General features: G+C 64.0%; 70 protein-coding genes (2 of these 70 cut by a window edge). 49 read left to right on the top strand and 21 right to left on the bottom strand.

Features of this window, described 5'->3' with window-relative positions:
- Positions 1–38 carry the start of an isoaspartyl peptidase/L-asparaginase family protein gene (locus OPU69_RS16870; RefSeq protein ID WP_498512616.1) on the bottom strand. Its footprint begins 1,012 nt before the window's first position, so only the first 38 of its 1,050 coding nucleotides appear in the window; it begins with the start codon at positions 36–38; its stop codon lies beyond the left edge, outside the window.
- Positions 39–175: 137 nt separating this feature from the next.
- On the opposite strand from OPU69_RS16870, the gene OPU69_RS16865 reads away from it, so the two are divergent.
- On the top strand, positions 176–643 hold the full coding sequence (locus OPU69_RS16865; RefSeq protein ID WP_498512614.1) for a GNAT family N-acetyltransferase: 468 nt from the start codon (positions 176–178) through the stop codon (positions 641–643).
- 3 nt (positions 644–646) lie between these two features.
- Here the strand turns inward: OPU69_RS16865 and OPU69_RS16860 are convergent, their stop codons facing one another.
- The gene (locus OPU69_RS16860; protein ID WP_060980094.1) at positions 647–1,690 is read right to left on the bottom strand and encodes a DUF1176 domain-containing protein; all 1,044 of its coding nucleotides are present in this window, start codon (positions 1,688–1,690) and stop codon (positions 647–649) included.
- An 88-nt stretch (positions 1,691–1,778) separates the two neighbouring features.
- Here OPU69_RS16860 and OPU69_RS16855 point away from each other — a divergent pair, with 88 nt between their 5' ends.
- Together OPU69_RS16855 and OPU69_RS16850 are read left to right on the top strand one after the other, a co-directional pair.
- Complete coding sequence (locus tag OPU69_RS16855) at positions 1,779–2,648, top strand: 3-hydroxyacyl-CoA dehydrogenase NAD-binding domain-containing protein (protein ID WP_498512612.1); 870 nt, start codon at positions 1,779–1,781, stop codon at positions 2,646–2,648.
- A gap of 80 nt (positions 2,649–2,728) precedes the next feature.
- A complete protein-coding gene (locus OPU69_RS16850) occupies positions 2,729–3,394 on the top strand; it encodes a DsbA family oxidoreductase (protein ID WP_498512610.1) in 666 nt (221 codons plus the stop codon).
- Positions 3,395–3,718: 324 nt separating this feature from the next.
- Here the strand turns inward: OPU69_RS16850 and OPU69_RS16845 are convergent, their stop codons facing one another.
- Positions 3,719–4,120, bottom strand: a complete 402-nt coding sequence (locus OPU69_RS16845) for a DUF1489 family protein (protein WP_060980097.1) — start codon at positions 4,118–4,120, stop codon at positions 3,719–3,721.
- Positions 4,120–5,547, bottom strand: coding sequence for a magnesium transporter (mgtE, locus tag OPU69_RS16840; protein WP_498512608.1), 1,428 nt, complete (start codon positions 5,545–5,547; stop codon positions 4,120–4,122). The genes OPU69_RS16845 and mgtE overlap by 1 nt, the downstream gene beginning before the upstream one ends.
- A gap of 178 nt (positions 5,548–5,725) precedes the next feature.
- On the opposite strand from mgtE, the gene OPU69_RS16835 reads away from it, so the two are divergent.
- The gene (locus OPU69_RS16835) at positions 5,726–6,178 is read left to right on the top strand and encodes a peptidylprolyl isomerase (protein WP_060980099.1); all 453 of its coding nucleotides are present in this window, start codon (positions 5,726–5,728) and stop codon (positions 6,176–6,178) included.
- 143 nt (positions 6,179–6,321) lie between these two features.
- On the opposite strand, the gene OPU69_RS16830 is transcribed toward OPU69_RS16835, so the two are convergent.
- The 4 genes from OPU69_RS16830 to OPU69_RS16815 form a co-directional block, all read right to left on the bottom strand.
- Positions 6,322–7,206 carry a LysR substrate-binding domain-containing protein gene (locus OPU69_RS16830; protein ID WP_082730742.1) on the bottom strand — a complete coding sequence of 295 codons (885 nt, stop codon included), beginning with the start codon at positions 7,204–7,206 and terminating at the stop codon, positions 6,322–6,324.
- 399 nt (positions 7,207–7,605) lie between these two features.
- Complete coding sequence (locus OPU69_RS16825) at positions 7,606–8,007, bottom strand: DUF4112 domain-containing protein (RefSeq protein WP_099046474.1); 402 nt, start codon at positions 8,005–8,007, stop codon at positions 7,606–7,608.
- 52 nt (positions 8,008–8,059) lie between these two features.
- Positions 8,060–9,523, bottom strand: coding sequence for an ABC transporter substrate-binding protein (locus OPU69_RS16820; RefSeq protein ID WP_498512605.1), 1,464 nt, complete (start codon positions 9,521–9,523; stop codon positions 8,060–8,062).
- 17 nt (positions 9,524–9,540) lie between these two features.
- Entirely contained in the window at positions 9,541–11,112 is a 1,572-nt protein-coding gene (locus tag OPU69_RS16815) for a peptide ABC transporter substrate-binding protein (RefSeq protein WP_498512603.1), read from the bottom strand.
- A gap of 150 nt (positions 11,113–11,262) precedes the next feature.
- On the opposite strand from OPU69_RS16815, the gene OPU69_RS16810 reads away from it, so the two are divergent.
- Positions 11,263–11,679, top strand: coding sequence for a glycine zipper 2TM domain-containing protein (locus OPU69_RS16810; protein WP_498512601.1), 417 nt, complete (start codon positions 11,263–11,265; stop codon positions 11,677–11,679).
- Between the two features lie 69 nt (positions 11,680–11,748).
- On the opposite strand, the gene glnA is transcribed toward OPU69_RS16810, so the two are convergent.
- Positions 11,749–13,161, bottom strand: a complete 1,413-nt coding sequence (gene glnA / locus OPU69_RS16805; RefSeq protein ID WP_110297214.1) for a type I glutamate--ammonia ligase — start codon at positions 13,159–13,161, stop codon at positions 11,749–11,751.
- Positions 13,162–13,284: 123 nt separating this feature from the next.
- A complete protein-coding gene (locus OPU69_RS16800; RefSeq protein ID WP_060977474.1) occupies positions 13,285–13,623 on the bottom strand; it encodes a P-II family nitrogen regulator in 339 nt (112 codons plus the stop codon).
- A gap of 350 nt (positions 13,624–13,973) precedes the next feature.
- Between OPU69_RS16800 and OPU69_RS16795 the strand changes: the two genes are divergently transcribed.
- Together OPU69_RS16795 and OPU69_RS16790 are read left to right on the top strand one after the other, a co-directional pair.
- Complete coding sequence (locus tag OPU69_RS16795) at positions 13,974–14,237, top strand: type II toxin-antitoxin system ParD family antitoxin (RefSeq protein WP_060977475.1); 264 nt, start codon at positions 13,974–13,976, stop codon at positions 14,235–14,237.
- Positions 14,234–14,548, top strand: coding sequence for a type II toxin-antitoxin system RelE/ParE family toxin (locus tag OPU69_RS16790; RefSeq protein WP_081096962.1), 315 nt, complete (start codon positions 14,234–14,236; stop codon positions 14,546–14,548). Before OPU69_RS16795 ends, OPU69_RS16790 begins: the two co-directional genes overlap by 4 nt.
- Here OPU69_RS16790 and map read toward each other — a convergent pair.
- On the bottom strand, positions 14,542–15,366 hold the full coding sequence (gene map / locus OPU69_RS16785; RefSeq protein WP_498512598.1) for a type I methionyl aminopeptidase: 825 nt from the start codon (positions 15,364–15,366) through the stop codon (positions 14,542–14,544). The genes OPU69_RS16790 and map overlap by 7 nt on opposite strands.
- Before the next feature lie 115 nt (positions 15,367–15,481).
- Between map and OPU69_RS16780 the strand changes: the two genes are divergently transcribed.
- The 3 genes from OPU69_RS16780 to OPU69_RS16770 are packed head-to-tail and all read left to right on the top strand — an operon-like array spanning position 15,482 to position 16,942.
- On the top strand, positions 15,482–15,718 hold the full coding sequence (locus tag OPU69_RS16780) for a type II toxin-antitoxin system Phd/YefM family antitoxin (protein ID WP_060977478.1): 237 nt from the start codon (positions 15,482–15,484) through the stop codon (positions 15,716–15,718).
- The gene (locus tag OPU69_RS16775; RefSeq protein ID WP_498512595.1) at positions 15,715–16,110 is read left to right on the top strand and encodes a type II toxin-antitoxin system VapC family toxin; all 396 of its coding nucleotides are present in this window, start codon (positions 15,715–15,717) and stop codon (positions 16,108–16,110) included. The genes OPU69_RS16780 and OPU69_RS16775 overlap by 4 nt, the downstream gene beginning before the upstream one ends.
- A 55-nt stretch (positions 16,111–16,165) precedes the next feature.
- Entirely contained in the window at positions 16,166–16,942 is a 777-nt protein-coding gene (locus tag OPU69_RS16770; protein ID WP_498512593.1) for a competence/damage-inducible protein A, read from the top strand.
- Positions 16,943–16,956: 14 nt separating this feature from the next.
- Here OPU69_RS16770 and OPU69_RS16765 read toward each other — a convergent pair whose 3' ends face one another.
- Complete coding sequence (locus tag OPU69_RS16765) at positions 16,957–17,274, bottom strand: 2Fe-2S iron-sulfur cluster-binding protein (protein WP_060977481.1); 318 nt, start codon at positions 17,272–17,274, stop codon at positions 16,957–16,959.
- A 104-nt stretch (positions 17,275–17,378) separates the two neighbouring features.
- Here OPU69_RS16765 and OPU69_RS16760 point away from each other — a divergent pair, with 104 nt between their 5' ends.
- Positions 17,379–17,996, top strand: coding sequence for a DNA-3-methyladenine glycosylase family protein (locus OPU69_RS16760; RefSeq protein ID WP_498512591.1), 618 nt, complete (start codon positions 17,379–17,381; stop codon positions 17,994–17,996).
- A gap of 3 nt (positions 17,997–17,999) precedes the next feature.
- Here OPU69_RS16760 and OPU69_RS16755 read toward each other — a convergent pair whose 3' ends face one another.
- From OPU69_RS16755 to OPU69_RS16745, 3 genes are all read right to left on the bottom strand, one after another.
- Positions 18,000–18,539, bottom strand: a complete 540-nt coding sequence (locus tag OPU69_RS16755) for an aldo-keto reductase family protein (RefSeq protein WP_060977483.1) — start codon at positions 18,537–18,539, stop codon at positions 18,000–18,002.
- A complete protein-coding gene (locus OPU69_RS16750; protein ID WP_498512589.1) occupies positions 18,536–20,080 on the bottom strand; it encodes an ABC transporter permease/substrate-binding protein in 1,545 nt (514 codons plus the stop codon). Before OPU69_RS16750 ends, OPU69_RS16755 begins: the two co-directional genes overlap by 4 nt.
- Positions 20,081–20,282: 202 nt before the next feature.
- On the bottom strand, positions 20,283–21,086 hold the full coding sequence (locus OPU69_RS16745; protein WP_498512587.1) for an ATP-binding cassette domain-containing protein: 804 nt from the start codon (positions 21,084–21,086) through the stop codon (positions 20,283–20,285).
- 226 nt (positions 21,087–21,312) lie between these two features.
- On the opposite strand from OPU69_RS16745, the gene OPU69_RS16740 reads away from it, so the two are divergent.
- Both OPU69_RS16740 and OPU69_RS16735 read left to right on the top strand, forming a co-directional pair.
- Complete coding sequence (locus OPU69_RS16740; protein ID WP_498512585.1) at positions 21,313–22,119, top strand: SDR family oxidoreductase; 807 nt, start codon at positions 21,313–21,315, stop codon at positions 22,117–22,119.
- A gap of 93 nt (positions 22,120–22,212) precedes the next feature.
- Positions 22,213–22,491: an ETC complex I subunit gene (locus OPU69_RS16735; RefSeq protein WP_060979861.1), complete on the top strand. Its 279-nt coding sequence runs from the start codon at positions 22,213–22,215 to the stop codon at positions 22,489–22,491.
- A gap of 24 nt (positions 22,492–22,515) precedes the next feature.
- Here OPU69_RS16735 and ruvX read toward each other — a convergent pair whose 3' ends face one another.
- Both ruvX and OPU69_RS16725 read right to left on the bottom strand, forming a co-directional pair.
- Positions 22,516–22,974, bottom strand: coding sequence for a Holliday junction resolvase RuvX (gene ruvX, locus OPU69_RS16730; protein WP_060979862.1), 459 nt, complete (start codon positions 22,972–22,974; stop codon positions 22,516–22,518).
- Complete coding sequence (locus OPU69_RS16725; RefSeq protein ID WP_498512582.1) at positions 22,971–24,083, bottom strand: DUF3089 domain-containing protein; 1,113 nt, start codon at positions 24,081–24,083, stop codon at positions 22,971–22,973. The genes ruvX and OPU69_RS16725 overlap by 4 nt, the downstream gene beginning before the upstream one ends.
- A gap of 165 nt (positions 24,084–24,248) precedes the next feature.
- Here OPU69_RS16725 and gatC point away from each other — a divergent pair, with 165 nt between their 5' ends.
- The 36 genes from gatC (at position 24,249) to OPU69_RS16545 (ending at position 48,703) form a co-directional block, all read left to right on the top strand.
- Positions 24,249–24,536 carry an Asp-tRNA(Asn)/Glu-tRNA(Gln) amidotransferase subunit GatC gene (gene gatC / locus OPU69_RS16720; protein WP_060979864.1) on the top strand — a complete coding sequence of 96 codons (288 nt, stop codon included), beginning with the start codon at positions 24,249–24,251 and terminating at the stop codon, positions 24,534–24,536.
- Positions 24,537–24,538: 2 nt separating this feature from the next.
- Entirely contained in the window at positions 24,539–26,023 is a 1,485-nt protein-coding gene (gene gatA, locus OPU69_RS16715) for an Asp-tRNA(Asn)/Glu-tRNA(Gln) amidotransferase subunit GatA (RefSeq protein WP_498512580.1), read from the top strand.
- A 65-nt stretch (positions 26,024–26,088) separates the two neighbouring features.
- Entirely contained in the window at positions 26,089–26,391 is a 303-nt protein-coding gene (locus OPU69_RS16710; RefSeq protein WP_060979866.1) for an AbrB/MazE/SpoVT family DNA-binding domain-containing protein, read from the top strand.
- Entirely contained in the window at positions 26,388–26,813 is a 426-nt protein-coding gene (locus OPU69_RS16705) for a type II toxin-antitoxin system VapC family toxin (protein WP_060979867.1), read from the top strand. Before OPU69_RS16710 ends, OPU69_RS16705 begins: the two co-directional genes overlap by 4 nt.
- Positions 26,810–28,315 (top strand): Asp-tRNA(Asn)/Glu-tRNA(Gln) amidotransferase subunit GatB, encoded by a 1,506-nt coding sequence (gene gatB, locus OPU69_RS16700; protein ID WP_498512577.1) that lies wholly within the window; start codon positions 26,810–26,812, stop codon positions 28,313–28,315. Before OPU69_RS16705 ends, gatB begins: the two co-directional genes overlap by 4 nt.
- Positions 28,312–28,935 (top strand): peptidylprolyl isomerase, encoded by a 624-nt coding sequence (locus OPU69_RS16695; RefSeq protein WP_498512575.1) that lies wholly within the window; start codon positions 28,312–28,314, stop codon positions 28,933–28,935. Before gatB ends, OPU69_RS16695 begins: the two co-directional genes overlap by 4 nt.
- A gap of 157 nt (positions 28,936–29,092) precedes the next feature.
- Positions 29,093–30,361 (top strand): cyclic di-GMP phosphodiesterase, encoded by a 1,269-nt coding sequence (locus OPU69_RS16690; RefSeq protein ID WP_066271158.1) that lies wholly within the window; start codon positions 29,093–29,095, stop codon positions 30,359–30,361.
- A gap of 207 nt (positions 30,362–30,568) precedes the next feature.
- Positions 30,569–30,940, top strand: a complete 372-nt coding sequence (gene rpsL, locus OPU69_RS16685) for a 30S ribosomal protein S12 (protein ID WP_017670439.1) — start codon at positions 30,569–30,571, stop codon at positions 30,938–30,940.
- Positions 30,941–31,041: 101 nt separating this feature from the next.
- Positions 31,042–31,512 carry a 30S ribosomal protein S7 gene (gene rpsG / locus OPU69_RS16680; RefSeq protein WP_023837792.1) on the top strand — a complete coding sequence of 157 codons (471 nt, stop codon included), beginning with the start codon at positions 31,042–31,044 and terminating at the stop codon, positions 31,510–31,512.
- A 259-nt stretch (positions 31,513–31,771) separates the two neighbouring features.
- Entirely contained in the window at positions 31,772–33,847 is a 2,076-nt protein-coding gene (fusA, locus tag OPU69_RS16675; protein ID WP_060979906.1) for an elongation factor G, read from the top strand.
- A 155-nt stretch (positions 33,848–34,002) separates the two neighbouring features.
- On the top strand, positions 34,003–35,193 hold the full coding sequence (tuf, locus tag OPU69_RS16670) for an elongation factor Tu (protein ID WP_060979870.1): 1,191 nt from the start codon (positions 34,003–34,005) through the stop codon (positions 35,191–35,193).
- A 139-nt stretch (positions 35,194–35,332) separates the two neighbouring features.
- Positions 35,333–35,644: a 30S ribosomal protein S10 gene (gene rpsJ, locus OPU69_RS16665; protein WP_017670443.1), complete on the top strand. Its 312-nt coding sequence runs from the start codon at positions 35,333–35,335 to the stop codon at positions 35,642–35,644.
- Positions 35,645–35,897: 253 nt separating this feature from the next.
- A complete protein-coding gene (rplC, locus tag OPU69_RS16660) occupies positions 35,898–36,656 on the top strand; it encodes a 50S ribosomal protein L3 (RefSeq protein ID WP_031318022.1) in 759 nt (252 codons plus the stop codon).
- Positions 36,657–36,662: 6 nt separating this feature from the next.
- The gene (rplD, locus tag OPU69_RS16655; protein WP_060979871.1) at positions 36,663–37,289 is read left to right on the top strand and encodes a 50S ribosomal protein L4; all 627 of its coding nucleotides are present in this window, start codon (positions 36,663–36,665) and stop codon (positions 37,287–37,289) included.
- The gene (locus tag OPU69_RS16650; RefSeq protein ID WP_060979872.1) at positions 37,282–37,593 is read left to right on the top strand and encodes a 50S ribosomal protein L23; all 312 of its coding nucleotides are present in this window, start codon (positions 37,282–37,284) and stop codon (positions 37,591–37,593) included. The genes rplD and OPU69_RS16650 overlap by 8 nt, the downstream gene beginning before the upstream one ends.
- A gap of 30 nt (positions 37,594–37,623) precedes the next feature.
- Positions 37,624–38,460, top strand: coding sequence for a 50S ribosomal protein L2 (rplB, locus tag OPU69_RS16645; RefSeq protein ID WP_060979873.1), 837 nt, complete (start codon positions 37,624–37,626; stop codon positions 38,458–38,460).
- A 3-nt stretch (positions 38,461–38,463) separates the two neighbouring features.
- On the top strand, positions 38,464–38,739 hold the full coding sequence (gene rpsS, locus OPU69_RS16640) for a 30S ribosomal protein S19 (RefSeq protein ID WP_023837785.1): 276 nt from the start codon (positions 38,464–38,466) through the stop codon (positions 38,737–38,739).
- Positions 38,739–39,116 (top strand): 50S ribosomal protein L22, encoded by a 378-nt coding sequence (gene rplV, locus OPU69_RS16635; RefSeq protein ID WP_060979874.1) that lies wholly within the window; start codon positions 38,739–38,741, stop codon positions 39,114–39,116. Before rpsS ends, rplV begins: the two co-directional genes overlap by 1 nt.
- A gap of 3 nt (positions 39,117–39,119) precedes the next feature.
- Entirely contained in the window at positions 39,120–39,818 is a 699-nt protein-coding gene (gene rpsC, locus OPU69_RS16630) for a 30S ribosomal protein S3 (protein ID WP_023837783.1), read from the top strand.
- A 30-nt stretch (positions 39,819–39,848) separates the two neighbouring features.
- A complete protein-coding gene (gene rplP, locus OPU69_RS16625; protein WP_498512568.1) occupies positions 39,849–40,283 on the top strand; it encodes a 50S ribosomal protein L16 in 435 nt (144 codons plus the stop codon).
- A complete protein-coding gene (gene rpmC / locus OPU69_RS16620; RefSeq protein WP_060979875.1) occupies positions 40,283–40,489 on the top strand; it encodes a 50S ribosomal protein L29 in 207 nt (68 codons plus the stop codon). The genes rplP and rpmC overlap by 1 nt, the downstream gene beginning before the upstream one ends.
- Before the next feature lie 10 nt (positions 40,490–40,499).
- Positions 40,500–40,769 carry a 30S ribosomal protein S17 gene (rpsQ, locus tag OPU69_RS16615; protein ID WP_023837780.1) on the top strand — a complete coding sequence of 90 codons (270 nt, stop codon included), beginning with the start codon at positions 40,500–40,502 and terminating at the stop codon, positions 40,767–40,769.
- Between the two features lie 56 nt (positions 40,770–40,825).
- Positions 40,826–41,194, top strand: coding sequence for a 50S ribosomal protein L14 (gene rplN / locus OPU69_RS16610; protein ID WP_023837779.1), 369 nt, complete (start codon positions 40,826–40,828; stop codon positions 41,192–41,194).
- A gap of 2 nt (positions 41,195–41,196) precedes the next feature.
- Positions 41,197–41,517, top strand: a complete 321-nt coding sequence (rplX, locus tag OPU69_RS16605; RefSeq protein WP_023837778.1) for a 50S ribosomal protein L24 — start codon at positions 41,197–41,199, stop codon at positions 41,515–41,517.
- Positions 41,510–42,091, top strand: coding sequence for a 50S ribosomal protein L5 (rplE, locus tag OPU69_RS16600; protein ID WP_034515879.1), 582 nt, complete (start codon positions 41,510–41,512; stop codon positions 42,089–42,091). Before rplX ends, rplE begins: the two co-directional genes overlap by 8 nt.
- A gap of 42 nt (positions 42,092–42,133) precedes the next feature.
- Entirely contained in the window at positions 42,134–42,439 is a 306-nt protein-coding gene (gene rpsN, locus OPU69_RS16595) for a 30S ribosomal protein S14 (protein WP_023837776.1), read from the top strand.
- Positions 42,440–42,451: 12 nt separating this feature from the next.
- Positions 42,452–42,847, top strand: coding sequence for a 30S ribosomal protein S8 (rpsH, locus tag OPU69_RS16590; RefSeq protein ID WP_060979876.1), 396 nt, complete (start codon positions 42,452–42,454; stop codon positions 42,845–42,847).
- 1 nt (position 42,848) lies between these two features.
- Positions 42,849–43,382 (top strand): 50S ribosomal protein L6, encoded by a 534-nt coding sequence (gene rplF / locus OPU69_RS16585; RefSeq protein ID WP_031318019.1) that lies wholly within the window; start codon positions 42,849–42,851, stop codon positions 43,380–43,382.
- A gap of 3 nt (positions 43,383–43,385) precedes the next feature.
- On the top strand, positions 43,386–43,736 hold the full coding sequence (rplR, locus tag OPU69_RS16580; protein WP_060979877.1) for a 50S ribosomal protein L18: 351 nt from the start codon (positions 43,386–43,388) through the stop codon (positions 43,734–43,736).
- A gap of 3 nt (positions 43,737–43,739) precedes the next feature.
- Complete coding sequence (gene rpsE / locus OPU69_RS16575; protein WP_060979878.1) at positions 43,740–44,444, top strand: 30S ribosomal protein S5; 705 nt, start codon at positions 43,740–43,742, stop codon at positions 44,442–44,444.
- Positions 44,445–44,449: 5 nt separating this feature from the next.
- Positions 44,450–44,626, top strand: a complete 177-nt coding sequence (gene rpmD, locus OPU69_RS16570; protein WP_023837771.1) for a 50S ribosomal protein L30 — start codon at positions 44,450–44,452, stop codon at positions 44,624–44,626.
- 168 nt (positions 44,627–44,794) lie between these two features.
- Positions 44,795–45,295, top strand: a complete 501-nt coding sequence (gene rplO / locus OPU69_RS16565) for a 50S ribosomal protein L15 (protein ID WP_060979879.1) — start codon at positions 44,795–44,797, stop codon at positions 45,293–45,295.
- Between the two features lie 203 nt (positions 45,296–45,498).
- Entirely contained in the window at positions 45,499–46,866 is a 1,368-nt protein-coding gene (gene secY / locus OPU69_RS16560) for a preprotein translocase subunit SecY (protein WP_066114867.1), read from the top strand.
- A gap of 61 nt (positions 46,867–46,927) precedes the next feature.
- On the top strand, positions 46,928–47,575 hold the full coding sequence (locus OPU69_RS16555) for an adenylate kinase (protein WP_060979881.1): 648 nt from the start codon (positions 46,928–46,930) through the stop codon (positions 47,573–47,575).
- A gap of 304 nt (positions 47,576–47,879) precedes the next feature.
- Positions 47,880–48,173, top strand: a complete 294-nt coding sequence (locus OPU69_RS16550) for a hypothetical protein (protein ID WP_498512561.1) — start codon at positions 47,880–47,882, stop codon at positions 48,171–48,173.
- A gap of 14 nt (positions 48,174–48,187) precedes the next feature.
- Positions 48,188–48,703: a DUF6692 family protein gene (locus OPU69_RS16545; RefSeq protein WP_060979882.1), complete on the top strand. Its 516-nt coding sequence runs from the start codon at positions 48,188–48,190 to the stop codon at positions 48,701–48,703.
- Between the two features lie 12 nt (positions 48,704–48,715).
- On the opposite strand, the gene OPU69_RS16540 is transcribed toward OPU69_RS16545, so the two are convergent.
- The 4 genes from OPU69_RS16540 to ychF all read right to left on the bottom strand — a co-directional run.
- Entirely contained in the window at positions 48,716–49,180 is a 465-nt protein-coding gene (locus tag OPU69_RS16540; protein WP_060979908.1) for a MaoC family dehydratase, read from the bottom strand.
- Positions 49,181–49,222: 42 nt separating this feature from the next.
- Positions 49,223–50,431 carry an alkaline phosphatase family protein gene (locus tag OPU69_RS16535; protein ID WP_498512559.1) on the bottom strand — a complete coding sequence of 403 codons (1,209 nt, stop codon included), beginning with the start codon at positions 50,429–50,431 and terminating at the stop codon, positions 49,223–49,225.
- Entirely contained in the window at positions 50,428–51,990 is a 1,563-nt protein-coding gene (locus OPU69_RS16530; protein WP_498512557.1) for an alkaline phosphatase D family protein, read from the bottom strand. Before OPU69_RS16530 ends, OPU69_RS16535 begins: the two co-directional genes overlap by 4 nt.
- A 71-nt stretch (positions 51,991–52,061) precedes the next feature.
- Positions 52,062–52,508, bottom strand: the 3' portion of a protein-coding gene (gene ychF / locus OPU69_RS16525) for a redox-regulated ATPase YchF (RefSeq protein WP_498512555.1). The gene runs 654 nt beyond the window's last position; the window shows 447 of its 1,101 coding nt (coding positions 655–1,101); its start codon lies beyond the right edge, outside the window; the stop codon is at positions 52,062–52,064.

Raw genomic sequence — 52,508 nt, 5'->3', positions numbered from 1 at the left:
CCGCTGTGGCCGGTGGTTTCAGTCGAGGGATGCGACATGGGGACAGGCTCCGGATCAGGCGGGAATTGAGCTGCCGCGATTAGGCGGCTTTGGCGAGCCGCGCAACTTTGTGTGGATTGCGCGCGGTTTCCATCGCAATGTCCGGACGTGAAGAAAGGTTCCGGGGGGCTTGGACATGCAGCAGACGATCACCATCGAGGAAGACGACCTGACCGGCGAGGATATCGTGGCCTTGCTGCGCTATCATCTGGGTCAGATGGTCCAGCATTCGCCGATCTGTTCGGTCCATGCCTTTCCGGTCGAGCGGCTGCGGCAACCCGATGTCACCTTCTATGCGCTGCGCATCGACGGGCAGCTCGCCGCATGCGGCGCGCTCAAGCAGATCGACGCGGACCATGGCGAGCTGAAATCGATGCGCACCGAACCCAATTTCCTTCGGCGCGGGCTGGGCGAGGCGATGTTGCTGCATCTGATAACCGAGGCGCGGGCGAGGGGCTATACGCGCCTCTCGCTCGAAACCGGCAAGCCGGAGCCCTTCCATGCAGCGCACGCGCTGTATCGCAAGCACGGCTTTGCCGAATGCCCGCCCTTTGGCGATTATACCGAGGACCCGTTCAGCATGTGCATGACGCGCACGCTGTGACGCTCACTTGACGACCGACACCTCGGCCACCCAGACGCGCGGCCAGTCCCACGCGCCGCGGCAATCGTCCATTTCATGGCGCTCGGATAGCCGGAACTGCTCGCCGTCCCAGGCATAGCTGTTCGCCGTGCCGCAATCGCCAAGCCCGCGCCCCTTGGCAAATTCCGAAAGGGTGCCGGTTGCGGGATCGAAACTGGCATTCACAACTTGCGCGACCTGTTCCTCGTCGCCCCAGCCGGTTTCACCGTCGAATTTCGCATTGCGGAAGGTCCAGCGGGCATTGGGGTCTTCCATAGGGCGTTCGGCGATCATCACCGCTGATCCGAAATTGTATGCGCCCGAATCGCAGGCGATCAGCACCAGCGCCATGTCTTTGCCGTTATGCTGGCCGAGCGGCTCGACGCTGTCCTCGGCGCCTTCCATGCGGAATTCGCAGCCGCTATCGGCGATGACCTTGGGATAGGCCTTGAGATCGGGCAGCTCGATCAGGCTGGTCGCGGCGCGCGCGGTCAATTGCGGCGTTTCGGGCGGCTGCGCGGTATCGGGCTTCGCGCCGGTCGCGACGATGGCGCCGCTGGTCCCCGCGCGCTGCTGGATCGCATCGATATAGCGCAGCGCCGCCGACGATCCGGCGAGCGAGATCGGGATCGCCTTGCCATCGGACAGCAGGACCTTTGCCGACTGGCCATTCGCCAGGCCGCGCGCAATCGCCATCGACTGCGCCTCGTCGAGCCAGGTGTCGCCTTCGCTGTCGGGCGTGCCCGAGTGCGGCTTGCCGCCATCGATCACCAGCCGCGCCGGCCCCTTGGCCTGCTCCTCCTGCGGGGTGAGCTCGATGCGGAACGGTGCATCGGGGCCGCCCTCGCGGCGGATGCGCACGACCTGCGCCGTGAACAGTTCGGACGCATCGTCGGACAGCGTTCCCGCCTCGCACGACCAGATATTGTCGCAGGCGACATACCAGTCCTTGAAGATCTTCACCTCGCCGGGAACGGGACCAGTGGGGGAGGCGGCGGCGGCGGCAAGCAGCAGAAACGGGCTCAACATCTTGGGATTATCGCTCCTAGCAAGACTCGCGGTCTTCGGTTATGCGCCCCGCCTATCCGATTCCGGCAACAGCAGAAAGAGGCGCAACATGGATAAAGTGGCAGTCATCGGCGCAGGCCAGATGGGCGCAGGGATTGCGCAGGTTAGCGCGCAGGCGGGCTACCATGTGTTTCTCTCCGATGTGTCGGTCGATCTGGCGGAAAAGGGCAAGGCAGGCATCGGCAAGCAGCTGGCGCGCGCGGTCGAAAAGGGCAAGATGGAGGCGAGCGAGGCCGACGCGGTGCTGGGCCGCATCCAGCCCGTCGGCGATTATGGCCCGATGGCCGATGCAGGCCTGATTATCGAGGCGGCGACCGAGCGCGAGGACATCAAGCGCGCGATCTTCGAGGCTGTCGGCAAGGTGCTTGGCCCGCAAGCGATCCTGGCGAGCAACACCTCGTCGATCCCGATCACCCGCATGGCTGCCGCCAGCCCCGATGCGGCGCGCTTCGTCGGCGTGCATTTCTTCAACCCCGTGCCGGTCATGGGGCTGATCGAGCTGATCCGCGGGCTCGCCACCTCGGACGCGACGGTCGACGCGGTGCGCGGCTATGCCGAGCGTATCGGCAAGCGCGTGGTCCAGGCCAATGATGCGCCGGGATTCATCGTCAACCGCATCCTGCTGCCGATGCTCAACGAGGCGTGCTTTGCGCTCGGCGAGGGCGTGGCGACGATACCGGATATCGACGCGGCGGTGCAGCTGGGGCTCAACCACCCGATGGGGCCGCTGACGCTCGCCGATTTCATCGGGCTCGACACCTGTCTCAGCATCACCCAGGTGCTGCACAGCACCACCGGCGACCCCAAGTTCCGCCCCGCGCCGCTGCTGGTCAAATATGTCGAGGCTGGCTGGCTGGGTCGCAAGACCAAGCGCGGCTTCTACGACTATTCGGGCGAAACCCCGGTTCCGACACGCTGACTGTCAACATTTGCTGACAGCCCTGCCGCTTTGCGATACATTGGGGCTGGAGGCCAGCTGCAAGAACCCGGAGACCTTTGATGACCGCCCACAAGCTCAAGATCGATATCGTGTCGGACGTGGTCTGTCCCTGGTGCATCATCGGCTACAAGCAGCTCGAAAAGGCGCTGGAAGCGGTGGGCGACGAGGTCGAGGCGGAGATCACCTGGCACCCGTTCGAGCTCAATCCCGGAATGGTGCCCGAGGGCGAGGCGATTTCCGAGCATGTCGCGCGCAAGTACGGCGCAACGCCGCAGCAGAGCGCGAGCAACCGCCAGCGGCTGACCGATCTGGGTGACCGGCTGGGCTTCGGCTTTCATTATGGCCCCGACATGCGCATCTACAACACATTCAAGGCGCACCAGCTGCTGACCTGGGCGGGCGACAGCTTTGGCAGCGCGGCGCAGACCCGGCTGAAGCTGGCGCTGTTTTCGGCCTATTTCCAGGCGAACCGCGATGTCAGCGACGAGGAGGTGCTGCTCGCGATCGTCGCCGAAGCCGGGCTCGATGCGGACGAGGGCCGCGCGGTGCTCAACGATCCCGACAACGAGGCCGAGGTCCGCGCGCATCTCGACCACTGGATCGAACAGGGCATCAGCGGCGTTCCCGCGATCATCTTCGACGGCAAGTATTTGGTTCCCGGCGCGCAGGAGGCCGAGACCTTCGTCAACGTGATCCGAAAGGTGCGGGAAAAGGCGCTGGCGTGAGGGGGCGCAGCCCTGTCACTGCCACCCGCTCAGCGTGAGCCTGTCGAAGGTCCGCGATTTGGTCTCCGGATATAGCGACGTCATCCTGAACTTGTTTCAGGATCCATCGTGCACCAATAAGCCGAAGCCGCGTGGGGCGAAATGGACCCTGAAACCAGTTCAGGGTGACGATAATTGCAATGCTTAGCTCAGCGCGGGCCTTCGACAAGCTCAGGGTGAGCAGAGGTGGGGGTGGGGTTGCTATGGTCCGGACCCCCGGCGCGGGGCCTTCGACAGGCTCAGGCTGAGCGGGGGTGGGTGACAAGGGCCGGAGAGTGAGGTTCGTTAAACCAGCCCCAGCCGCGCCAGTTCGCCGAGCATTTCCGCAGGCATCGCCTCGGCCTCGCTCATGCCGTCGCCAAGGTCTGCGGGCGCATCGGCGGCTTCGAGATAGCGCCAGCCCTGATGGGCGCGGCGGGGGATGGATTGGACGGCGATCAGCCGGGGTTCGATGCGGATCCAGATGCGGCCCTGACCATTGTCCATGAAGCCGATCAGCGGGCTGCGGCCGACGATCGCGCGGTTGTGGATCCAGTAGAGCGAGCCCCCGACCATTTCCTCGTGGCGCTTGGGCAGATAGCGCGTCGTCAGCCGCGCTTCGCCGAGCGGCGCGTGGCTTTCGATCCACTGGCGCAGCGAACCCACGCTGGTCGCGCCGAACGCGATCTTGGTCATCGACAGCGGCATTACAGGCTCACAAGGCCACTCGCGACCGCGAGGCCCAGAAAGGCAAGAAAGCCCATCGAATCGGTCGTCATGGTGACGAAGATCGAGCTCGCCACGGCCGGGTCCTGATCGAGCTTTTCCAGCACCACCGGGATGACCACCCCGGCGAGCCCCGCCAGCAATATGTTCGTCTGCATCGCGGCGGCGATGACGAGGCCCAGATGCACGTCATGGAACCACAGCGCCGTCGCCGTGCCCGCGATCAGCGCGATGGTCGCGCCGTTCATCAGCGCGATGCGCATCTCGCGCAGGATCGCGCGGCGGGTGTTCGATTCGGTGAGCTGGTTGGTGGCGAGCGCGCGCACCGTCACCGCCAGCGTCTGCGTCCCCGCATTGCCGCCGACGCCCGCCACGATCGGCATCAGCACCGCCAATGCCACCATCTGCTCGATGGCGCCGCCGAAAAAGCCGATGACGCTGGAGGCGACGAGCGCGGTGCCGAGGTTCGCGATCAGCCAGCGCACGCGGGTCTTGTAGGTCTCGCGCACCGGCTCGTTAATGTCGCCATCGCCCGCGCCCGACAGGCGGAAAATGTCCTCGCCCGCCTCTTCCTGGACGATATGGATGATGTCATCGACCGTGATCTGGCCGACCAGCCGCCCGGCACCATCGACCACGGCGGCGGAGATCAGCGCATATTTCTGGAAGCGCAGCGCGACCTCTTCCTGGTCCATATCGGTGGGGATGAGCGTCTGTTCGCGCTTCATCACATCGGCGAGCGCGATATGGCGCGGGGTGCGCAGGATCCAGCTCAGCTGGCAGGTGCCGACCGGGCGATGCTGCGGATCGACGATGAAGATTTCCCAGAATTCGGTGGTGAGGTCGCTATGCTCGCGCAGATAATCGATCAGCTGGCCGACATTCATGTGCTCCGGCACCGCGACCAGATCGCGCTGCATCAGGCGGCCGGCGGATTCTTCGGGGAAGGAAAGCGCATCGACGATCGCGGCGCGATCGGCCGGTTCCAGCTCGGCGAGAACCGCGCGCTGGTCCTCCTCCTCCATCTCCTCGATGATCGCGACGGCATCGTCGGTCTCGAGCTGCCCGGCGAGCTCCGCCACCTGCGCGGCGGGCAGGGCGTCGATCACGTCATCGCGGACATAATCGTTGAGCTCGGTGAGCACGTCCGCGCCGAGCAGGTCGGTGATCGCACGCGCCAGCGGACCCCGATAGTCGCGCTCGACCAGCTCGAAAAGGTCGGCAATATCGGCAGGGTGAAGCGGCTCGACCAGGTCATAGGCCGCTTCGTCATCGCCCGCGTCGAGCGCCTCGCAGACCTGATCGACAAAGCCGGGCAGCAGGCGGTTGTCCTCGTCCAGGCTGGTGCTGGCGTCGGCCAGCTCGGCGAGGTCGGGCTCACGGAGCGGCGCGTCGGTCGGGTCGGTCATGGCCTGCTCCTGTCTGCGGGGTGGATGGGGAACGCGCGGGCGTGCCGCAACGTTTCGCGTGTTTGGCGCTTCGCACCTGCAAAAGCAATCCCGATCGGGCGCGTCGGCCAAGGGGTGACATTCGCACCCGCGCCGCTATATCGGCGGCATCCATTTCTCCGGCCGCAAAGGACCTATCATGACCGCCGAAACGCTTACCTTTCACATCCAGGATGGCGGCGACATCGTCATCAAGCTGCGCCCCGACCTCGCGCCCAACCATGTCGCGCGCATCGTCGAGCTGGCGCAGGAAGGCTTTTACGACGGCGTGAAGTTCCACCGCGTGATCGCCGGCTTCATGGCACAGGGCGGCTGCCCCAACGGCACTGGCACCGGCGGTTCGAAAAAGCCCGACCTGAAACAGGAATTCAACGACGAGCCGCATGTCGAGGGCGTGTGCTCGATGGCGCGCACGATGGATCCGAACAGCGCCAACAGCCAGTTCTTCATCTGCCTCGACGATGCGCGCTTCCTCGATCGCCAGTACACCGTCTGGGGTCAGGTGATCGAAGGCATGGAGCATGTCCACGCGCTGCCCAAGGGCGAACCGCCCGCCAAGCCCGGCGTGATCGCCTCGGCAACGGTGGCCTGAGAGGTTGATGACGTAAAACTCCCCTCCCTTTGAGGGAGGGGCTGAGGGTGGGTAGGCGTTTGCGGGCTAGCTCTGGCGCGGACGACCCACCCCTAACCCCTCCCTGGCCAGGGAGGGGCATAGGTTGCTGCATCACGCGACAATCAGATATTCGCTTCGACCAGCCAGTCGTGGAACAGCCGCACCGCGCGCGTCTCGAGCGCGCGCGGCTTGCAGACGAACCAGTAGCTGTACGGGCTCTCGACCCGCACGTCGAACAGCTTGGCGAGCCGCGCATCGCCCGATCGGGTGAGATGGTCGTCGTGCATGATCGCGATGCCCAGGCCCTGGGCCGCCGCTTCGAGCATCAGCGGGCCGCTGTCGATATGATCGATCGATTGCGGGTGCAGGTCCGTGAGGCCCAGCGCCTGTTTCCACGCATCGAACGAATGCGCCATCTCGTTGTGCACGAGGATGGTCTGGCGGTTGAGCGTTGCAAGATCGGGGCGCGGGCCGATGCTCTCGACCAGCTCCCGCGAGGCAATGGCATAGACATAGTTGCGGTCGAGCCGGACCGAATGCAGCGCCGGATCGGGGTGTTCGGCCAGGATGATCGCCGCGTCGAGCGTGTCGCCCAGCCGCGCTTCGGCATGGCCCGATGTGTCCACGTCGATATGCAGCATCGGATAGAGCCGCCTGAGTTCGCCCAGCCGCGGAACCAGCCGCTGGCTTCCGAACAGCGGCAGCATGCCCAGGCGCAGCCTCAGCACACGACTGTCGTCCATATGCGCGGCGACGGCGTCCGCGAGCGCGTCGATCGCGGGCGCGACGCTGGCGTAGAGCGCTTCGCCTGCCTCGTTGAGCTTGAGCTGCTGGTTATGGCGCTTGAACAGCTTCTTGCCGACGAAATCCTCCAGCCCACCGATGCGGCGGCTGAGCGCGGAAGGCGAGAGCGCGAGCTCGCTCGCCGCAGCCTTGGCCGAGCCAAGCCGCGCGACGCGCAGAAATGCTTCGAGGGAACGCAGGGGAGGGAGACGTCGCATGGCCATGTGTCGCGCATTATTGCAGTGCAGCGGAAATGTGCAATTGCAAATATGGACGGACTGCGGTTTTACGCGACCTCAGTTGCATCCTTTGCAACTCAAATCAATCTTTTCGCACTTGCACAATAAGGGCTCCTGACCCATATTGATCATGCCTTTCAGGCATCCTCTCCTAAAAACTTTATCGGGTCAGCCTTCGGGCTGGCCCTTTTTTTATGTCTGGATGGCCTGTGGCCGCAGCCTCTAACCCAGCCGATCGGGCTTGGCAAATCCTTTGATTTCCGGGGGTTTTTTTGCAGTTGCGAAGAGATGGCGCCGCAAAGGATTGCAGTCGTGCGAGGTAAGCGGTGTCATAAGCGGTGACCGGCAAGCGACAGCGAAAGTATCCTAATCGCGATTCGCGAATCACAAGGTGATGGTGCGCGTCGCCGGATGGTACTTGTCGAGATGTTTGCGGATGATCTTCAGGTTGCGCGTGTTCGAACGCCAGAAGAAGTCAAACGCATCACCCACCAGCGGTACCGCGCCGATCAGGCTGTCGAAACCGACATTGGCCGCCATCCGCGCGAGCTGGAATTTGGACATGCCCAGGTTGCGCGCCTCCCAGACGATGTACAGGCCCATCGCGCCAGTGATGACGTCGCCCAGCACGGGGACGAGACCGAGCACGAAATCGAGCCCCACCTTGCGATTGACGCCGGGCAGGGTGAAGCTGCGCTCGAGCATCATTTCCAGCATCTCGACACGCTGGCGGATCGCCTGCGGATCGTTCGACAGCGCGGGCATGGCTGCGCGCAGCTGCTCCATCTGTTCAGGCCGGATCGTCTTCATAGGTTACCTCCGCAACCCCTTGCGCGCCCTATCTGGGGATGACGACCATGTCCGGCAAGGCGTGCCAGCCATCGGCGGTGATGGCAAAGCCGGGCACGTTCCCACGCACCAGCGAATAGCGGATCGGCGTGCCCAGCGGGATGAAGATATTGGCCGAGGTGATCGCGACCTCGGCCTCGGCCATCTTGGCCATGCGCACCGCCGGATCGACCGCCCGCCGGGCCTGGGCCAGCAGCACATCGCCTTCCTCGTTGCACAGCGGGCGCACCGCGCAAGCGAGCTGGTTGAGGAACCAGCCGGGCTGGCGATAATGCGCAACCTCGTCGATCAGCCGCAGATCGGCTGCCGCGTCAGGCGCCACCATCCGGGCATCGAGCCCGATCGTCTGCAGATCGCGCCGGATGCGGCCGAACACCAGCCGCGACCCCGGGCCGCGCGGCATGGCGATACGCAGCATGGGTAGCGTTGCATTGGCCTGCCGCCAGCGCACGATGCGCCCGCGCGCCAGATCGCGCCGCGCCTCGATGGTCAGGTCGGTCCAGCGGTCGCCGATCAGCGGCTGGTAGCGCGGCAGACCCAAGGGCACGATGCGCGCGGTCACCTGCCACTGGCCGATGCCCAGCGGGGTCATCAGCGCCTCGCGATCGATCGCCAGCGCGATCGCCTCGCGATTGGCGGGGTCGCTGAGAAAGCCCTTTCCGTTGACCACCAGCAGCCCGAACAACCCGATGACCGGATCGGCGCGCACGTCATTGTCGGAAATGCCCGCCGCGCTCAGATAGGGCAGATGCTCGAACCGCCCGCCGAGCACCATCGCGGTTTCGCCCATCGAAAATCGCGCGATCGCCCTCGCCGCGCGTTCGGTGCGGACCTCGAGCGGGCGAACCATGCGCCGTGGATCCGGCCCCATGGAATCGTCGACACGCTCGGTCAGCAGTGTCCAATAGGTCTGGCGATCCGCGGCCAGCGGCCCGGTGCCGCTGCCGTTGCGGCGGATGCCCAGCTCGGGTTGCGCCAGGATGCGCAGCAATTCGGGCTGGGGCGCGAGCAGTCGGATCTCGATGACGCGTCCGGTCATCGAGCGGATGTCGCGAACCTCCGCCGTGTCGGCCCCGAGCGCGCTCTTCGCCTCGATCTGCAAGCGGCGCTTGAGCGCTGCGGCGACATGCTCGGAGGTTACGGGATCGCCATTCTCCCAGCGGGCGTTGCGCAGCCGGAAGATATAGCTGAGACCGTCATCGGTGACGATCCAGCGCTCGGCGAGCCCCGGCACGATGTTGCCCAGCGCATCGAGCCGCACGAGCCCCTGCGAGGTCGCCGCGCGCAGATAGGCCGAGCCGGGCTCCAGCACGGCAGCATCGAGATTGTTGCGGCTGGAGGAATCGATGATCGAGATGCCGAGCGGCGAGCTGTCCGAGCTGCTGCAGGCCGCAAGCGCCAGCGTCGCCGCAGCCATCAGGCCCGAAATGGCCTTTTTCCATGCGCCGGTCATGCCTCGCCTCGCGTCGCTCACTTGCCCCTGGCCGCGATAGCAGGGGCTGGAGCGAGGGACAACGCCGCGCTCGGATGGATGTTGCCGGGATTGTCGATCCAGCCGCGCACGCGCGGGGCGACGAGCGCGCCGCTGCGATAGAACCAAAGGGGGATGACCGGCATCGCATCGAGCAATCGCGCCTCGGCGGCGCGCATCGCGGTCATCCGGCGCGCGGGGTCGGGTTCGGCCATCGCCCGGTCGAGCAGCGCGTCATAGCTTGGATCGGCAAAGCCCGAATAGTTGACCTCGCCTGCATCCGACCGGTGCACCGCGAGGAAATTCTCGGGCGCGGGCAGATCGGCGATCCAGCCAGAGCGCGCCATCTGGAAATCGCCGCGCCGCATCGCCGCGAAATGCAGCGCTGGCTCGCTGTTGAGCACACTCGCCTCGACGCCGAGCGGCTTCCACATCGCCGCCAGCGCGACCGCCATGCGGCGATGTTCGGCAGACGAGTTGATGCGGATTTCGAAGCGCAGCGGGCGCGCGGGGCCGTATCCGGCGGCAGCGAGCAGGCGTTTCGCCTCGGCCTGGCGGCGCTTGAGCGAGAGGCTTGCCCAATCGGGGCGTACGGGCAAGCCGACATAGAGCGCGGGTGGCACCAGACCATAAGCCGGCGCATTGCCCATCGGCAGCAGCGCGCGCGCCAGCCATTCGCGGTCCGCCGCCATGCCGAGCGCACGGCGCACGCGAACGTCATCGAAGGGCGGCTTGCGCGTGTTCATCGTGAAATAATAGCTGCCCAGATAATCGCCGGTGCGCACCGCGCTGGGGCGCTGCTGCTTGAGCCAATCATGGCGGCTTTGCGGATAGTCCCCGGAAATATCGGCTTCGCCCGCCAGGAACAGCCGCATTCCCGCGAGCGGATCGTCGACCGGCTTCCAGATCACCGTGCCGATCGGGGCGCGGCCGCGATGCCAGTTCGGATTGCGCTCGAGCACCAGCCGGTCGTTCAACCGCCAGTCGCGGGTGCGATAGGGGCCGGAGGTGACCAGCGGGCGCTCGGCGGTCCAGTCCGCCGCGCCTTGTCCCGCGCGATGCAGCGGCAGCGCCGCCATCGCCGGGTGCGCGAGCAGAGCGGGTAGCTGCGGGAAGGGGGCAGCGAGCCTCACCACAACCGCTGCATCGCCATCGGCCTCCACCGACCGGATCGCGGCGAACAGCGCGGTGTGCGGCGACCCGGTCGCCTTGTCGTTCAGCCGCTGCCAGCCGCGCGCGAACACCGCCGCGGTGATCGGCGTGCCATCGGAGAAGCGCAGGCCGGGACGCAGGATGAACCGCCAGGTCAGCCCGTCGGGGGATACCTTCCAGTCGCGCGCCAGCCCCGTCACCGCCATGCCGAACACATTGAAGCGGGTCAGCCCCTCGAACTGGTCCGCCGCAACGCGCAGCGAGGCGAGGTCCGAATAGACCTGCGGGTCGAGCCCGCGAATCTCGGCATCGGCCAGCCGCACCAGCCGGTCGGGGCCGGGCGTTGCGGCCTGCGGAGCCTTCGCACCCGAACAGGCCGCGAGCAGGGCAGACAGCAGCAGGATGAGGAGCACGCGCATTCCCGCCTGTTTGCCGTCTTAGCGCGCCAGGGGGAAGCGCGAATGCACCGGATCATGCTCTTGCGTCCGCTCGGCTCGCCGCATGGGCGGGAACGGATCGCCGCCCTGACGCGTCCCCTGTGCATTCACATCACAAGGGAAATCATGACCATGCTGAACAGGAAGAGCCTGTCGCTGGGCGCCGCGCTGATCGCGGCGACCGTGGTGAGCGGCTGTGCCGGAACCGGCTATAACGATCGCGGCTTCGGATCCTATCGTCAGTACGATTGGAACCGGCCCGATCCGAGCTATGGTGGCTATGACGCGGGACGCTACTACCGCGACGACCGCCGCTATCGCGAACGCCGCCTCGGGCGCAACGACCGGATCTATCGCGGGCAGGACGGGCGCTATTATTGTCGCCGACCGGACGGGACGACCGGGCTGATCGTCGGCGGCCTCGCGGGCGGCATTCTCGGCAACATCATCGCGCCGGGCGATTCGCGTACGCTGGGAACGATCCTCGGCGCGGCGGGCGGTGCTGCCGCTGGCCAGGCCATCGACCGCAACGGCGCACGCTGCCGCTGATCGCAGTAAAGCAAAAGGCGCCCCGGGTGATCCCGGAGCGCCTTTCGTGTCTCTGGCAGCTACGCGAACTTAGTAGCTGTAATACATGTCGAATTCGACCGGGCTGGGGGTCGTTTCCCAGCGGATCACATCGTCCCATTTCAGCTCGATATAGGCTTCGATCTGGTCCTTGAGGAACACGTCGCCCTTGAGCAGGAAGTCGTGATCGGCGGCCAGCGCGTCGAGTGCTTCGCGCAAGCTGCCGCACACGGTCGGCACTTCCTTCAGCTCTTCGGGCGGCAGGTCGTACAGGTTCTTGTCCATGGCTTCGCCAGGATGGATCTTGTTCTGGATGCCGTCTAGACCGGCCATCAGCAGCGCCGAATAGCACAGATAGGGGTTCGCCATCGCGTCGGGGAAACGGAACTCCACGCGCTTGGCCTTTTCGCCGGTGCCATAGGGGATGCGGCACGAGGCCGAACGGTTGCGGCTCGAATAGGCGAGCAGCACCGGTGCCTCGAAGCCCGGCACCAGACGCTTGTAGCTGTTGGTGGTCGGGTTGGTGAAGGCGTTCAGTGCCTTGGCGTGCTTGATGACGCCGCCGATAAAGTACAGGCACATTTCCGAAAGACCCGCATAGCCGTTACCGGCGAACAGCGGCTTGCCTTCCTTCCAGATCGAGATGTGCGTGTGCATGCCCGATCCGTTGTCGTTCTTGATCGGCTTTGGCATGAAGGTCGCGGTCTTGCCATAGGCCTGGGCGACCATGTGCACGACATATTTGTAGATCTGCATGCGGTCGGCGGTCTGGGTCAGCGTGCCGAAGGTAAGGCCCAGTTCGTGCTGGGCGGCGGCCACCTCATGGTGGTGCTTGTCGCAGGGCAGGCCCATTTCGAGCATGGTGCTGACCATCTCGGCGCGCACGTCGGTCATGCTGTCGACCGGCGCGACCGGGAAATAGCCGCCCTTGGCGCGCGGACGGTGGCCCAGATTGCCGCTGTCATAGCTGCGGCCGGTATTGGTCGGCAGTTCGATATCGTCGATCGCGAACATCGAACCGTTATAGCCGTCCGAGAAGCGCACATCGTCGAACATGAAGAATTCGGCTTCGGGGCCGACATAAACGGTGTCGCCGATGCCGGTGGACTTGAGATAGGCCTCGGCGCGCTTGGCGGTGCTGCGCGGGTCGCGCGCGTAAAGCTCGCCGGTGCCCGGTTCCACGATGTCGCAGAACAGGATCAGCATCGGATCGGCCGAGAACGGATCAATATAGGCGGCGTCCAGATCGGGACGCAGGATCATGTCGGATTCGTTGATCGCCTTCCAGCCTTCGATCGACGAGCCGTCGAACATCAGGCCGTCTTCCAGCTCGTCCTCACCGATGACGCCGGCGCACATCGTCAGGTGCTGCCACTTGCCCTTGGGATCAGTGAAGCGGACATCGACCCACTCGATCTCGTTTTCCTTGATCATTGCCAGAATATCTGCGGCGGTTTTTGCCATTGTTGCTTTCCCTCTTCGTCTATCTGCGATCCGGGCCTTGCGACCCCCCTCGGGTGGAACTGATCTGATTGTTGCGGCCTTGCCGGGGCAGGCCTCTCCTGGGTTTTGCGCGCGTCCTGTTGATCAGACCGCGTCGTTATCCCGTTCACCCGTGCGGATGCGGAGTGCGGTTTCCACAGGGATCACGAAAATCTTGCCATCGCCGATGCGGCCGGTCTGCGCGGCGGCGGCGATCGCCTCGACCACGCGCTCGGCCAGCGCGTCGTCGACCACGACCTCAAGCTTCACCTTGGGGAGGAAATCGACGATATATTCGGCGCCCCGGTACAGCTCGGTATGGCCCTTCTGGCGGCCGAAGCCCTTGGCCTCGGTCACGGTGATGCCCGAGACGCCGACTTCGTGCAGCGCCTCCTTCACCTCATCGAGCTTGAACGGTTTGATGATCGCCTCGATCTTCTTCATAAGTCCCTGATCATCCTGTCGTCTTCCGCCTGACCCGCAAGGGCAGGGCGGTTGTGGGAAGCAACACAGCGGCGAACCGCTGCGTCATGATATGGCTGTATGAGGCTTTGACAACCTGCACGCGGCGCGGTCCCCCGAGTCCCCCATTGACTGCTACCAAACAATTAACGTGCCAAGACGCATTCCGCCACAAAAGCTTGTGTGCGGTGCAATATTATTGCGGGGCGTGATCGATTTGCGGGCAAGCTTGCAGGGCGGTGCCTGTTTTTTGGGCAGGCAGCCATTGCAAAGTGCGGAATTGTCACGCTGGGGCAGGTGGGATATAATCGCACCACAGCAAAGGAACGACGATGGAAAAGGCCAGCATCACCCTGACCGACGCGCATCACAAGCTGCTGCATGCAGCCGTCGAAGCAGGCGAATACGCGAGTATCAGCGAAGCGATCCGCGATGCCTTGCGCCGTTGGGAACTCGAACGCCAGATGCAGCAGGCCGAGCTGGAGCATCTGCGCCGTGAAATCCAGAAGGGTATCGACGATATTGAGGCAGGGCGGGTCGTCGAGTGGGACCCTGAGGCCATGAAGCAGCGCCTTCGTGCCAAATATGCCAAATGATCCGACTATCAGTCTCGATCGAAGCGCAGGCTGACCTTGACGCGATTGCAGAGTATATCGCGCGCGACGATCTCGCGGCAGCGGAACAGTTCATCGAAAAGCTGACCGGCATGTTCGACCGGCTTTGCGATGGGCCCGGAATCGGCTCGCCGCGGGATGATCTGATGGCCGGTTTGCGTGGACGCGCTTTCGGAAGCTACATTATCTTTTATCGGGCTCGACACGAGGTCCTCGAAATCGTGCGGGTCATCCATGGTGCCCGGGATCAGACCAAGATTTTTGGAGCGGCCCACAGGTCCACTGATCAATAAGGCGGCCGGTCCAGCCCCTTCGCGCTCTTCGTGAAGATCTCGCAGCCAGTCTCGGTGATGCCGATCGAATGTTCGAACTGCGCCGAGAGCGAGCGGTCGCGGGTCACGGCGGTCCAGCCGTCCTCGAGCATCTTCACCGCATGCTTGCCGATATTGATCATCGGCTCGATGGTGAAGAACATGCCGGGCTTGAGCTCGGGCCCGGTGCCTGGGCGCCCCACATGCACCACTTCGGGCGCGTCGTGGAACAGTTTGCCCAGGCCATGGCCGCAGAAATCGCGGACCACGCCATAGCGGTGCTTTTCGGCATAGGACTGAATCGCGTGCGCGACATCCCCCATCGTGTTGCCGGGCCTGGCCTGCTCGATGCCGAGCATCAGGCATTCATAGGTCACGTCGACCAGCCGCCGTGCCTTCACGCCGACATCGCCGATCAGAAACATGCGGCTGGTATCGCCGTGCCAGCCGTCGACGATCGGGGTCACGTCGATATTGACGATATCGCCGTCCTTGAGCTTGCGGTCGCCGGGGATGCCGTGACACACGACGTGGTTGATCGAGGTGCAGCAGCTGTGCGTGAAACCGCGATAGCCGAGCGTCGCAGGGATGCCGCCGCCCGCCAGCATCAGCTCGCGCGCCTTGTCGTCGATCTCCGCCGTGGTCACGCCTTCGGTGACGAAGCTGGTCAGCTCGTCGAGCACATGCGCGGCGAGCTGGCCCGCCTTGCGCATCCCTTCGAAGCCCTCGGGGCCGTGCAGCTTGATGGTGCCATCGCGCATCGGCGTGTCGGCATTGGTGACGTGGACATATTGGTTCATGGTGATTCCATATAGGGAAGGGGCGGCGATTTGGCGACCCCTTGCGCGCTCGGGGCGGGTTGGGGGCGGGCTTAGTCCATTGACTTAGTCCGGTCAATGGACTAACCTCAAGCCCATGACCAGCATCGTCAACGTCCATGACGCGAAAACGCACTTTTCCAAGCTGCTCGACCGCGCGCATGCCGGCGAGGAGATCATCCTGGCCAAGGCGGGCAAGCCCTATGCTCGGCTGGTGCCTTTGGAGCGGCCCAAAGTGGAGCGTCGACCGGGTCGGCTGAAGCTTGCCAATCGCATTCCCGACAGCTTTTTCTTCGATCCGCTGCCCGAAGAAGAGCTTCGCGCCTGGGAATGACCGATTATCTGTTCGATACGCATGCACTCGTATGGTGGTGGTTGGGGGACCCGGCCTTGCCGCGCGCGGTGGCGGAGGAAATTGGCGACGAGCGCAACACCATATTCGTGAGCGCCGTGTCTGCCTGGGAAGTCGCAACCAAATGTCGCATCGGCAAATGGGAAGCTACCATTCCGGTATACGAGAAGTTCGAGCATCTGGCGCGAGCAGACGGCTTTTTCGAACTTGGCGTCAGCGTGTCCACTGGCCTGCTCGCAGGCTCCCTGCCCGGCGAGCATCGCGATCCCTTCGACCGGATGATCGCGGCGCAGGCGATCCACGACGACCTCACCGTCATCACCCGCGATCCGGCGCTGGCGGCGCTTGGCTGCCGAACCTTCTGGATCGAATGACGGGGCCTTTCACGAACCGCTTGCGCCGGTTTGCGCACGCGCTAAACACCGGCGCATGACCGCAGACGCCACCGCTTCCACCCCCCGCATCTGGACCGCCGCGCTGATCGTGATCGGCGACGAAATCCTCTCCGGCCGCACCCAGGACAAGAATGTCGCGCAGGTCGCAACCTGGCTCAACGTGCAGGGCATAAGGCTGAAGGAGGTGCGCGTGGTCGCCGACGACATGGAGGCGATCGTCGAGGCGGTGAACTTACTGCGCGCGCGCAACGACTATCTGTTCACCACTGGCGGCATCGGTCCGACGCATGACGACATCACCGTCGATGCCATCGCGCAGGCTTTGGGCGTGGAGGTGGTGATCCATCCGGTCGCGCGTGCGGTGCTGGAGCGCTATTACGCGACGCGCGGCGGGCTCACCGAAGGACGGCTGCGCATGGCCCGGGTCCCGGAAGGCGCCGAACTGATCGAGAACCGCATGTCCGGCGCGCCGGGCATCCGCATCGGCAATGTGTTCCTGATGGCGGGCGTACCGCATATCACCGCAGGGATGCTCGATGCGCTGACCGGAACGCTCGAAGGCGGGCTGCCGGTGCTGTCGGCGACCTTGGGCTGCTGGGTCGCGGAAAGCGAGATCGCGGATATGCTGGGCGCAACCGAGCGCGCGCACGAACAGTGCCAGATCGGCAGCTATCCCTTTTTCCGCGAAGGCCGGGTCGGCGCGAATTTCGTGATCCGCTCGGTCGACCAGGCGGCGCTCGATGCCTGCGCGGCAGCGCTGACCGCATCGCTGGAAGCGGCCGGGCGCGAGGTCACGCCCGGCGGCATCTGATCAATTCGTCTGGATCAATCTTCCGGAGCGATCGCGACCTTCAGGCCGTCGAGCGCGTCGGTCAGCTGGATCTGGCACGACAGGCGCGAGGTTTCGTTACGGTGATCCGAGCTGTCGAGCAGGTCGTCCTCGTCGGCACTGATCGCGGGCAGCTTGTCGACCCAGGCGGCATCGACATGGACATGGCAGGTCGCGCACGAGCAGCAGCCGCCGCACAGCGCCAGAAGTTCATCAAAGCCGTTGTCGCGGATCGCTTCCATCACCGACAGGCCGGTATCGGCTTCGATGGTGCTTTCTTCGCCCGCGCGATTGATGACGGTCAGCTTTGGCATGGAAACTCCCCATTGAGTGGAAACGGGCATTGGCCCCCCGAACGCGGTTGCTATGATCAACGCCAAGCGCGATTGCAAGCGGCAGAATGGATGAGGATGCAGTTATGGGATTGACCGCAGAGCAGTTGACGACCGGCTTGGACACGGTGGCCGCGACCGAACCAGCGATCGCCCGCGCGATCGGAATCGCCGGCTATCCCGAAACCCGGATCCGCGACCGTGGCTATGCGACGCTGCTGCGCACCATCGTCGGCCAGCAGGTCAGCGTCGCTGCGGCGGCATCGGTCTGGAACAAGCTCGAAGCCGCGCTGGGTACCGGCTGTGCGCCCGATGCGCTGATCGCGGCGGATTTCGAGTCCTTACGCGCCTGCGGTCTTTCGCGACAGAAACAGGGCTATGCCCGCTCGCTCGCCGAGCTGGTGGTGAGCGGTGGGCTCGATCTGGAAAACCTGCCCGAGGACGATGAGGCCGCGATTGCCGAGCTGGTGAAGATCAAGGGCATCGGCCGCTGGTCGGCGGAAATCTATCTGCTGTTCGCCGAAGGCCGCCCCGATATCTGGCCTGCGGGCGATCTGGCGGTCCAGGCTGGCATAGGCCGCATCCTGGGGCTGGAGACGCGCCCGTCCGAAAAGGAAACGCGCCTGCTCGCCCACCCCTGGTCACCGCATCGCGGCGCGGTCGCGATCCTGACCTGGCATTGCTACAACAACGCGGCGCTGTAAGGCTTATCCCTTGTAGAGGATGCGCCCGCTCGCCAGGCGGCCACGGCTGAGCGTCGTGACCTCTTTCAGAAAGCTGGTTGGCTTCTTGAAGAATTTGCTCTTGGGGTTGATCTTCAGGCCAGCAGCTGTCGCGATCTCGCTGATGAAGTGCACGCAATTGGCCTTGTTGAGATTATAGTTTTTCTGCGGCTTGTTGCGCCATTTGTCGGCGACCGCCATCACCGCGCGATATTCGGCATCGGTCAGCTCATAGCTGAAATGCGGCGCGCTGCTGGCGATATATTTGGGCTTCACGACGCTTACCCGGCCATCGACCCAGCCGAACAGGATGCTGGGGCCGGTGCTGATCGCGGTAAAGCCGACATTGGTGTCGACGACCTCGCCGGTCGAATCGACTTTGCCCTTGAGCGTCGCAAAGGCGTGCGGGAACTGGCTGCCCAGTTCGTGGCTGTAGAAGGTGATGGTCACCGCAGCATGCGCCGCATTCGCGCACATCAGCATCGGCGCGATGAAAAGAGTCAGCAGCAGGCGCTTGATCATCATGGATTTTGGTCCTCGCTTTTGGCGGAAATGGCCCGGTCGAGCCAGGCTGCCGAATCGGCCGGGCTTTGCTTGTTCTTGTCCCTGTCGACGCGATAATTGGCCTCACGCATTTTTTCCACCGGGATTGCGCCGACCAGAGGCCGGAGCGCCGCGATGAGGCGCGCATCGGCGACGGCGGAACGGCTGGCGAGCAGGATCGCGTCATAGCTGGGCACCGCGCCCTTCGGATCTTGCAGAATCACGAAACCGTTCGCGGCGATGCGCCCGTCCGAACTGAACGCCGAGATAATGTCCGCCTCGCCGAGCGAGAGCGCGCGGTACATGAAGGTCGGCTCGAACGCGCGGCGGCCCTTGAAACGCAGGGGATAGGCCCTTTGCACCATCTGCCATTCGGGGCGTTCGAGAAACTCGACATCGGTGCCGAAGACGAAATCGGGCGCGACGCGGACGATATCGTCAAGGCTTTGCAGGTTCAGGCGCTTCGCATCCTCGGGGCGCACCGCAAAGGCATAGGTGTTCTCGAAGCCCAGCGGACCGACCAGCTCGACGCCGTGCTGCGCCCTGGCCCAGCGCGCGATCTCGGCGATCATCGCCGCGCGCGGTTCGGGGTCCTGGCGCTGCATCTCGTTGGTCCAGATCGTGCCGGCATAATCGACATAGACCTGCACCTCGTCGCTCGCCAATGCGCGATAGACCACGGCGCTGCCCAGCCCCTCGCGATAGCGCACGTCATAGCCTGCGGCCTCGAGCCGTCGCCCGATCAGCCGCGCGAGAATATACTGCTCCGAGAAGCGCTTGGCGCCGATGGTTACCAACGGCTTGTCGCTCTGCGGCGCGGGCCAGAGCGCGAGCGCCAGGCCGAGCGCGAGCGCGATCCCGGCCCCCCAGATGCGCGCATGGCGGCGATACGCGATACCGCTCTCGATCAGGCCGAGCAGAAGATCGACGGTGATCGCAAGGCCCGCAGCGGCAAGGCACCCTTCAAGCGCCAGCGACCAGTTCTGCGTCTGCAGCCCGGCAAAGATCAGGTCGCCCAGGCTCGGCTGGCCGACGGTGGTCGAGAGCGTCGCCGCGCCGATGGTCCAGACGGCGGCGGTGCGCACCCCCGCCATGATCGTGGTCGAGGCGAGCGGCGCTTCGACCAGCCAGAGTTTCTGCAAGGAGGTCATGCCGACGCCATCGGCGGTCTCGATCATGGCGGGTTCGACCGAGCGCAGCCCGGTGACCGTATTGCGCAGGATCGGCAGCAGCGCGTAGAGCGTCAGCGCGAGCAGCGAGGGCAGGAAGCCGAGCGGCGAGATCGCATCGCCGAACACGGCCGACAGCGCGAGCAGCAGCGGGAAGAACAACGCGAGCAGGGCGAGCGCGGGGATGGTCTGGACCAGGCTGGCAAAACCCAGGGTGATGCCGGCCACGGTGCGGTTGCGCACCGACCAGATGGCGAGGGGCAGCGCGATCAGCAGTGCGAGCCCCAGCGCCGCAAAGCTCAGCTGCACATGCTGCGCGAGGAGATCGATCAGGCGGGGCCAGTCTATGGGCATGGGGTCATTTCGCTACCGTGAGGCGCCAAGGCCCCTGGTCTGGCTTTCGTTCGATCCTGAAAACACAGCGCATACGTCCCTCGACTTCGCTCGGGACAAACGGGGATGGGAGGGCAAGCAGCGAAAGAGAGTTCCACAATAACCCCCTTCCGTTTGTCCCGAGCGAAGTCGAGGGACCTGCGCGCAAACCTCAGCACCACGCTCAAAGCCCGCCCCGCATCGCGGTGATCCGCTCCGCCTGAAGCCGTGGCACCGCCACCAGCGCCTCGGCTTCCGGCCCGCAGCCGCCGGCGATCAGTTGGGTAGGGGTCGCGTCCGCCACGATCCGCCCGCCCGCCATCACCCAGATGCGGTCGGCAAACAGCAGCGCCTCGGCCATGTCGTGCGTGACCATGATCGTGGTGAGGCCGAGCCGTTCGTGCAGCGCGCGATATTGTTCGCCCAGCGCCTCGCGCGTTACCGGATCGAGCGCGCCGAAGGGTTCGTCCATCAGCATCAGCCCCGGTTCGCCCGCCAGCGCGCGTGCGACGCCGACGCGCTGCTTCTGCCCGCCGGAGAGCTGCTCGGGCAGGCGCGTGGCAAAATCGCGGGGCAGATCGACCAGATCGAGCAGTTCCGTCACGCGCTCGGCAGCCAGTTGCTTGCGCGTCGCCAGCCGCGATCCGATCCCGATATTCTGCGCCACGGTCATGTGCGGGAACAGGCCGATATTCTGGAAGACATAGCCGATCGAGCGGCGCAGCTGGTGCGGTTCGCGCGTCCCGACGTCCAGGCCATCGATACACACCCTGCCCGAATCGGGTTCGATCAGCCGGTTGACCGTTTTCAGCAGCGTCGACTTGCCCGATCCCGAGCTTCCGACGATCGCGACGAACGTGCCGGGCAGGATATCTGCGCGCACCCGATCGATCGCGATCGTGCCGCCATAGCGCTTGCCCACGCCCTCGAACGCTACGGCAGGGCCGCGCGCGCCGTGCGGTCGGGTGGGGATGGGGGAGGTCGCCATGCGGGCACGCTTATAGGCGGGTGGCGGCGCGGCTGGCTAGCCACTTGCGCGGGGTGGGTCGCGCGCTTAGCGTCCGGCGCAAACGAGAGCGAGAAGCGCCTGATCCAGCCATTCCCGCTCGGCCTGAGCCTGTCGAAGGCCCCGCTATATGGTCAGCGTGGGCGCGGGGCCTTCGACAAGCTCAGGCTGAGCGGATGGGGTTGGGCCTCGCCTGAGGAGGGACGACATGACCGACACCAAGTACATTTTCATCACCGGCGGAGCCTCGGGCATCGGGCGCGAGGTGGCGCGGTATTTCGCGCAGCGCGGCTGGTTCGTCGGGCTGGCCGACGTCAACCAGAAGGGCATGGAAGAGACTGCGGCGATGCTGCCTCAGGGCATGGCGTCGATCCACCGGCTCGACGTGCGCAGCCGCGAGCAATGGACCCAGGCGCTCGAGGCATTCACCGAGAAGAGCGGCGGCAAGCTGCACGTATTGTTCAACAATGCCGGTGTGGGCATCGGCGGGCCGCTGGAAAACCACAGCGAGGACGATATCGAGAAACTGGTCGACATCAACTTCAAGGGCGTCGTCTATGGCGCGCATATCGGGCACAAATATCTGAAAACCACGCCCGGATCGTGCCTGCTCAACACATCTTCGGCGAGCGGAATCTATGGCTCGGCCGGGCTGTCGGTCTATTCGGCGACCAAGTTCGCGGTGCGCGGCCTGACCGAGGCGCTCGATATCGAATGGGGACCGGACGACATCCGCGTTCGCGCGCTGCTGCCGAGCTTCATCGATACGCCGCTGCTTCAGGGCACGCCCGCCAACAGCAACCAGTCGATCGGGGCCAGCGTGACCGCGGCAGGGCTGGAAATCGCGCCGGTTTCGCTGGTTGCCGAAGCGGCGTGGAATGCAGTGCACGATCCCAAGCACGTGCACAGCTATGTCGGCCCGACCGCCAAGCGTCTGGCCTTTGCAGCAAAATGGATGCCGGGATCGATCCGCAAGCGTGGTGGGCTAATGGTGCGGGCGCAGCGCGGCGATTGATCGGGCTACCGGCGACACGCCGCGCTTGACCCGCACCGCCCCGGTGTAGCAAAGGCGCGGACATCACCTTTTTCCCGGGACGGAAGCAAGAAAATGGCCGCACGAATCTATCAGCGCCCCAAGAACGCCATGCAGTCGGGCCGCGCGCTGACCGATCTTTGGGTGCTCGAGTTCGAGCCCGCCGAAGCCAAGAAGCCCGATCCGCTGACCGGATGGGCGGGCTCGGGTGATACGCAGCAGCAGGTCGTACTGAAATTTCCCGATCTGGAGGCGGCGAAAGCCTATGCCGAGAAATACGGCATCACCGCGCGGATCGAGCCGACGCCGCCGCGCCGCCTGAAGATCCAGGCCTATGCCGATAATTTTCGCTGATCTTGGTTGATCGGCGCTGGCGGCTCAGCCGGCCATCGCGTCGATCGCGCCCTGCAGGATGAAAGCCGCAGCCGCGCTGTCGACGCGTTCGGCGCGCTTGGCGCGGCTGATATCGGCATCGATCATCGCGCGTTCGACGGCCTGGGTCGACCAGCGTTCGTCCCACAATAACACCGGCAGGCCCAGCACCGCGATGTTGCGGGCAAAGGCGCGGGTGCTTTGCGTGCGCGGGCTGTCGCTGCCGTCCATGTTGAGCGGCAGTCCGATGACGATTCCACGAATCTCCTGATCGCGCACCAGCTGCTCGATCGCCGCCTTGTCCGCACCGAACTTGGTGCGCTTGATCGTCTTGGCGGCGGTCGCAAAGCTCCATCCGGCATCGCAGAACGCGGTGCCGATCGTCTTGGTGCCGACATCGAGCCCGATCAGCCGTCCGCCCGCGGGCAACGCTGCACGGTATTCCGCTGCGTGCGTGGTGATCACTTGCCCAGAAATGCGGCTACCCTCCGTTCCGCGTCGGCGCGCAGGTTCGCCCAGAACAGCGGATAGTCATAGACGTGATAATTGTTGCCCGGCAGCACATAGGGGCCGAGCTGCGGCTCGCCGCCGAGCAGCAGCAGCCCGCGATCGTCGCATTTCGCACCCACCAGTGCCGGGGTGATGACGCCGTCGGTCAGTTCCTCGTTGGGCACCAAAGTGCCGAGGTTCGCGTCTGCCGGGGCCTCGTCGCCGAGCACCCCGGTGATCGGATTGACGCACAGCATCGGGCTCTGGCCGCGCAGCTCGCCATCGAAGCCGACGCTTGCGGCATAGGCGTCGAGCAGAAGTTGCGGCTCGGCGGGTTCGCCGAAGCTCTGGAAGCCGATCATGCAGTTCGCCTGGTCGGGGTCGGTGCAGGGCGGCAGGCCGAGGGCGAGCAGATCCGTGGTCAGCGATACCGGCCAGCCGATGACATAGGCCGCAACGATCCGGTCGGCGAGCGGGCGGGTGACGACGCGCTGGCGCATCAGCGTGGTCAGGTGCAGGCCGCCCTGGCTGTGCCCGGCGATGATGATCGGCATGTCCTTGGGAATTTCGGCGACGAACTCGTCGAACGCGGCGAGAATGTCCGAATAGGCGGCGTCGAATGCCATCTGCGCCTCGGGCCGGGTGGTCAGGAACGCGCCGATTGCGGCCTGGCGATAGCGCGGCGCCCAGATTTCGCCCACGCCGTTGAACACGCTCGCCTGGCTGCGCAGGAAGATGCGCGCGCGATCCTGCGATTCCTTGTCGTTCAGCGGTGCGTTCCACAGCGCGCGCTTCATGTAAGAGGTCGGGTGGATGTAGAAGATCGCGACCTTGGGCGTCCTGGTCACCTCGACGCCTTCCGGGGTCCAGAGCGCCGGATTGGCATCGCCGGTGATGCCAGGGCGCGAGAACCACATCTTCGGATCGGCATAGGCACTGGTCTCGACCGCCTCGGGCTTCACGAACTCGGCCGAGGGCACAAAGGCGGCGGCAAAAATCTGCTGCGGAAACAGGCGGTAGGCAGCGAAAGCTGCGACAATCAGGAAGATGATCGTCGCGATCAGGTACAGGAACTTGCGGGCCAAGACAGTCTCCGGGGCGGGGCAGGCGCGCGGGCACACGCGGGCCTTCGGGGCGCATATAGAAACCGATTACGGTTACTGCCAGTAAAGTGTTGCCCGCGCGCGGATTGCGCAAATGCAGCATTTGCCCGCTTGATGGCTGCGCGGGCCGGTGCTAGCCGCTGGGGCATGTCTGTAGATAGCAAAACCGTCAAGAAGATCGCCAGCCTGGCGCGGATCGCGATGACCGACGCCGAGGTCGAAGCCATGGTGCCGGAATTCAACGGCATATTGGGCTGGGTAGAGCAATTGGGCGAGGTCGATGTCACCGGCGTCGAGCCGATGACCGCCGTCATTCCCAACACCCTGCGTCTGCGCGAGGATGTCGTCACCGACGGCAATATCCGCGACAAGGTGCTGGTCAATGCGCCCGCAGCCGAACACGGCTTTTTCGGCGTTCCGAAGGTGATCGAATAACCATGACCGACCTTACCGATCTCGGCGTTGCCGACATCCGCAACGGCGTGCGCGCCGGTACCTTCAGCGCGCGCGAAGTCGCGACCGCATTCAATGCCAATGTGGCCGAGGCCAAGGCGCTCAACGCCTTTCTGATCGACACGCCCGAACACGCGCTGGCGGCCGCCGACGCAATCGACGCGAAGCGCGCGGCGGGCGAGGAACTGCCGATCATGGCCGGGGTGCCGATCGGCATGAAGGACCTGTTCTGCACCGTCGGCGTAGAGGCGCGCGCAGCGAGCGAGATCCTCAACGGCTTCAAGCCCACCTATGAATCGACCGTCAGCCAGAAGCTGTGGGACGCGGGCGCAGGCATGCTGGGCAAGCTCAACATGGACCAGTTCGCGATGGGATCGTCGAACGAGACCAGTGCGTTCGGCAATGTCATCTCGCCCTGGCGGCGCAACGATGGCGGCAATGCACCGCTGGCTCCCGGTGGTTCATCCGGCGGCAGCTCGGCCGCGATTTCCGCACGGTTGTGCCCGGCTGCGACCGGCACCGATACCGGCGGGTCGATCCGCCAGCCCGCCGCGTTCACCGGCATCAGCGGCATCAAACCGACCTATGGCCGCTGCTCGCGCTGGGGCGTGATCGCCTTTGCCTCGTCGCTCGATCAGGCAGGCCCCATGGCGCGCGACGTGCGCGACTGCGCGATCATGCTCGAGGCGATGAGCGGTTTCGACCCCAAGGATTCGACCTCGCTCGACCTGCCGGTGCCGCAGTGGGAAGCCGGATTGTCGAGCAATCTCAAAGGCAAGCGCGTGGGTATTCCCAAGGAATATCGCATGGACGGCATGAATGCCGAGATTGCCGCGATCTGGGACAAGGGTGCCGAATGGCTGCGTGACGCCGGTGCCGAAATCGTGGAGGTGTCGCTGCCGCACACCCGCTATGCGCTGCCCGCTTATTATATCATCGCGCCCGCTGAGGCCTCGTCCAACCTCGCGCGCTATGACGGCGTGCGCTATGGCCAGCGCAACCTGCCCGATGGTGCAGGCCTGCAGGACATGTATGCCGCGACGCGCGCCGCCGGTTTCGGCCCCGAGGTCAAGCGCCGCATCATGATCGGCACCTATGTGCTGTCCGCCGGTTTCTACGACGCCTATTATACCCAGGCGCAGAAGGTCCGCGCGCTGATCGCCCGCGATTTCGCGCAGGTCTGGGAGCATTGCGACGTGCTGCTTGCACCCACTGCGCCGAGCGCGGCGTTCGGGCTGGGAGAGAATAGCGACGATCCGATCGCGATGTATCTGAACGACGTGTTCGCGGTGCCCGCCTCGCTCGCGGGTCTGCCTGCGATGTCGGTGCCCGGTGGGCTCGACAGCATGGGGCTGCCGCTCGGCCTGCAGATTATCGGCAAGCCGCTCGACGAGCAGGGCGTGCTCAATGCAGGTCTGGCGATCGAGGAACGCGCCGGATTCACGGCGCGGCCCGAGCGCTGGTGGTGATCCCATGCCCGGCGATTGCGCTGGCCACAGCGAGGTGTTACTTTCGGTAACACCGGAGAACTGCCATGAACGCCCATAGCAAGATCGAACATGAAACGCTCGTCAACATGACGAGCAAGGGGCAGGTCCTTATCCCCAAGGTCGTTCGCGATCTCAACGGCCTGATCCCCAATGGACCGGTCCGCGTCGGCATCAACGACCGCGGTGAGACGGTGATCCTGCCTCCTGAGCATGGCAATGGAGACACGCCGGAGCAACGCAGGACGCGTTTTCGTCAGGCTTTGGAAAAGGTTCGCGGAACCATCGATCTGCAGGGCCTGACGACCGACGAATATATGCGCGAGCTCCGGGGCGATTGGGAACCGTGATCCTGGTCGATTCCAATGTGCTGATCGATCTGTTCGGGCCGGAGCAGGGCTGGTACGCCTGGTCGTCGCAAGCCGCCGAGCATGCCAGCGAAACCGATGAGCTCTTGGTGAACGTGGTTGCCGTGGCGGAGGTGGCGCCCCGGCTTGGTTCGCTGGCGAAGTTCATGGACAATATCGAGACGATCGGCGCGCGCTTGACCGAACTCACTCCGGAAGCGGCTTTCTCGGCAGGGGAAGCATTTGCGGTCTATCGTGAGCGCCGCCGCGCGAATAAGGACATCGTGTCCAATATTCTGCCGGATTTCCTCATCGGTGGCCATGCGCAAGCCATCGGCGCGACCATCCTGACCCGCGATCCACGCTTCTATCGCAGCTATTTCCCGCAAGTTCCTCTCATTACGCCTGAAACGGACACAGAATGACTGAATCAACCTATCGTATCCAGGGTGCCACCGGTGAATGGGAGGTCGTGATCGGCCTTGAGGTGCACGCGCAGGTCACCAGCAAAGCCAAGCTCTTTTCTGGCGCAGCGACCGCATTCGGCGCCGAGCCCAATGCGCAGGTCAGCCTTGTCGATGCCGCAATGCCCGGCATGCTGCCCGTGCCGAACAAGGAATGCATCCGCCAGGCTGTACGCACCGGCATGGCGATCGGCGCGCAGATCAACCGCTGGTCGCGTTTCGACCGCAAGAACTATTTCTATGCCGATCTGCCGCAGGGCTATCAGATCAGCCAGCTCTACCACCCGCTGGTGGGCGAGGGCGCGGTCGAGATCAGCCTTGACGAGAAGAACCCCGATGCCGCGACCAAGACGATCGGCATCGAGCGCATCCATGTCGAACAGGATGCCGGCAAGCTGATGCACGATCAGCACCCGACGATGAGCTATGTCGACCTCAACCGTTCGGGCGTCGCGCTGATGGAAATCGTCTCGCGCCCCGACATGCGCTCTCCGGCAGAGGCGGGGGCGTATCTGAAGAAGCTGCGCACGATCCTGCGCTATGTCGGTTCGTGCGACGGCAATATGGAAGAAGGCTCGATGCGCGCCGACGTCAACGTCTCGGTGCGCAAGCCCGGCGACGAATTCGGCACGCGGACCGAGACGAAGAACGTCAACTCGGTGCGCTATGTGATGGCGGCGATCGAGCATGAGGCGAACCGCCAGGTCGACGTGCTCGAAAGCGGCGGGACGATCGTCCAGGAAACGCGGCTCTACGATCCGGACAAGAACGAGACCCGCTCAATGCGCTCGAAGGAAGATGCGCACGACTATCGCTATTTCCCCGATCCCGACCTGCTGCCGCTCGAGCTCGACGATGCGTTTCTCGACGAGTGCAAGGCCTCGCTGCCCGAACTGCCCGATGCCAAGCGCAAGCGCTATGAGAGCGAACTGGGGCTTTCGGCCTATAATGCAGCGGTGCTGACCGCCGAGGCGGAGACCGCGCGCTGGTTCGAGGGGCTGCTCGCCGAATGCGCCAAGGCGCAGGGCAAGCCGGAGGCCGAGGTGGCCAAGGCCGCGGCCAACTGGCTGCTGTCCGAGCTCTACGGCGCGCTCAACCGGCTGGGCAAGACGATCGAGGACAGCCCGGTTAGCCAGGCCGCCGGGGCCGAGTTGCTCGCGCTGGTCGCCAGCGGCACGATTTCGGGCACCATCGCCAAGCAGGTGTTCGAGATCATGCTCGAGACCGGCGATGCGGCGGGCAAGATCGTCGAGGAGCGCGGCCTCAAGCAGACCTCGGACACCGGCGCGATCGATGCCGCGATTGCCAAGGTGCTGGCCGACAATGCCGACAAGGTCGAGCAGTACAAGGGCGGCAAGGAAGCTTTGTTCGGCTTCTTCGTCGGCCAGACGATGAAAGCGATGCAGGGCAAGGGCAATCCGCAGCTGGTCAACGAGCAGCTGAAAAAGGCGCTATCCGCATGACGCGCTGGCTGGCGCTGATCGCAGCGACGCTGGCGCTGCTTGCGCCCGCGTTCGCGCAGGATGCGCCTGCCGCCGATCCCGCACCGCCGCTGCCGCTGGTCGAGATCGCCACCGATGTCGGCAACCTGACGGTCGAGGTGGACACGCGCCACGCGCCGATCACGGGCAAGAACTTCCTCGCCTATGTCGACAAGAAGATGCTCGACGGCGTGGTCTTCTATCGCGTGGTCAAGGCGGCTGACAATTTCGGCTTCGTGCAGTTCGGCGGGCTTGGCGATCCCAAGCGCATGCTGCCGCCGATCGCGCACGAGCCGACCACCCAGACCGGGCTCAGCCATACCGATGGCGTGCTGTCGGTCGCGCGGTTCGAGCCGGGATCGGCGCGCGGCGAGTTCACGATCATGCTGGGCGCTCAGACCGGACTGGATGCCAATCCGTCCGCCCCGGGCGACAATCTCGGCTATGCGGCCTTTGCCAAGGTGGTGAAGGGGCGCGAGGTGCTGACGCGCATTCTCGACACGCCGATCGATCCTGCCAAGACGGTCGGCGGCGTGTTCGCCGGCGAAATGCCCGGCAGTCCGGTGCGCATCTTCAGCGCCCGCCGCGTCACCGCTCCATAATGAAACACCCCCCCCAAATGGGGAGTGTAAAATCGTGCCGAGTCGTCCGCTTATTACTCTCGGTTAATGTTTTTCCGCCAAGACACCTGATGAAATCTTTGCAACTCGGCTTGCCCGGCCTGTTGCAAGGGGGGCTGTCACAGGGGCGGATGGGCGGATGCTTCAGCATATCAAGCCAGATCGGGTAGAATTGGGGATGTTCGTCCACGGCTTTGTCGGCTCGTGGTTCGATCACCCGTTCTGGCGCAAGAAGTTCGTCATCGAGGACGAGGACGACCTCGTGAAAATCCGCGAAAGCAAGGTCGAGGCGGTCATCGTCGATGACGAGCGCGGCCTGGCCCCGCGGATTGATCGCCCCAGCCTGACACCGGTGGTACCCGAGCCGGTCCGTCGTCTCGCGACCCAGCCCAATCCCATGGCGACGCGCTATACGCCGCCCTCGGTCGCGGCCAAGAACACCGGCTTCAAGCAGGAGGCCAAGCGCGCCGCCAGGATCGTCGAGAAATCGAAGAAGCAGGTCGGCGCGATGTTCGAGGCCGCGCGCATGGGGCAGGCGATCAAGATCAAGGATGTCGCCCCGCTGATCGACGAGATTCGCGAGTCGGTGGAGCGCAACAACAAGGCGCTGACCAATCTCGTCCGGCTGAAGAGCAAGGACGAATATACCTATATGCACTCGGTCGCGGTGTGCGCGCTGATGATCAACATGGCACGCAAGCTGGACCTCGATGAGACCACGATCCGCCATATGGGCATGTCCGGGCTGCTCCACGATCTCGGCAAAATGGCGGTGCCGCAGATGATCCTCGACAAGACGGGCCGGCTGACCGACGAGGAATTCTCGACCATCCGTACGCATCCCGAGCGCGGCCATGCGCTGATCGGCGACAATCCCGACGTGCCCGATATGGCGCGCGACGTGTGCCTGCACCATCACGAGAAGATCGACGGCACCGGTTATCCGTTCGGCCTGGCGGGCGACGAGATCAGCATGGCAGCGCGCATGGGCGCGATCTGCGATGTCTATGACGCGGTCACGTCCAACCGTCCGTACAAGGACCCGTGGACCCCGGCCATGGCACTGGGCCGCATGGGCCAGTGGCAGGGCCATTTCGACGAGCGGCTGATGGGCGTGTTCATCAACTCGCTGGGGCTCTATCCCGCAGGCGGGCTGGTGCGGCTCAATGATCACCGGCTGGCGCTGATCGTCGACAATTGCCCGGAAGAATTGTTGGCCATCCGGGTGCTTCCCTTCTATTGCACGTCGCGGCTACAGCAGATCAAGCCGCAGGAGCTGATCGTCCGGCCCGACCAGGGACCGCAGATTCTGGGGATCGAACGTCCCGATTTCTGGCATTTCGAGGACTGGGCCGCCTTGCGGTCCTCGGTGCTCGCCAAGGCGCAGGGCCTGTCCGCAGCGGCTTGACCGCGCGGCCAAACACCGCTAAGGGCCGCGCTTCGATCGCCGGGGCCTTCAGGGCCGTATCGACCGAAACCAAGCAGAACACTGGCGCAAGGTGCGGGTGGGCAACAGGCGGAGCCTCCACCATATCGGCGTGCGACACCATCGCATGCAGGTCACGTATCGGGCGGCAGAGTAACCTCATACTCTACCAACCAGGTGAAGAGAAACATGCCAACGATCAACCAGCTGGTCCGCAAGGGCCGGGTACCCCAGAAGGCGAAGTCCAAGGTGCCCGCAATGGATGCAAACCCGCAGAAGCGTGGCGTTTGCACCCGCGTCTACACGACGACCCCGAAAAAGCCGAACTCGGCGCTGCGCAAGGTGGCCAAGGTCCGTCTGACCAACAGCCGCGAAGTCATCACCTACATTCCGGGTGAAGGCCACAACCTGCAGGAGCACTCGGTGGTGCTCATCCGCGGCGGCCGCGTGCGCGACCTTCCCGGTGTGCGCTATCACGTGCTGCGCGGCGTCCTCGATACCCAGGGTGTCAAGGACCGCAAGCAGAGCCGTTCGAAGTACGGCGCCAAGCGTCCGAAGTGATCCGTCCGGGGGACGGATCATCCCGGAAAGATCGCCAGAAGCGATCTTATCCGGGATCCATCTGCCCCTGTTGAGTGGTCCAACTTTTTCAGGAGTTACCTATGTCTCGTCGTCGTCGCCCGGAAAAGCGCGTCATCCTTCCCGATCCCAAGTTCGGGGATCTGACGCTCTCGAAGTTCATGAACAACCTGATGCTGGACGGCAAGAAGTCCGTCGCTGAACGCATCGTCTATGGTGCGCTGGAAACCATGCAGACCAAGGCCAAGGCCGACCCGCTGCCGATGTTCCACGATGCGCTGAACAACGTGAAGCCCGGCATCGAAGTGCGCAGCCGCCGCGTCGGTGGTGCGACCTATCAGGTCCCCGTCGAGGTGCGTCCCGAGCGCGCCCAGGCTCTCGCCATCCGCTGGCTGATCTCGGCTGCGCGCAACCGCAGCGAAACCACGATGGCCGCGCGTCTGTCGGGCGAGCTGCTCGATGCCGCCAACAACCGCGGCAATGCGGTCAAGAAGCGTGAAGACACGCACCGCATGGCCGAAGCGAACCGTGCCTTCTCGCACTATCGCTGGTAATATGTGTCCTCTCCTTTGATGGGGAGAGGACGCAGCAACCGTGTGTTGCCGAAAAGGGGAGGGCGCACCATATCGGTGTCGTCACCCCCTTTTGACTAAGGAGCAGGTTCGTGTCCGGGCCTGTTCGAGATGCCCTCTTCCGTTGGTGGAGAGGGGAGTGAGCTGCATCCCGTCATGAGCCAATTCGCGCTGGTCAAAGCGCCGGGGCTTCATTATAGGGCGCGGCAAATTACGCCCCCAAATCTTGGAGTTTGAGATCATGGCACGCAGCCATCCCCTGGAGAAGTACCGCAATATCGGCATCATGGCCCATATCGATGCGGGCAAGACCACCACGACCGAGCGGATTCTCTATTATACCGGCAAGTCGTACAAGATCGGCGAAGTGCACGACGGCGCTGCGACCATGGACTGGATGGAGCAGGAGCAGGAGCGCGGCATCACGATCACGTCGGCTGCGACGACCTGTTTCTGGAACGATCACCGCATCAACATCATCGACACCCCGGGCCACGTGGACTTCACCATCGAAGTCGAGCGTTCGCTCCGCGTGCTCGATGGCGCGGTCGCCTGTTTCGATGGTGTGGCCGGCGTTGAGCCGCAGTCGGAAACCGTGTGGCGCCAGGCCGAGAAGTATCGCGTTCCCCGCATGTGCTTCGTCAACAAGCTGGACCGTACCGGTGCGAGCTTCGAGCGCTGCGTCGAGATGATCCGCGACCGTCTCGGTGCGCGTCCGCTGGTGCTGTATCTCCCGATCGGCATCGAAAGCTCGTTCATCGGCCTGGTCGACCTGGTGCACAACCGCGCCATCGTCTGGCAGAACGAAGCGCTGGGCGCGAAGTTCGACTATACCGACATCCCCGATGATCTGAAGGATGCCGCCGAAGCCGCGCGCGCCGAGCTGATCGAAACCGTCGTCGAACAGGACGATGCGGTGATGGAACAGTATCTGGAAGGCAACGAGCCCGACGCCGACACCATCAAGAAGCTGATCCGCAAGGGCACGCTGAACTTCTCGTTCGTCCCCGTGCTGTGCGGCTCGGCGTTCAAGAACAAGGGCGTGCAGCCGCTGCTCGACGCGGTCGTCGACTATCTGCCTTCGCCGCTCGACATTCCCGATGTGGAAGGCGTCAAGCTCGACGGCGAGACCAAGGACACCCGTCCGCCCGCCGACGATGCGCCGTTCAGCGCGCTGGCGTTCAAGATCATGAACGACCCGTTCGTCGGAACGCTGACCTTCGCCCGCATCTATTCGGGCAAGCTGGAAGCCGGCACCTCGGTGACCAACTCGGTCAAGGACAAGAAGGAAAAAGTTGGCCGCATGCTGCTGATGCATGCCAACAGCCGCGAAGACATTTCGGAAGCCTATGCCGGGGACATCGTTGCTCTGGCGGGTCTGAAGGAAACCACCACCGGGGACACGCTCTGCGCTTCGAACGCGCCGATCATCCTCGAGCGGATGGAATTCCCCGAGCCGGTGATCGAGCTGTCGGTCGAGCCCAAGACCAAGGCCGACCAGGAAAAGATGGGCGTGGCGCTCAACCGCCTTGCCCGCGAAGACCCGTCGTTCCGCGTGTCGTCGGATGTCGAAAGCGGCCAGACGATCATCAAGGGCATGGGTGAACTTCACCTGGAAATCCTGGTCGACCGCATGAAGCGCGAGTTCAAGGTGGAAGCGAACGTGGGTGCGCCGCAGGTGGCGTATCGTGAATATCTCGCCAAGCCGGTGGACATCGACTACACCCACAAGAAGCAGTCGGGTGGTTCGGGTCAGTTCGGTCGCATCAAGTTCAAGCTGACGCCGGGCGAGCGCGGAGCGGGCATCACCTTTGTCGACTCGGTCAAGGGCGGTAACATTCCGAAGGAATATATCCCGGCTGTCGAAAAGGGCATGCGCGAGACGGCGGCTTCGGGCTCGCTGGTCGGCTTCCCGATCATCGACTTCGAGATCGAGCTGTATGACGGTGCGTACCATGACGTCGACTCGTCGGCGTTGGCGTTCGAAATCGCGGGCCGTGCAGGTATGCGCGAAGCCGCGCAGAAGGCCGGCATCAAGCTGCTCGAGCCGATCATGAAGGTCGAGGTGGTCACCCCGGAAGATTATCTGGGCGATGTCATCGGCGACTTGAACAGCCGTCGTGGCCAGATCCAGGGCACCGACACGCGCGGCAACGCGCAGGCGGTGGAAGCGATCGTGCCGCTCGCAAACATGTTCGGATACGTGAACCAGCTGCGTTCCTTCACCCAGGGACGTGCGCAGTACACGATGCAGTTCTCTCACTATGACGAGGTCCCGGCGAATGTCGCGGCCGAGGTCAAGGAGAAGCTGGCATAAGCCGGGCATAATCGCTATAGGCGCTCGACCTTAGCCCGCCGAATCGCGCTGATACGCGCGTCGGGCTTTCATTAGGGTGTTGACAGTTTTGGGCAGTCCGGCCAGAGCGCGGCCCGGACTATCCCACAGATAGTAAAGAACGAAGGTAGGAAAAAATGGCCAAGGCTAAATTTGAGCGGACCAAGCCGCACTGCAATATCGGTACCATCGGTCACGTCGACCATGGCAAGACCACGCTGACCGCAGCCATCACCAAGGTGCTCGCTGAAACCGGCGGCGCGACCTTCACCGATTATGCGAACATCGACAAGGCTCCCGAAGAGCGCGAGCGCGGCATCACCATTTCGACCGCACACGTCGAATATGAAACCGAAGCCCGTCACTATGCGCACGTCGACTGCCCGGGTCACGCTGACTATGTGAAGAACATGATCACCGGTGCCGCCCAGATGGACGGCGCGATCCTGGTGGTGAACGCTGCTGACGGCCCGATGCCGCAGACCCGCGAGCACATCCTGCTCGCCCGTCAGGTCGGCGTGCCCGCGCTGGTCGTGTACATGAACAAGGTCGACCAGGTCGATGACGAGGAAATCCTCGAGCTCGTCGAACTCGAAGTTCGTGAACTGCTCAGCTCGTACGACTTCCCCGGCGACGATATTCCGATCGTCAAGGGTTCGGCTCTGGCCGCTCTCGAAGGTCGCGACGACAATATCGGCAAGGACTCGATCAACGCGCTGATGGCGGCTGTTGACTCGTACATCCCGCAGCCGGCTCGCCCCGTCGACAAGCCGTTCCTGATGCCCGTGGAAGACGTGTTCTCGATCTCGGGTCGTGGTACCGTTGTGACCGGCCGCGTCGAAACCGGCATCGTCAAGGTTGGCGAAGAAGTCGAAATCGTCGGTCTGAAGGACACCCGCAAGACCGTCGTGACCGGCGTCGAAATGTTCCGCAAGCTGCTCGACCAGGGTGAAGCTGGCGACAACATCGGCGCACTGGTTCGCGGCGTTGCCCGTGAAGAAGTCGAGCGTGGTCAGGTTCTCTGCAAGCCCGGTTCGGTTACGCCGCACACCGAGTTCAACGCAGAAGTCTACGTGCTGTCGAAGGACGAAGGTGGCCGTCACACGCCGTTCTTCGCCAACTATCGTCCGCAGTTCTACTTCCGCACGACCGACGTGACCGGTGAAGTGATCCTGCCCGAGGGCACCGAAATGGTGATGCCGGGCGACAACGTGACGATCGGCGTGAAGCTGATTGCTCCCATCGCGATGGATCCGGGTCTGCGCTTCGCAATTCGCGAAGGTGGCCGTACCGTCGGTTCGGGGGTTGTCAGCACGATCACCAAGTAATATAGGGCCATCTCCCGGACGGAACTGATTCGTCCGGGAGATGGAATTTTTATAGGCCGCCCCGGCGTTCGGTCCCACCAGGGATCAACGGGTTTCTGGGGCGGTTTGTTTTTCGCTCTTTCGCATCGGTAAAGTGGTAATGGAAACGCAGAATATCCGTATTCGCCTCAAGGCATTTGATCATCGCGTGCTCGATCAGGCGACCGGCGACATCGCCGACACCGCCCGCCGCACCGGCGCTCTCATTCGTGGTCCCATTCCGCTGCCGACGCGCATCGAGAAGTTCACCGTGAACCGCGGCCCGCATGTCGACAAGAAGTCGCGCGAGCAGTTCGAGGTGCGCACCTACAAGCGTCTGCTGGATATCGTTCAGCCGACCCCGGCCACTGTCGATGCTCTGATGAAGCTCGAGCTGGCCGCTGGCGTCAACGTCGAGATCAAGCTGGCCTGAGGCCAGTAACGCCCGGGCCCAGGTCCGGGCATCTCTGCCCGACAGGGCAGGGGCCTAAGGGATACCGCGCAGCCATTGCTGCGGCTCTGGTCCCCCGTCTTTTCCGGTCTGCCTTCGGGCATATGGAAAAAGCCAACCCGGACGGGGTGATCATCAAAATTCGGGTTGGCCCTCAAGGTTCACGCCTTGGGGGTTTTTCGTTGGATACGCCCGCGAGCAATCACGCAGACGGGCCTCTATTGGGAGAATGATCATGCGCACTGGCGTGATCGCGAAAAAAGTCGGGATGACCCGCCTGTTTCAGGAAGATGGCCGGCACGTGCCCGTCACCGTCCTGTCGCTAGAAGATTGCCAGGTGGTTTCGGTGAAGAACCAGGACCGTGACGGTTACGTCGCTGTCCAGCTGGGTGCCGGAGCTGCCAAGCCCAAGAACGTCAACAAGCCGCAGCGCGAGCATTTTGCCAAGGCAGAAGTCGCTCCCAAGATGCTGATGGCCGAGTTCCGCGTCGCCGACGATGCGATCCTGGACGTGGGCGCCACCATTTCCGCCAACCACTTCATCCCCGGTCAGCTGGTCGACATTACCGGCCACACCCAGGGCAAGGGCTTTGCCGGCGCCATGAAACGCTGGGGCTTCGGGGGCATGCGCGCATCGCATGGTGTCTCGATCTCGCACCGTGCACACGGTTCGACCGGTCAGCGCCAGGATCCGGGCAAGGTCTTCAAGAACAAGAAGATGGCCGGTCACATGGGTGACCGTCAGCGCACCCAGCAGAACCTGGAAGTCGTCCGCACCGACGAGGCGCGCGGCCTGATCTTCGTCAAGGGCTCGGTCCCCGGTTCGAAGGGTGGTTGGCTGATGGTTCGCGATGCCGTCAAGGTTCCGCGCCACGCCGACGCTCCGTACCCCGCGGCGATCCGCTCTGCTGCGGGCAATAACGACAATGCTCCCGCCGACACGCCTGCTGAAGACGTGGCTGCCGTGGAAGCAACCGACGGCCAGGAGGGTTAATCGGTCATGAAGCTCAAGGTTCAAACCCTCGACGCCACTGCCAAGGGCGACATCGAACTCGCCGATGACGTGTTCGGCGTGACCCCGCGTGCAGACATTCTGCACCGTGTGATCACCTGGCAGCTCGAAAACCGCCGCGGCACCGCCCGTGCGGCCCGCGAGCGCAGCGATGTTGCGCGCACCGGCAAGAAGTTCGGTCGTCAGAAGGGCGGCGGTACCGCGCGTCACGGCGATCGTCGTGCCCCGATCTTCGTCGGCGGTGGTAAGGCTCACGGTCCCCGCGTCCGTGACTTCAACCCCGCGCTCAACAAGAAGGTCCGCGCGCTCGGCCTGAAGATGGCGCTTTCCTCGAAGGTCGCCAGCGAAAGCCTGATCGTCGTGGAATCGCTCGATCTCGGCGAAGCCAAGACCAAGGCGCTGGCTGCTCAGCTCGGCAAGCTCGGCCTGGGCAAGAAGGCGCTGTTCATCGATGGCGATGCCGTGAACGACAATTTCAAGAAGGCTTCGGCCAACCTGATCGGTCTGAACGTGCTGCCCGCCGTCGGTGCCAATGTCTATGACATCCTGAAACACGATACGCTGGTGCTGACCCGCGCCGCTGTTGAAAAGCTGGAGGCCCGGTTCAATGGCTAAGAAATCCGACACCATCGATACCCGTCATTATGACGTGATCGTGGCCCCGCACATCACCGAAAAGTCGACGCTGCTCAGCGAAAGCAACTCGGTGGTCTTCAAGGTCAGCCAGGACGCCACCAAGCCGCAGATCAAGGCTGCGGTCGAAGCGCTGTTCGATGTCAAGGTCGTGGGTGTCAACACCCTCGTCCAGAAGGGCAAGACCAAGCGCTGGAAGGGTCGTCCCTATACCCGCACCGACATCAAGAAAGCCGTTGTTCGCCTGGCCGAAGGCCAGTCGATCGACGTCACCACCGGCGTCTGAGCGCGGTCGGCAAGCTGACAGGATACAGATATGGCACTCAAATCCTATAATCCGACAAGCCCGGGCCGTCGCGGCCTGATCCTTGTCGACCGCAGCGACCTGTACAAGGGTGGCCCGGTCAAGGCGCTGACCGAAGGCAAGCGCAAGACCGGTGGCCGCAACAACAAGGGTCACGTGACCTCGCGCGGCATCGCCGGCGGCCACAAGCAGCGTTACCGCATTGTCGACTTCAAGCGTCGCAAGCTCGATGTTCCCGGCACCGTGGAGCGGATCGAATATGATCCCAACCGCACCGCCTTCATCGCGCTGATCAAGTACGAAGATGGCGAACTGGCTTACATCCTGGCGCCGCAGCGTCTGGCCGTGGGCGACACCGTGATCGCCGGCGAAAAGACCGACGTGAAGCCGGGCAACGCCATGAAGCTGGCACAGATGCCGGTCGGCACCATCATCCACAATGTGGAGATGAAGCCGGGCAAGGGCGGTCAGATCGCACGTTCGGCAGGCACCTATGCACAGGTCGTCGGTCGTGACCGCGGCATGGTGATGGTCCGTCTGAACTCGGGCGAACAGCGTTACATCCCCGGCGCCTGCATGGGCACCGTGGGCGCGGTTTCCAACCCCGACAACAGCAACCAGAACTTCGCCAAGGCTGGTCGCAAGCGCTGGATGGGCAAGCGCCCGCTGACCCGCGGTGTTGCCAAGAACCCGGTCGATCACCCGCATGGTGGTGGTGAAGGCCGCACCTCGGGTGGCCGTCATCCGGTCACGCCGTGGGGCAAGCCGACCAAGGGCATGCGCACTCGTAAGAACAAGTCGACCGACAAGATGATCATCCGGTCGCGTCACGCGAAGAAGAAGAGGTAAGTCATGGCTCGCTCCATCAAAAAAGGGCCGTTCTTCGACCTGTATCTGCTGAAGAAGGCAGAAGCGGCGCAGGACGCTGGCGGCCGTGCTCCGATCAAGACCTGGTCGCGTCGTTCGACGATCCTGCCGCAGTTCGTCGGCCTGACGTTCAACGTGTACAACGGCCACAAATTCATTCCCGTGGCGGTCAACGAAGACATGGTGGGTCACAAGCTGGGCGAATTCGCTCCGACCCGCACCTTCCCTGGCCACGCTGCTGACAAGAAGGGCAAGCGCTAATGGGCAAGGCAAAATCTCCGCGCCGCGTGGGCGAAAATGAGGCGTTGGCCGTCGGCACCACCATCCGTGGTTCGGCGCAGAAGCTCAACCTCGTGGCTGCCCTGATCCGTGGCAAGAAGGCCGAAGAGGCGATGAACATCCTGTCCTTCTCGAAGAAGGCCATGGCTGTCGACGCCAAGAAGGTCCTCGCGTCGGCTATTGCCAACGCGGAAAACAACCACAACCTCGATGTCGACGCGCTGGTCGTCGCTGAAGCGAGCGTTGGCAAGGCGATCACGATGAAGCGGTTCATGACCCGTGCACGTGGCCGTTCCAGCCGCATCGTGAAGCCGTTCAGCCGCCTGCGCATCGTCGTGCGCGAACAAGAGGAAGCGTAAGCCATGGGTCACAAGAGCAATCCGATTGGCCTGCGTCTGCAGATCAACCGCACCTGGGACAGCCGCTGGTTCGCCGAAGGTCGCGATTATGCGCGTCTGCTCAAGGAAGATATCGAGCTGCGCAAGTACATCATGAAGACGCTGCCCCAGGCCGCGATCTCCAAGGTGGTCATCGAGCGCCCGGCCAAGCTGTGCCGCGTCTCGATCTACGCTGCTCGTCCCGGTGTCATCATCGGCAAGAAGGGCGCGGACATCGAGAAGCTGCGCAAGACGCTGGAAGGTCTGATCGAAGGTGGTGAGGTCAAGCTCAACATCGTCGAGATCCGCAAGCCCGAAATCGACGCCAAGCTCGTCGCGCAGGGCATTGCCGACCAGCTGATCCGCCGCGTTGCCTTCCGTCGTGCGATGAAGCGCGCGATGCAGTCGGCGATGCGTCTGGGCGCAGAAGGCATCAAGGTGATGTGCGGCGGCCGTCTCGGCGGCGCCGAAATCGCCCGCACCGAGCAGTATCGCGAAGGCCGCGTTCCGCTGCACACGCTGCGTGCCAATGTCGACTATGCCGAAGCCGAGGCGCTGACCGCGTACGGCATCATCGGCATCAAGTGCTGGATCTTCAAGGGGGAAATCCTTGGTCACGATCCGATGGCGCAGGACCGGCTGATGATGGAAGCGCAGACTTCCGGCGTCCGCCCGGCCCGCTGAGCCCAGAACAGACAGACAAGGTAGAGCATCATGCTGCAACCGAAGAAAATGAAGTTCCGCAAGGCTTTCAAGGGCCGGATCAGCGGCAATGCGCCGGGCGGAACCAGCCTCAATTTCGGGTCGTACGGCCTGAAGGCGCTGGAGCCCGAGCGGATTACCGCGCGCCAGATCGAAGCCGCCCGTCGTGCGATCACGCGTCACATCAAGCGTCAGGGACGTTTGTGGATCCGCGTGTTCCCCGACGTGCCGGTGACCAAGAAGCCCGCCGAAGTCCGTCAGGGCAAGGGCAAGGGTTCGGTCGAATATTGGGCAGCCCGCGTGAAGCCCGGCCGCATCCTGTTCGAACTGGATGGCGTCCCCGGTCCGATCGCCGCCGTGGCGTTCGAGCGTGCAGCGATGAAGCTGCCGATCAAGACCAGGGTCGTGGCGCGCCTGGGCGATACGTCGCACCTGGGAGGTGAGTGATGAGCAAGATATTTGAAGACCTTCAGCAGAAGACCGACGATCAGCTGACCGCTGAACTGGGCGCGCTGAAGAAGGAAGCGTTCAACCTGCGCTTCCAGGCCGCGACCAACCAGCTGGAGCGTCCCGCACGCGTCCGCGAAGTGCGTCGCACGATTGCCCGCATCAAGACCCTGCAGAGCGAGCGCGCTCGCACTGCAGCCAAGTAAGGAGGCCGATATGCCGAAACGAGTTCTGACCGGAACGGTGGTCTCCGACAAGGGCGACAAGACCGTGGTGGTGAATGTCGAGCGCAAGGTGAAGCACCCGCTGTACGGGAAGATCATCCGTCGTTCGAAAAAGTATCACGCGCATGACGAGAACAACAGCTTCAAGGAAGGCGAAACCGTCCGCATCGAGGAGACGGCTCCGATTTCCAAGCTGAAGACCTGGAAGGTGCTGGATCGGGTGAACACCCACAAGGCGCCCGAAGCTTCGAGCGAAGCGTAAGCCATTAGGAACTGCCGGACCGGTTCCGGCAAGCCAGACAAGAAGGAAACGGATCCATGATCCAGATGCAATCCAATCTTGATGTCGCTGACAACAGTGGCGCGAAGCGCGTCCAGTGCATCAAGGTTCTCGGCGGATCGAAGCGTCGCTTCGCCGGCGTAGGCGACATCATCGTCGTCTCCGTCAAGGAAGCCGCTCCGCGCGGCCGCGTGAAAAAGGGTGACGTGCACCGCGCCGTCATCGTGCGCACCGCCAAGGACGTGCGCCGCGCCGACGGCAGCGTCATCCGCTTCGACAGCAACGCTGCCGTGCTCATCAACAAGAACGATGAGCCCATCGGCACCCGTATTTTTGGCCCGGTGGTCCGTGAGCTGCGCGCGCGCAAGCACATGAAGATCATCTCGCTGGCTCCGGAGGTGCTGTAATCATGGCGAGCGCTAAGATCAAAAAGGGTGACAAGGTCGTCGTCCTGTCCGGCAAGGACAAGGGCCGCAACGGTACCGTCACCAAGGTGATGCCGAAGGACGACAAGGTCGTCGTTTCGGGCCTGAACGTGATGGTCCGCCATCGCAAGCCGAGCCAGGCGAACCCCCAGGGTGGCCTGGACCGCGTCGAGGCTCCGCTGCACATTTCCAAGGTCGCCGTGGCCGATCCGAAGACCGGTGCGCCCACGCGCGTCCGCTTCGAGACCGTCGACGGCAAGAAGGTCCGCGTGGCCGTGAAGTCCGGGGAGAAGATCGATGGCTGATAAGTACGTGCCCCGTCTGCGTCAGCGCTATGACGACGTCATCGCCAAGGCGATGCAGGAAAAGTTCGGCTACAAGAACCCGATGCAGGTTCCCAAGCTGGAAAAGATCACCATCAACATGGGTGTCGGCGAAGGCAGCCAGGACAAGAAGAAGGTGACCACCGCCGCTGCTGAAATGGAGCTGATCGCTGGCCAGAAGCCCGTGATCACCAAGGCGCGCAAGTCGATCGCCCAGTTCAAGCTGCGCGAAGGCATGCCGATCGGCTGCAAGGTGACCCTGCGCAAGGAGCGCATGTACGAGTTTCTCGATCGTCTGGTGACGATCGCGATGCCGCGCATCCGCGACTTCCGCGGCCTGAACCCCAAGAGCTTCGACGGTCGTGGCAACTATGCCATGGGCCTGAAGGAGCAGATCATTTTCCCCGAAATCAGCTACGATCAGATCGACGCTGTGCGTGGAATGGACATCATCGTGACCACGACCGCCAAGACGGACGATGAAGCGCGCGAACTGCTGCGCCTCTTCGGCTTCCCGTTCCCGGTTGAGGAAACCCAGGAAAAGGCGGCGGCTTGATTGCCTACCGTCTCGCATTTTAGAAAGGCGAGAACTTAAGTCATGGCGAAACTGAGTTCCATCAACAAGAACGAGCGTCGCAAGAAGATGGTCAAGCAATATGCTGGCCGTTATGCGCGTCTCCGTGCGAAGGCAGAAGACACCAGCCTGGATGAGACCGAGCGTCTGATCGCCCGGCTGAAGATGGCCGAGCTGCCCCGCAACGCGAACCCCACGCGCGTGCGCAACCGTTGCAACACCACCGGTCGTCCGCGCGCTTATTACCGCAAGTTCGGGCTCTGCCGTATCGAGCTGCGTGATCTGGCCAACAAGGGCCTGATCCCGGGCGTTACGAAGTCCAGCTGGTAAGGATTTGATGATATGGCAATGACCGATCCTCTGGGCGATATGCTCACCCGCATCCGCAATGGCCAGCAGGCCAGGAAGGACAGCGTGATGTCGCCGGCGTCGAACCTGCGCGCCCGCGTTCTCGACGTGCTGCAGCGCGAAGGCTATATCCGCGGATATAGCGAGGAGCTGCTGGGCCGCCACAAGGGCCTGCGCATCGAGCTGAAGTATTTCGAGGGCCAGCCCGCGATCAAGCATGTCGCGCGCGTGTCCAAGCCTGGCCGCCGCGTCTATTCGGGTTCCAAGGAACTGCCGATCGTGCGCAACGGCCTTGGCATCACCATCGTATCCACCCCCCGCGGTGTTCTGTCCGACGCTGAAGCGCGCGAACAGAATGTCGGCGGCGAGGTGCTGGCGGAGGTATTCTGATATGAGCCGCATTGGTAAAAAGCCTGTGGCAATTCCCGCAGGCGTCACCGCCACCATGGGCGATGGTGTCATCACCATGAAGGGCCCCAAGGGCGAACTGTCGATGCCGACCGTTCCCGACATCACCTATGACCTCACCGATGGTGAGCTGTCGGTGAAGCCGGCCAACGGCACCCGTCGCGCTCGCGCGTTCTGGGGCATGCAGCGCACGCTGGTGCAGAACCTGGTGGTCGGCGTGACCGAAGGTTTCACCAAGACGCTGAACATCACCGGCGTCGGCTATCGTGCCAACGTGCAGGGCAGCAACCTCAAGCTGCAGCTCGGCTACAGCCATGACGTCGATTTCGCCATCCCCGATGGCATCGACATCAAGACCCCGGACCAGACCACCATCCACATCTCGGGCAGCGATCGCCAGAAGGTGGGCCAGGTGGCTGCCGAGATCCGTCGCTGGCGCAAGCCGGAGCCCTACAAGGGCAAGGGTATCAAATATGCGGGCGAGTTTATCTTCCGCAAGGAAGGGAAGAAGAAGTAAGCCATGGCGAAGCTCTCTTTGTTCGATCGTCGCCGTCAGCGCGTCCGCACTTCGCTGCGGGCCCGGGCAGGTGGACGTCCCCGTCTTTCGGTGCATCGCACCGGCAAGCACATCTACGCGCAGATCATCGATGACGCCGCCGGCAAGACGCTGGCTTCGGCATCGACGCTGACCAAGGGCAGCAAGGGCACCGGCGCGACCGTCGCCGATGCGATTGCCGTTGGCAAGAAGATCGCGGAGGCCGGCAAGCAGGCCGGTGTCACCACCGTTGTCTTCGACCGTGGCGGTTTCATTTTTCATGGCCGGGTCAAGGCCCTGGCCGATGCCGCTCGCGAAGGCGGTCTGGAGTTTTAAGCGATGGCAGATGAACTGAACAACGCAGAAGGCGGCACCGACGGCTTCCCCCAGGGTGAGCAGCGTCAGGGCCGTGGTGGTCGCGGTCGCGGCCGTGGCGGCAACGATCGTGGCGGCGAGCGCGGTGGCCGTGGCCGTCGCGACGATCGCAACAAGCGCGATGAAGAGCAGGGCGAAGAGCTGATCGAGAAGCTCGTCCACATCAACCGCGTGTCGAAGACCGTCAAGGGCGGCAAGCGCTTCGGTTTCGCGGCGCTGGTCGTGGTCGGCGACGGTCAGGGTCGTGCGGGCTTCGGCCATGGCAAGGCACGCGAAGTGCCTGAAGCCATCAGCAAGGCGACCGCCGCTGCCAAGAAGAAGATGATCCGCGTCCCGCTCAAGGAAGGCCGCACGCTGCACCATGATGGCAAGGGCCATTTCGGTGCCGGCAAGGTGACGCTGCGCAGCGCGCCCCAGGGTACCGGCATCATCGCCGGTGGTCCGATGCGCGCCGTGTTCGAAAGCCTGGGCGTGGCCGACGTTGTGACCAAGTCCAACGGCACCTCGAACCCCTATAACATGATCCGCGCGACCTTCGAGGCGCTCGGCGAACAGACCAGCCCCAAGTCGGTGGCAGCGCGTCGTGGCAAGAAGGTTGCCGACCTGCTGGGCCGTGGCGGAGCATCGGCTGCTGTCGCCGAGGTCGAAGCCGCCGCGATCACGGAGTAATCGACATGGCAACCATCAAGGTAAAGCAGACCGGATCGCCGATCCGTCGCCCGGAATCGCAGCGCAAGGTGCTGGCTGGCCTGGGCCTCGGCAAGATGAACCGCGTGGTGGAACACACGGACACGCCCGAAATTCGCGGCATGATCCAGAAGGTCCGTCACATGGTGACCATCGTCGACTGATCTCACTAGCCCTCTCCCCTGAAGGGGAGAGGGTTGGGAGAGGGGACTTGCGTTGACGTCTGCCCCTCTCTACTGCGCCTAGCCAGCACGCTGGCAAGGCTGCGTATCTCTCCCCTGAAGGGGAGAGAGTTTTTATTTGGCGCGAACAAAGCGAAAGCGAGTGCAACCATGAAACTGAACGAAATCAACGACAACAAGGGCGCCCGCAAGGGCCGTATGCGCGTTGGACGCGGCATCGGTTCGGGCAAGGGCAAGACCAGCGGTCGCGGCCAGAAGGGCCAGACCAGCCGCTCGGGCGTGTCGATCGCCGGATTTGAAGGCGGCCAGATGCCGCTCCACATGCGCATTCCGAAGCGCGGCTTCAACAATCCGTTCGGCAAGGACTTTGACATCGTCAACCTGGGCATGATCCAGAAGTTCATCGATGCCGGCAAGCTCGCCACCGATGGCACTGTCGATCAGGCTGCGCTGCGCGCTGCCGGTCTGTCGCGCGGCGGCAAGGATGGCGTGCGTCTGCTCGCCAAGGGCGAACTGACCGCCAAGGTGACCTTCGCGGTGGCCGGCGCGTCGAAATCGGCGGTCGAAGCCATCGAAAAGGCCGGCGGCAAGGTCGAAATCATCGCTCCGCGCGAGCCCTATCGCAAGCCGGAACGCGAAAAGAAAGCCTGACCTCGAAGGTCGGCTTGTCAAGCACGCCCCGCCTCCCGATATGGTGAGCGCGGGGCGTCTTGCTTGAAGCGCCCCAAGGCGGTATCGCTGCGCTCTGTTGTCGCTGGGGCGGACAGGCGCGGGGGCTTAGGCGCTTCGGACAGAATTTTCGGCCACGCGCCAGCATGGGCGCTCAATGGGCCGCTTTTTGGGATACAGGTTTCATGGCATCACGGGCCGACAATCTGGCTAGCAATTTCAGCCTGGCGAAATTCAGCCAGGCGACCGATCTGAAGAACCGCATCTGGTTCACCATCGGTGCTCTCATCATCTTTCGCCTGCTGAGCTATGTTCCGCTCCCCGGCGTCGATCCCACCGCGCTTGCCGCGCTGTATCAGCAGACCAAGGGCGGCGTTCTCGACATCTTCAACACGTTCTCGGGTGGTTCGCTAGAGCGCATGAGCCTGATCGCGCTCGGCGTGATGCCGTACATCACTGCCTCGATCGTCGTGCAGCTCGCCGCCTCGCTCTCGCCGCAGCTCGCCGCGATCAAGAAGGAAGGCGAGTCGGGCCGCAAGAAGCTCAATCAGTACACGCGCTACGGCACCGTGTTCCTCACCGCCATGCAGGGCTATTTCATCGCCGTGGGCCTCGAATCCTATGCCGGTGCCAGCGGCATCCAGGCGGTGATCGATCCGGGCATCATGTTCCGCGTCGGCGCGGTGATCAGCCTTGTCGGCGGCACCATGTTCCTGATGTGGCTGGGCGAACAGATTACCGCGCGCGGCATCGGCAACGGCATTTCGCTGATCATCATGGCGGGCATCGTCGCGCAGATGCCCGTGTTCGGCGCACAGCTGTTCGAAGGCGGCCGCACCGGTTCGATCTCGCCCTTTGCCATCGTCACCATGATCGCGATGATCGTCGGCCTGGTGCTGCTGATCAGCTTCATGGAGCGCGCGCAGCGCCGTGTGCTGATCCAGTATCCCAAGCGCGCGACGCAGCGCGGCGTGATGCAGGCCGATCGCAGCCACCTGCCGCTCAAGATCAATACCGCCGGTGTGATCCCGCCGATCTTCGCCTCGTCCCTGCTGCTGATGCCGCTGACGATCACGCAGTTCGCGGGCAATTCGGTCGATCCCAATTCGACCGCCGGTGGCGTGCTCCAGACGCTCAACCAGTATCTGGCGCACGGCCAGCCGCTGTACATGACGCTCTATGCGCTCGGCATCATCTTCTTCTGCTTCTTCTACACTGCCGTGGTGTTCAACCCGGAAGAGACGTCGGAGAATCTCAAGAAGAATGGCGGATTCATCCCCGGCATCCGTCCCGGCAAGAACACCGCGACCTATCTGGATTATGTGCTCACCCGCATCACGGTGGTCGGCGCGGCTTATCTGACCTTTGTCTGCGTGCTGCCCGAATATGTGATCGCGCAGACCGGCATTCCGCTGTTCTTCCTGGGCGGTACCAGCCTGCTGATCGTCGTCAACGTGACCGTCGATACGATCACCCAGATCCAGAGCCATCTGCTGGCGCATCAATATGCCGACCTGATCAAGAAGGCGAAGCTGAAGGGACGCTTGCGCTAAGCGCGGTGTTTGAGGATAGTCGGGGCCGGGCACAACCGGCCCGTTGGGGGATGGATTACCCATGAATATCATTCTTTTGGGCCCTCCGGGCGCGGGTAAGGGCACCCAGGCCCAGCGTCTGGTCGACGAACGCGGCATGAAGCAGCTGTCGACCGGCGACATGCTGCGCGCGGCGGTCAAGGCGGGCACGCCGATCGGGCTCAAGGCCAAGGCGGTGATGGAGGCAGGCGAGCTCGTTTCCGACGAGATCGTCTCCGGCATAATCGGCGATGCGCTCGACGAGCTGTCGCCCGAGACCGGCATTATCTTCGACGGCTATCCGCGCACCGCGGCCCAGGCCGAATCGCTCGACGAGATACTGGAAGCGCGTGGCCGCACCCTGCACCATGTGATCGAGCTCGAGGTGAACGAGGACGCGCTGGTCGATCGCATCACCGGCCGCTTCACCTGCGCCAATTGCGGCGAGGGTTATCACGACCGCTACAAGCTGCCCGCGAAAGAGGGCGTGTGCGACAAGTGTGGCTCGACCGAGTTCAAGCGCCGTCCCGACGATAACGAGGAAACCGTGCGCACGCGCATGGCTGAATATCGCGCCAAGACCGCACCGATCCTGCCGATCTACGAAGCGCGCAGCATCGTCAGCCGCGTCGACGGCATGGCGAGCATGGATGCCGTCGCCGGTCAGATCTCAGACGTCTTGAACGGGTAAACTCGCCCGGATTGCAGCATCGCTACGTCAGCCCTCCCCCTCGATGGGGGAGGGTTGGGTGGGGGTGATCGCGCCGGATTGTACCCCGCTGTCATGGCCGCGCCGTTGCGCTCCGCCGCACCCACACCTGCACCGCTGCAACTTGGCTCCTTCGTGGCCAAGTCTCACTGCCTCTCCCATCGAGGGAGAGGCGGGGAGGGCTCACGGCCTGTTTTTCCCGGTGGTAGCCCGGTCATCAGCAGGGGCTGTGCAAGCCGCTGAACTGCCAGTATAATCTGGACCCGCGGGGGCAGGAGATCGAACGATGAACACCACGACTGCGCACAATGCCCGATTCACGCCGCGCCAGATGGCGTGGTCCCTCGCGGCCGCGTTGCTCGTGGCGCCTGCCATCGCGATGCTGTTCACGCGTGAGGTGAACTGGGGCGCCGAGGATTTTGCCGCGTTGGCGCTTTTGATTGGGGTTGGCGGTCTCGCGGTTGAGCTGGCCATGCGATTTGGTCGCAAGCCGGTACACCGGGCGATGCTGCTTGCGGCAATTGCACTTGCCTTGCTGCTCGTCTGGGCTGAACTGGCGGTGGGCATCCTGCCCGGTTGAGGGAGCATTTCTTGATGAAAAGGTTGACCGTGGTTCTCCCGCTGGCGCTGCTGGCCGCGTGCAGCAGCGAGCCTGCCAAGCAGGATGAGCTGGTGACGCTCGACGGTGGGGCAACCGCCGTGCAAGGCACGGTGTCGGCCTCTGCAGGTGGCACGACGCCTGCTCCGGCGACCGGCGTGCAGGCGGTCGACGCCGAGGGATCGAAGCTTGAACCGCTGCTCTCCAGCGCGATCGGTGAGGCAGGGCTGGAGACCGGAGCGTGCCGGTTCAGCCCGGCCCAGGGCGCGCTGCCGGTGCTGGTTGCCAGCAAGACCGGCGGCAAGGCGATGGTCTCGGTCGGTGGCAGGACGGTGCAGCTCGCGCCGTCCGGCCCGGTTCAGCATACCGGGGGCAGCTTTGCGGGCGAGGGCGTGACGCTGATGGTCTCGGCCGCGGGCAAGGAGGCAGCGGGCAGCGCGGCGAGCATGCAGGTCAGTGACAGCGACGGACCGGCCTTTGCTTACAAGGACGGGTACTGGGCCTGCAACTGAGCGCGGGCGCGCTCAGTCCTCGATCGGTGCTTCGGGGTTGCGGACCTTGATCAGGCCGTTGCTGCGCAGCGTCATCACCGGCTCGTCATTCTGGTTGAAGATGACGAGATCGGACTTGAACAGCCCCATGTCCGGACGGTTCTTTGACCGGCGCTTCTCGATGATCGTGGTCTCGATGCGCAGGGTGTCGCCCGGATAGACGGGCTTGACCCAGCGCAGATTGTCCATGCCGGGCGATCCCAGACCCGCCTGGCGGGTGGTCTTCATGTTCTCGACCAGCATCGCCATCATCATTGCGCAGGTATGCCAGCCGCTCGCCGAGAGCCGCCCGAAATGCGTCTGTGCCGCCGCCTCGTCGTCGAGATGGAAGGGCTGCGGATCGTATTTGCGCGCGAACTCGATCACCTCCTCGCGGGTGACGTCATAATGGCCGAATTTCGAAGTCGAGCCGACTTCCAGGTCTTCATAATGGATCATGGACATGAGTTTTGATGCGCAACCTTGTATTTGCAAGCAAAATCAGCGGGCGAGCAGCGGGGCGAGCGTCGCTGCATTGCCGTCCGAGGGCAGGGGAGCGATCCCGGTCAGTGCCGCGAGCAGCGGATAGACATCGACATTGTCGAACACAGGGAGGTTCGCCGTCGGGCGGATCGAGGGGCCGAAAGCCATGAACAGTGCATGCATGTCCGCATTGGCCGGATCATAGCCATGTGCGCCGCCCTTGACCGGCCAGGATGGCGGGCCGGACAGGATGGTCCAGCCGATCTCGGCAACGCAGATGATCGCGGCGACGCGCGGGTTCTTGCCATAATGCAGATGCTGAGGGAGCTGCTCCTTGCGATGGCAGGCCATATGGTCGTGCGGCTTCAGCAGTGCCTGATAGACGCGGTCGTCAGTGCCTGCCGCCGGTTCGATCGCGGCATAGGGCCCGGCTTCGACCGCGATATAGCTGGCGCGGTCGATCAGGTCATCGAGCTGGATCACGCGGGTTTCGGCGGTCTCGGCCATGCCATGGTCGGCGGTGATGACGACATTGGCGCGCACGCCCAGAGCCTCGACCCCGCGCACCAGATCGCCGATGCGCGCATCGACCTCGGCAATCGCGGCGTCGAGCTCGGGCGAGCGGCCCGGGCCGAACCGGTGTCCGGCGGTATCTACCGTATCGAAATACATGGTGACGAGGCGCGGACGGATGGCGGCGGGGCGGCGTATCCAGTCGAGCACGGTGTTCACGCGCTGCGCGTTGCCAATCGCCTGGTCGAAGCGCAGCCAGTCGCTTGGACGCCTGTCGCTATGCGCGACCTCGCTGCCGGGCCAGAACATCGTCGCGGTGCGCACGCCCGCCTTTTCGGCGGTGATCCAGACCGGCTCGGCCTCGGCCCACCAGAACGGGTCGAGCGCCTGGCGCGCATCGCCCATGCTGAACATCTGGTCGGGGCGGACGGGGTCGATCATCAGGTTGCCGACAATGCCGTTGCGGTCGTGGCGCTTGCCGGTGACGATGGTATAATGGTTGGGAAAGGTCTTGCTGGGGAAGCTCGGCCGCATGGCGGCTGCGACGCCACGTTTGGCAAAGTCGGAGAGGTTCGGTGTCAGGCCGCGCTCGAGATAGTCGGGGCGCATCCCGTCGATCGAGATCAGGATGGTGACCGGCGGGTCGGGCTCCTGCGCGGCGGCGGGGCTGATGAGCGCCAGCGCGAGCAGCGCTGCGACCAGCCGCGCGATCATGCCGACAGCCCGATCATCCGCGCGCCGGGGGTGCCGTGCGCAATCTCTGCCGTCGCGCGGCGCTTGATGCTGTTCTGACGCACCGACACCTTGTCGACCACCTGGAAATGGGCGAGCCAGGCATCGGGTGTCACCTCGCAGACCACATAGCCGCGCTGGTCGTTGAGGAACTTGAGCTCCGGATTGTTCTTCATCATCTGCTCGCTGCCATAGCGCAGATCCGATCCGTCGCCGCCGCTGCTGATCGAGGTGGCGACGATCTCGGTGCCCACGACCTTGTCCTGATGGACCAGATCGCCGACGAAATTCTGGTGCTCGTCGCCGGTCAGCACCACCACATTGCCGAGACCCGCCATCCGGCCGAGCATCCGCTGGCGCGGCACCTCATAGGCGGCCCAGCTGTCCATATTGGCGATGCGGGTATCCTCGTTCGCCGCGCGGCGGCGGTCGAGGCTCATCATCATGATCTGCTGCGCCAGGCAGTTCCATCGCGCGGTGTTGCGCTTGAGGTTGCGCGCGAGCCATTCCTCCTGCTCCGCGCCCAGCACCTGCGCGGTTTTGTCGCCCACGCCCTCGCAGATCGGCTTGAAGCCGTCGTCGCACGCCTGGTCGCTGCGATAGGAGCGCGTATCGAGCAACTGCAGCTCGGCCAGGTTGCCGAAGCGCGCGGTGCGGTGGAAGGTGCCGCTGCCGAAGCGCGGCATGTTGGCGCGGCGGATCGGCATATGCTCGTACCAGGCCTGGAGCGCGGCGGCGCGGCGCAGTTCGAAGGCATCGGCGGGAACGTCAGCATTCTCGCTGATCCCGGCGACCCAGTTATTCTCCACCTCATGATCGTCGAACGTCGGGAAGAAGCTGTGCATCGCGTGCGCGCGCTGCAGGTCGGTATCGGTCTTGGTCTGCGCATAGCGCAGGCGATAGTCGCCGATATCGAACAGCTCCTGGCCCAGATGCTGGCGCACCGGCACCTGCAGCCCGCCGCCGAAATAGTTCGCGCGCGTCGGACTGCCGCGATATTCGTAGATATAGTCGCCATAATGGAAGACGAAATCGAGTTCCTCGCGCGCGAGGTGATTGTACGCACCGTAATAGCCGTCCTCGAAATTCTGGCAGCCCACGACACCGAATTTCAGCCGATCGACCGCCGCCTGGGCGAGCGGCAGGGTGCGCGCGCGGCCGGCAAAGCTGCGCTCGCCGCCTGCGGTGAAGCGGTACCAATAGGGGCGCTGCGGCTGCAGCCCCGAAACCTCGACATGCACGCTGTGCGCGGTCTCGGGCCGGGCTATCACCTGGCCCCTGGCGACGATGGTGGCGAAACGGTCGTCGCTCGCCACTTCCCAGTCGACCGGCATCGGTGCCATCGCCATGCCGCCATGCGCCTCGAACGGTTCGGGCGCGAGCCGGGTCCAGATCACGAATCCGTCGGGCGAGGGGTCGCCCGAGGCGATGCCCAGCGCGAAGGGGAAGGTGCGGAACACGCTCACCGACTGCGCCCTGAGGATGCCGGGCGCTGCCAGGCTGAGCGGCGCGGCGGCGAGGAACAGGCGGCGTGAGAGCATGGATCATGGTCCTTCGAGGGGCGGCGGCCTTGCGCCGCCATGCCCGGATTATCTGACAGGCCGGTGACGGATCAGACGTTGAACTTGAAGTGCAGCACGTCGCCGTCCTGCACGACATATTCCTTGCCCTCCTGGCGCAGCTTGCCGGCATCGCGCGCGCCCGCCTCGCCGTTCAGCGCGATATAATCGTCATAGGCGATGGTTTCGGCGCGGATGAAACCGCGTTCGAAATCGCTGTGGATCTCGCCTGCGGCCTGCGGGGCCTTGGAGCCGACCTCGACCGTCCAGGCGCGCGCTTCCTTGGGGCCGACGGTGAAGAAGGTGATGAGGTGGAGCAGATCGTATCCGGCGCGGATGACGCGGGCGAGGCCGGTCTCCTCGAGGCCGAGGTCCGACAGGAATTCCATCCGTCCGTCATGGTCCATGCCGACCAGCTCGGATTCGATCGCGGCGGAGACCACGACAGCTTCCGCGCCCTCGGCCTTCGCCTTTTCGAACACGCGCGCGCTGAACGCGTT

Source organism: Blastomonas sp. 34TW, assembly GCF_059803595.1.
Note: the sequence above shows the minus strand (reverse complement) of the source record. Positions and strands in the feature narration are given on the sequence as shown.

Bases quoted from the DNA above. Each gene is read 5' to 3' on its own strand.
- map (WP_498512598.1), bottom strand. From the start codon at position 15,366: ATGAACCAATATGTCCACGTCACCAATGCCGACACGCCGATGCGCGAT.
- OPU69_RS16535 (WP_498512559.1), bottom strand. From the start codon at position 50,431: ATGATCGCGCGGCTGGTCGCAGCGCTGCTCGCGCTGGCGCTCATCAGC.
- OPU69_RS16825 (WP_099046474.1), bottom strand. From the start codon at position 8,007: ATGGAGCAGCTGCGCGCAGCCATGCCCGCGCTGTCGAACGATCCGCAG.
- OPU69_RS16830 (WP_082730742.1), bottom strand. From the start codon at position 7,206: ATGGCCATGCGACGTCTCCCTCCCCTGCGTTCCCTCGAAGCATTTCTG.
- OPU69_RS16735 (WP_060979861.1), top strand. From the start codon at position 22,213: ATGGCCGCACGAATCTATCAGCGCCCCAAGAACGCCATGCAGTCGGGC.
- secY (WP_066114867.1), top strand. From the start codon at position 45,499: ATGGCATCACGGGCCGACAATCTGGCTAGCAATTTCAGCCTGGCGAAA.
- OPU69_RS16845 (WP_060980097.1), bottom strand. From the start codon at position 4,120: ATGCCGCTGTCGATGACCAAGATCGCGTTCGGCGCGACCAGCGTGGGT.
- rpmD (WP_023837771.1), top strand. From the start codon at position 44,450: ATGGCAACCATCAAGGTAAAGCAGACCGGATCGCCGATCCGTCGCCCG.
- rplB (WP_060979873.1), top strand. From the start codon at position 37,624: ATGGCACTCAAATCCTATAATCCGACAAGCCCGGGCCGTCGCGGCCTG.
- mgtE (WP_498512608.1), bottom strand. From the start codon at position 5,547: ATGACCGACCCGACCGACGCGCCGCTCCGTGAGCCCGACCTCGCCGAG.
- OPU69_RS16760 (WP_498512591.1), top strand. From the start codon at position 17,379: ATGGGATTGACCGCAGAGCAGTTGACGACCGGCTTGGACACGGTGGCC.
- OPU69_RS16530 (WP_498512557.1), bottom strand. From the start codon at position 51,990: ATGCTCTCACGCCGCCTGTTCCTCGCCGCCGCGCCGCTCAGCCTGGCA.
- OPU69_RS16850 (WP_498512610.1), top strand. From the start codon at position 2,729: ATGACCGCCCACAAGCTCAAGATCGATATCGTGTCGGACGTGGTCTGT.
- OPU69_RS16745 (WP_498512587.1), bottom strand. From the start codon at position 21,086: ATGGCGACCTCCCCCATCCCCACCCGACCGCACGGCGCGCGCGGCCCT.
- OPU69_RS16765 (WP_060977481.1), bottom strand. From the start codon at position 17,274: ATGCCAAAGCTGACCGTCATCAATCGCGCGGGCGAAGAAAGCACCATC.
- rpmC (WP_060979875.1), top strand. From the start codon at position 40,283: ATGAGCAAGATATTTGAAGACCTTCAGCAGAAGACCGACGATCAGCTG.
- OPU69_RS16555 (WP_060979881.1), top strand. From the start codon at position 46,928: ATGAATATCATTCTTTTGGGCCCTCCGGGCGCGGGTAAGGGCACCCAG.
- OPU69_RS16780 (WP_060977478.1), top strand. From the start codon at position 15,482: ATGACCAGCATCGTCAACGTCCATGACGCGAAAACGCACTTTTCCAAG.
- OPU69_RS16860 (WP_060980094.1), bottom strand. From the start codon at position 1,690: ATGTTGAGCCCGTTTCTGCTGCTTGCCGCCGCCGCCGCCTCCCCCACT.
- OPU69_RS16750 (WP_498512589.1), bottom strand. From the start codon at position 20,080: ATGCCCATAGACTGGCCCCGCCTGATCGATCTCCTCGCGCAGCATGTG.
- OPU69_RS16810 (WP_498512601.1), top strand. From the start codon at position 11,263: ATGCTGAACAGGAAGAGCCTGTCGCTGGGCGCCGCGCTGATCGCGGCG.
- rplP (WP_498512568.1), top strand. From the start codon at position 39,849: ATGCTGCAACCGAAGAAAATGAAGTTCCGCAAGGCTTTCAAGGGCCGG.
- OPU69_RS16755 (WP_060977483.1), bottom strand. From the start codon at position 18,539: ATGATGATCAAGCGCCTGCTGCTGACTCTTTTCATCGCGCCGATGCTG.
- OPU69_RS16690 (WP_066271158.1), top strand. From the start codon at position 29,093: ATGCTTCAGCATATCAAGCCAGATCGGGTAGAATTGGGGATGTTCGTC.
- rpsE (WP_060979878.1), top strand. From the start codon at position 43,740: ATGGCAGATGAACTGAACAACGCAGAAGGCGGCACCGACGGCTTCCCC.
- rplF (WP_031318019.1), top strand. From the start codon at position 42,849: ATGAGCCGCATTGGTAAAAAGCCTGTGGCAATTCCCGCAGGCGTCACC.
- rplC (WP_031318022.1), top strand. From the start codon at position 35,898: ATGCGCACTGGCGTGATCGCGAAAAAAGTCGGGATGACCCGCCTGTTT.
- rplO (WP_060979879.1), top strand. From the start codon at position 44,795: ATGAAACTGAACGAAATCAACGACAACAAGGGCGCCCGCAAGGGCCGT.
- rplN (WP_023837779.1), top strand. From the start codon at position 40,826: ATGATCCAGATGCAATCCAATCTTGATGTCGCTGACAACAGTGGCGCG.
- gatB (WP_498512577.1), top strand. From the start codon at position 26,810: ATGACTGAATCAACCTATCGTATCCAGGGTGCCACCGGTGAATGGGAG.
- OPU69_RS16550 (WP_498512561.1), top strand. From the start codon at position 47,880: ATGAACACCACGACTGCGCACAATGCCCGATTCACGCCGCGCCAGATG.
- OPU69_RS16790 (WP_081096962.1), top strand. From the start codon at position 14,234: ATGATCCGACTATCAGTCTCGATCGAAGCGCAGGCTGACCTTGACGCG.
- tuf (WP_060979870.1), top strand. From the start codon at position 34,003: ATGGCCAAGGCTAAATTTGAGCGGACCAAGCCGCACTGCAATATCGGT.
- rpsS (WP_023837785.1), top strand. From the start codon at position 38,464: ATGGCTCGCTCCATCAAAAAAGGGCCGTTCTTCGACCTGTATCTGCTG.
- rplE (WP_034515879.1), top strand. From the start codon at position 41,510: ATGGCTGATAAGTACGTGCCCCGTCTGCGTCAGCGCTATGACGACGTC.
- OPU69_RS16820 (WP_498512605.1), bottom strand. From the start codon at position 9,523: ATGACCGGCGCATGGAAAAAGGCCATTTCGGGCCTGATGGCTGCGGCG.
- OPU69_RS16855 (WP_498512612.1), top strand. From the start codon at position 1,779: ATGGATAAAGTGGCAGTCATCGGCGCAGGCCAGATGGGCGCAGGGATT.
- gatA (WP_498512580.1), top strand. From the start codon at position 24,539: ATGACCGACCTTACCGATCTCGGCGTTGCCGACATCCGCAACGGCGTG.
- OPU69_RS16835 (WP_060980099.1), top strand. From the start codon at position 5,726: ATGACCGCCGAAACGCTTACCTTTCACATCCAGGATGGCGGCGACATC.
- rplR (WP_060979877.1), top strand. From the start codon at position 43,386: ATGGCGAAGCTCTCTTTGTTCGATCGTCGCCGTCAGCGCGTCCGCACT.
- OPU69_RS16710 (WP_060979866.1), top strand. From the start codon at position 26,089: ATGAACGCCCATAGCAAGATCGAACATGAAACGCTCGTCAACATGACG.
- OPU69_RS16545 (WP_060979882.1), top strand. From the start codon at position 48,188: ATGAAAAGGTTGACCGTGGTTCTCCCGCTGGCGCTGCTGGCCGCGTGC.
- OPU69_RS16800 (WP_060977474.1), bottom strand. From the start codon at position 13,623: ATGAAGAAGATCGAGGCGATCATCAAACCGTTCAAGCTCGATGAGGTG.
- rpsG (WP_023837792.1), top strand. From the start codon at position 31,042: ATGTCTCGTCGTCGTCGCCCGGAAAAGCGCGTCATCCTTCCCGATCCC.
- fusA (WP_060979906.1), top strand. From the start codon at position 31,772: ATGGCACGCAGCCATCCCCTGGAGAAGTACCGCAATATCGGCATCATG.
- glnA (WP_110297214.1), bottom strand. From the start codon at position 13,161: ATGGCAAAAACCGCCGCAGATATTCTGGCAATGATCAAGGAAAACGAG.
- OPU69_RS16540 (WP_060979908.1), bottom strand. From the start codon at position 49,180: ATGATCCATTATGAAGACCTGGAAGTCGGCTCGACTTCGAAATTCGGC.
- rpsC (WP_023837783.1), top strand. From the start codon at position 39,120: ATGGGTCACAAGAGCAATCCGATTGGCCTGCGTCTGCAGATCAACCGC.
- OPU69_RS16740 (WP_498512585.1), top strand. From the start codon at position 21,313: ATGACCGACACCAAGTACATTTTCATCACCGGCGGAGCCTCGGGCATC.
- rplD (WP_060979871.1), top strand. From the start codon at position 36,663: ATGAAGCTCAAGGTTCAAACCCTCGACGCCACTGCCAAGGGCGACATC.
- rpsH (WP_060979876.1), top strand. From the start codon at position 42,452: ATGGCAATGACCGATCCTCTGGGCGATATGCTCACCCGCATCCGCAAT.
- rpsJ (WP_017670443.1), top strand. From the start codon at position 35,333: ATGGAAACGCAGAATATCCGTATTCGCCTCAAGGCATTTGATCATCGC.
- OPU69_RS16770 (WP_498512593.1), top strand. From the start codon at position 16,166: ATGACCGCAGACGCCACCGCTTCCACCCCCCGCATCTGGACCGCCGCG.
- rpsN (WP_023837776.1), top strand. From the start codon at position 42,134: ATGGCGAAACTGAGTTCCATCAACAAGAACGAGCGTCGCAAGAAGATG.
- OPU69_RS16695 (WP_498512575.1), top strand. From the start codon at position 28,312: ATGACGCGCTGGCTGGCGCTGATCGCAGCGACGCTGGCGCTGCTTGCG.
- rplV (WP_060979874.1), top strand. From the start codon at position 38,739: ATGGGCAAGGCAAAATCTCCGCGCCGCGTGGGCGAAAATGAGGCGTTG.
- rplX (WP_023837778.1), top strand. From the start codon at position 41,197: ATGGCGAGCGCTAAGATCAAAAAGGGTGACAAGGTCGTCGTCCTGTCC.
- gatC (WP_060979864.1), top strand. From the start codon at position 24,249: ATGTCTGTAGATAGCAAAACCGTCAAGAAGATCGCCAGCCTGGCGCGG.
- OPU69_RS16815 (WP_498512603.1), bottom strand. From the start codon at position 11,112: ATGCGCGTGCTCCTCATCCTGCTGCTGTCTGCCCTGCTCGCGGCCTGT.
- rpsL (WP_017670439.1), top strand. From the start codon at position 30,569: ATGCCAACGATCAACCAGCTGGTCCGCAAGGGCCGGGTACCCCAGAAG.
- OPU69_RS16795 (WP_060977475.1), top strand. From the start codon at position 13,974: ATGGAAAAGGCCAGCATCACCCTGACCGACGCGCATCACAAGCTGCTG.
- rpsQ (WP_023837780.1), top strand. From the start codon at position 40,500: ATGCCGAAACGAGTTCTGACCGGAACGGTGGTCTCCGACAAGGGCGAC.
- OPU69_RS16865 (WP_498512614.1), top strand. From the start codon at position 176: ATGCAGCAGACGATCACCATCGAGGAAGACGACCTGACCGGCGAGGAT.
- OPU69_RS16775 (WP_498512595.1), top strand. From the start codon at position 15,715: ATGACCGATTATCTGTTCGATACGCATGCACTCGTATGGTGGTGGTTG.
- OPU69_RS16650 (WP_060979872.1), top strand. From the start codon at position 37,282: ATGGCTAAGAAATCCGACACCATCGATACCCGTCATTATGACGTGATC.